Source organism: Streptomyces sp. 7R007, from assembly GCF_054850255.1.
Genome location: NZ_JBTWMV010000025.1, coordinates 1 through 57,671 on the forward strand (window position 1 = coordinate 1; position 57,671 = coordinate 57,671).

At 66.0% G+C, this 57,671-nt stretch carries 49 protein-coding genes and 6 pseudogenes (1 of these 55 running past the window's edge); 35 read left to right on the forward strand and 20 right to left on the reverse strand.

Features of this window, described 5'->3' with window-relative positions:
* Positions 1-414 (reverse strand): annotated as a pseudogene (locus ACYF6T_RS28315) (IS701 family transposase); the annotation flags it as partial.
* Positions 415-507: 93 nt separating this feature from the next.
* Entirely contained in the window at positions 508-1,191 is a 684-nt protein-coding gene (locus ACYF6T_RS28320) for a response regulator transcription factor (RefSeq protein ID WP_461699938.1), read from the reverse strand.
* A 426-nt stretch (positions 1,192-1,617) separates the two neighbouring features.
* Between ACYF6T_RS28320 and ACYF6T_RS28325 the strand changes: the two genes are divergently transcribed.
* Complete coding sequence (locus ACYF6T_RS28325) at positions 1,618-1,734, forward strand: hypothetical protein (RefSeq protein WP_461699940.1); 117 nt, start codon at positions 1,618-1,620, stop codon at positions 1,732-1,734.
* A 133-nt stretch (positions 1,735-1,867) separates the two neighbouring features.
* Positions 1,868-2,030 (forward strand): annotated as a pseudogene (locus ACYF6T_RS28330) (MFS transporter); the annotation flags it as partial.
* An 85-nt stretch (positions 2,031-2,115) separates the two neighbouring features.
* On the opposite strand, the gene ACYF6T_RS28335 reads toward ACYF6T_RS28330, so the two are convergent.
* Positions 2,116-3,123, reverse strand: coding sequence for a LysR family transcriptional regulator (locus ACYF6T_RS28335; RefSeq protein WP_461699941.1), 1,008 nt, complete (start codon positions 3,121-3,123; stop codon positions 2,116-2,118).
* A gap of 150 nt (positions 3,124-3,273) precedes the next feature.
* Between ACYF6T_RS28335 and ACYF6T_RS28340 the strand changes: the two genes are divergently transcribed.
* From ACYF6T_RS28340 to ACYF6T_RS28395, 12 genes and pseudogenes are all read left to right on the forward strand, one after another.
* On the forward strand, positions 3,274-4,431 hold the full coding sequence (locus tag ACYF6T_RS28340) for a tartrate dehydrogenase (RefSeq protein ID WP_461699942.1): 1,158 nt from the start codon (positions 3,274-3,276) through the stop codon (positions 4,429-4,431).
* Positions 4,428-6,107: a hydantoinase B/oxoprolinase family protein gene (locus tag ACYF6T_RS28345; protein WP_461699943.1), complete on the forward strand. Its 1,680-nt coding sequence runs from the start codon at positions 4,428-4,430 to the stop codon at positions 6,105-6,107. The genes ACYF6T_RS28340 and ACYF6T_RS28345 overlap by 4 nt, the downstream gene beginning before the upstream one ends.
* On the forward strand, positions 6,104-8,173 hold the full coding sequence (locus tag ACYF6T_RS28350) for a hydantoinase/oxoprolinase family protein (RefSeq protein WP_461699944.1): 2,070 nt from the start codon (positions 6,104-6,106) through the stop codon (positions 8,171-8,173). Before ACYF6T_RS28345 ends, ACYF6T_RS28350 begins: the two co-directional genes overlap by 4 nt.
* Positions 8,174-8,290: 117 nt before the next feature.
* Positions 8,291-9,568 (forward strand): MFS transporter, encoded by a 1,278-nt coding sequence (locus ACYF6T_RS28355; protein WP_461699945.1) that lies wholly within the window; start codon positions 8,291-8,293, stop codon positions 9,566-9,568.
* A gap of 55 nt (positions 9,569-9,623) precedes the next feature.
* Entirely contained in the window at positions 9,624-10,613 is a 990-nt protein-coding gene (locus ACYF6T_RS28360) for a phosphoglycerate dehydrogenase (RefSeq protein WP_461699947.1), read from the forward strand.
* Between the two features lie 518 nt (positions 10,614-11,131).
* Positions 11,132-12,361 (forward strand): DUF6351 family protein, encoded by a 1,230-nt coding sequence (locus tag ACYF6T_RS28365; protein WP_461699949.1) that lies wholly within the window; start codon positions 11,132-11,134, stop codon positions 12,359-12,361.
* Positions 12,362-12,971: 610 nt separating this feature from the next.
* Positions 12,972-14,093, forward strand: coding sequence for an ABC transporter substrate-binding protein (locus tag ACYF6T_RS28370; RefSeq protein ID WP_461699950.1), 1,122 nt, complete (start codon positions 12,972-12,974; stop codon positions 14,091-14,093).
* Entirely contained in the window at positions 14,090-15,832 is a 1,743-nt protein-coding gene (locus ACYF6T_RS28375) for an ABC transporter permease (protein WP_461699951.1), read from the forward strand. Before ACYF6T_RS28370 ends, ACYF6T_RS28375 begins: the two co-directional genes overlap by 4 nt.
* Positions 15,825-16,940 (forward strand): ABC transporter ATP-binding protein, encoded by a 1,116-nt coding sequence (locus ACYF6T_RS28380; protein WP_461699953.1) that lies wholly within the window; start codon positions 15,825-15,827, stop codon positions 16,938-16,940. Before ACYF6T_RS28375 ends, ACYF6T_RS28380 begins: the two co-directional genes overlap by 8 nt.
* Complete coding sequence (locus tag ACYF6T_RS28385; protein ID WP_461699954.1) at positions 16,924-18,315, forward strand: acyclic terpene utilization AtuA family protein; 1,392 nt, start codon at positions 16,924-16,926, stop codon at positions 18,313-18,315. Before ACYF6T_RS28380 ends, ACYF6T_RS28385 begins: the two co-directional genes overlap by 17 nt.
* Before the next feature lie 19 nt (positions 18,316-18,334).
* Positions 18,335-18,667, forward strand: a complete 333-nt coding sequence (locus ACYF6T_RS28390; protein WP_461699955.1) for a DUF4387 family protein — start codon at positions 18,335-18,337, stop codon at positions 18,665-18,667.
* A 101-nt stretch (positions 18,668-18,768) separates the two neighbouring features.
* Positions 18,769-18,931: pseudogene (locus tag ACYF6T_RS28395) on the forward strand (IS5/IS1182 family transposase); the annotation flags it as partial.
* Positions 18,932-19,125: 194 nt separating this feature from the next.
* Here ACYF6T_RS28395 and ACYF6T_RS28400 read toward each other — a convergent pair.
* The 4 genes and pseudogenes from ACYF6T_RS28400 to ACYF6T_RS28415 all read right to left on the reverse strand — a co-directional run.
* Positions 19,126-19,676 (reverse strand): annotated as a pseudogene (locus ACYF6T_RS28400) (transposase); the annotation flags it as partial.
* Positions 19,677-19,889: 213 nt separating this feature from the next.
* Entirely contained in the window at positions 19,890-20,597 is a 708-nt protein-coding gene (locus ACYF6T_RS28405) for an ABC transporter ATP-binding protein (protein WP_461699956.1), read from the reverse strand.
* A 6-nt stretch (positions 20,598-20,603) separates the two neighbouring features.
* Complete coding sequence (locus ACYF6T_RS28410) at positions 20,604-21,986, reverse strand: ABC transporter permease (protein WP_461699957.1); 1,383 nt, start codon at positions 21,984-21,986, stop codon at positions 20,604-20,606.
* Between the two features lie 55 nt (positions 21,987-22,041).
* The gene (locus tag ACYF6T_RS28415; protein ID WP_461699959.1) at positions 22,042-23,328 is read right to left on the reverse strand and encodes an ABC transporter permease; all 1,287 of its coding nucleotides are present in this window, start codon (positions 23,326-23,328) and stop codon (positions 22,042-22,044) included.
* A 193-nt stretch (positions 23,329-23,521) separates the two neighbouring features.
* Between ACYF6T_RS28415 and ACYF6T_RS28420 the strand changes: the two genes are divergently transcribed.
* From ACYF6T_RS28420 to ACYF6T_RS28435, 4 genes are all read left to right on the forward strand, one after another.
* Complete coding sequence (locus ACYF6T_RS28420) at positions 23,522-24,184, forward strand: response regulator transcription factor (protein ID WP_461700065.1); 663 nt, start codon at positions 23,522-23,524, stop codon at positions 24,182-24,184.
* Positions 24,175-25,365 carry a sensor histidine kinase gene (locus tag ACYF6T_RS28425; protein WP_461699961.1) on the forward strand — a complete coding sequence of 397 codons (1,191 nt, stop codon included), beginning with the start codon at positions 24,175-24,177 and terminating at the stop codon, positions 25,363-25,365. The genes ACYF6T_RS28420 and ACYF6T_RS28425 overlap by 10 nt, the downstream gene beginning before the upstream one ends.
* Positions 25,366-25,504: 139 nt before the next feature.
* Positions 25,505-25,777, forward strand: a complete 273-nt coding sequence (locus tag ACYF6T_RS28430; RefSeq protein WP_461700066.1) for a siderophore-interacting protein — start codon at positions 25,505-25,507, stop codon at positions 25,775-25,777.
* The gene (locus tag ACYF6T_RS28435; RefSeq protein WP_461700067.1) at positions 25,701-26,225 is read left to right on the forward strand and encodes an SIP domain-containing protein; all 525 of its coding nucleotides are present in this window, start codon (positions 25,701-25,703) and stop codon (positions 26,223-26,225) included. The genes ACYF6T_RS28430 and ACYF6T_RS28435 overlap by 77 nt, the downstream gene beginning before the upstream one ends.
* A gap of 681 nt (positions 26,226-26,906) precedes the next feature.
* Here ACYF6T_RS28435 and ACYF6T_RS28440 read toward each other — a convergent pair.
* The 6 genes from ACYF6T_RS28440 to ACYF6T_RS28465 form a co-directional block, all read right to left on the reverse strand.
* Positions 26,907-27,743, reverse strand: a complete 837-nt coding sequence (locus ACYF6T_RS28440; RefSeq protein WP_461699962.1) for an SDR family oxidoreductase — start codon at positions 27,741-27,743, stop codon at positions 26,907-26,909.
* A gap of 539 nt (positions 27,744-28,282) precedes the next feature.
* Positions 28,283-28,927, reverse strand: coding sequence for a TetR/AcrR family transcriptional regulator (locus ACYF6T_RS28445; RefSeq protein WP_461699963.1), 645 nt, complete (start codon positions 28,925-28,927; stop codon positions 28,283-28,285).
* A gap of 28 nt (positions 28,928-28,955) precedes the next feature.
* Complete coding sequence (locus ACYF6T_RS28450; RefSeq protein WP_461699964.1) at positions 28,956-29,360, reverse strand: PaaI family thioesterase; 405 nt, start codon at positions 29,358-29,360, stop codon at positions 28,956-28,958.
* A 1,041-nt stretch (positions 29,361-30,401) separates the two neighbouring features.
* The gene (locus ACYF6T_RS28455; protein WP_461699965.1) at positions 30,402-30,812 is read right to left on the reverse strand and encodes a carboxymuconolactone decarboxylase family protein; all 411 of its coding nucleotides are present in this window, start codon (positions 30,810-30,812) and stop codon (positions 30,402-30,404) included.
* 37 nt (positions 30,813-30,849) lie between these two features.
* Positions 30,850-31,275, reverse strand: a complete 426-nt coding sequence (locus ACYF6T_RS28460) for a nuclear transport factor 2 family protein (protein WP_461699966.1) — start codon at positions 31,273-31,275, stop codon at positions 30,850-30,852.
* A 40-nt stretch (positions 31,276-31,315) separates the two neighbouring features.
* Positions 31,316-32,146, reverse strand: a complete 831-nt coding sequence (locus tag ACYF6T_RS28465; RefSeq protein ID WP_461699968.1) for an enoyl-CoA hydratase/isomerase family protein — start codon at positions 32,144-32,146, stop codon at positions 31,316-31,318.
* 155 nt (positions 32,147-32,301) lie between these two features.
* Here ACYF6T_RS28465 and ACYF6T_RS28470 point away from each other — a divergent pair, with 155 nt between their 5' ends.
* The 3 genes and pseudogenes from ACYF6T_RS28470 (at position 32,302) to ACYF6T_RS28480 (ending at position 35,688) form a co-directional block, all read left to right on the forward strand.
* Positions 32,302-33,147: a helix-turn-helix domain-containing protein gene (locus ACYF6T_RS28470; protein ID WP_461699969.1), complete on the forward strand. Its 846-nt coding sequence runs from the start codon at positions 32,302-32,304 to the stop codon at positions 33,145-33,147.
* Positions 33,148-33,395: 248 nt separating this feature from the next.
* Positions 33,396-33,768: pseudogene (locus ACYF6T_RS28475) on the forward strand (long-chain fatty acid--CoA ligase); the annotation flags it as partial.
* 381 nt (positions 33,769-34,149) lie between these two features.
* Complete coding sequence (locus ACYF6T_RS28480) at positions 34,150-35,688, forward strand: aminotransferase class V-fold PLP-dependent enzyme (protein WP_461699970.1); 1,539 nt, start codon at positions 34,150-34,152, stop codon at positions 35,686-35,688.
* Between the two features lie 31 nt (positions 35,689-35,719).
* Here the strand turns inward: ACYF6T_RS28480 and ACYF6T_RS28485 are convergent, their stop codons facing one another.
* The gene (locus tag ACYF6T_RS28485; RefSeq protein WP_461699972.1) at positions 35,720-36,187 is read right to left on the reverse strand and encodes a hypothetical protein; all 468 of its coding nucleotides are present in this window, start codon (positions 36,185-36,187) and stop codon (positions 35,720-35,722) included.
* Positions 36,188-36,276: 89 nt separating this feature from the next.
* Entirely contained in the window at positions 36,277-37,308 is a 1,032-nt protein-coding gene (locus ACYF6T_RS28490) for a helix-turn-helix transcriptional regulator (protein WP_461699973.1), read from the reverse strand.
* Positions 37,309-37,802: 494 nt separating this feature from the next.
* On the opposite strand from ACYF6T_RS28490, the gene ACYF6T_RS28495 reads away from it, so the two are divergent.
* On the forward strand, positions 37,803-41,897 hold the full coding sequence (locus tag ACYF6T_RS28495) for a carboxypeptidase regulatory-like domain-containing protein (protein WP_461699974.1): 4,095 nt from the start codon (positions 37,803-37,805) through the stop codon (positions 41,895-41,897).
* A 136-nt stretch (positions 41,898-42,033) separates the two neighbouring features.
* On the opposite strand, the gene ACYF6T_RS28500 is transcribed toward ACYF6T_RS28495, so the two are convergent.
* Entirely contained in the window at positions 42,034-42,249 is a 216-nt protein-coding gene (locus ACYF6T_RS28500; RefSeq protein WP_461699975.1) for a transposase domain-containing protein, read from the reverse strand.
* 36 nt (positions 42,250-42,285) lie between these two features.
* The gene (locus ACYF6T_RS28505) at positions 42,286-42,684 is read right to left on the reverse strand and encodes a hypothetical protein (protein ID WP_461699976.1); all 399 of its coding nucleotides are present in this window, start codon (positions 42,682-42,684) and stop codon (positions 42,286-42,288) included.
* A gap of 68 nt (positions 42,685-42,752) precedes the next feature.
* Here ACYF6T_RS28505 and ACYF6T_RS28510 point away from each other — a divergent pair, with 68 nt between their 5' ends.
* Entirely contained in the window at positions 42,753-43,256 is a 504-nt protein-coding gene (locus ACYF6T_RS28510; protein WP_461699977.1) for an IS110 family transposase, read from the forward strand.
* A gap of 470 nt (positions 43,257-43,726) precedes the next feature.
* Here the strand turns inward: ACYF6T_RS28510 and ACYF6T_RS28515 are convergent, their stop codons facing one another.
* On the reverse strand, positions 43,727-44,464 hold the full coding sequence (locus tag ACYF6T_RS28515) for an SDR family NAD(P)-dependent oxidoreductase (protein WP_461699978.1): 738 nt from the start codon (positions 44,462-44,464) through the stop codon (positions 43,727-43,729).
* Between the two features lie 129 nt (positions 44,465-44,593).
* Here ACYF6T_RS28515 and ACYF6T_RS28520 point away from each other — a divergent pair, with 129 nt between their 5' ends.
* The 3 genes from ACYF6T_RS28520 to ACYF6T_RS28530 all read left to right on the forward strand — a co-directional run bounded on the left by ACYF6T_RS28520 (position 44,594) and on the right by ACYF6T_RS28530 (position 46,473).
* Positions 44,594-45,028 (forward strand): Rrf2 family transcriptional regulator, encoded by a 435-nt coding sequence (locus ACYF6T_RS28520; RefSeq protein WP_461699979.1) that lies wholly within the window; start codon positions 44,594-44,596, stop codon positions 45,026-45,028.
* 422 nt (positions 45,029-45,450) lie between these two features.
* Positions 45,451-46,164 carry a Type 1 glutamine amidotransferase-like domain-containing protein gene (locus ACYF6T_RS28525; RefSeq protein ID WP_461699981.1) on the forward strand — a complete coding sequence of 238 codons (714 nt, stop codon included), beginning with the start codon at positions 45,451-45,453 and terminating at the stop codon, positions 46,162-46,164.
* Positions 46,165-46,302: 138 nt separating this feature from the next.
* Positions 46,303-46,473, forward strand: a complete 171-nt coding sequence (locus ACYF6T_RS28530; RefSeq protein WP_461699982.1) for a hypothetical protein — start codon at positions 46,303-46,305, stop codon at positions 46,471-46,473.
* Between the two features lie 662 nt (positions 46,474-47,135).
* Here the strand turns inward: ACYF6T_RS28530 and ACYF6T_RS28535 are convergent.
* On the reverse strand, positions 47,136-47,459 hold the full coding sequence (locus ACYF6T_RS28535; protein ID WP_461699983.1) for a putative quinol monooxygenase: 324 nt from the start codon (positions 47,457-47,459) through the stop codon (positions 47,136-47,138).
* Between the two features lie 146 nt (positions 47,460-47,605).
* Between ACYF6T_RS28535 and ACYF6T_RS28540 the strand changes: the two genes are divergently transcribed.
* The 3 genes and pseudogenes from ACYF6T_RS28540 (at position 47,606) to ACYF6T_RS28550 (ending at position 50,222) form a co-directional block, all read left to right on the forward strand.
* Complete coding sequence (locus ACYF6T_RS28540) at positions 47,606-48,439, forward strand: helix-turn-helix transcriptional regulator (RefSeq protein ID WP_461699984.1); 834 nt, start codon at positions 47,606-47,608, stop codon at positions 48,437-48,439.
* Between the two features lie 152 nt (positions 48,440-48,591).
* Positions 48,592-49,284 carry an SDR family NAD(P)-dependent oxidoreductase gene (locus tag ACYF6T_RS28545; RefSeq protein ID WP_461699986.1) on the forward strand — a complete coding sequence of 231 codons (693 nt, stop codon included), beginning with the start codon at positions 48,592-48,594 and terminating at the stop codon, positions 49,282-49,284.
* Between the two features lie 89 nt (positions 49,285-49,373).
* A pseudogene (locus ACYF6T_RS28550) lies at positions 49,374-50,222 on the forward strand (transposase family protein).
* Between the two features lie 377 nt (positions 50,223-50,599).
* Here the strand turns inward: ACYF6T_RS28550 and ACYF6T_RS28555 are convergent.
* Positions 50,600-51,475: a LysR family transcriptional regulator gene (locus ACYF6T_RS28555; protein WP_461699987.1), complete on the reverse strand. Its 876-nt coding sequence runs from the start codon at positions 51,473-51,475 to the stop codon at positions 50,600-50,602.
* Between the two features lie 178 nt (positions 51,476-51,653).
* On the opposite strand from ACYF6T_RS28555, the gene ACYF6T_RS28560 reads away from it, so the two are divergent.
* The 6 genes in view from ACYF6T_RS28560 to ACYF6T_RS28585 are tightly spaced (at most 48 nt apart) and all read left to right on the forward strand, a layout consistent with a single transcriptional unit that may run on beyond the window.
* Positions 51,654-53,105 (forward strand): amidohydrolase family protein, encoded by a 1,452-nt coding sequence (locus tag ACYF6T_RS28560; protein ID WP_461699988.1) that lies wholly within the window; start codon positions 51,654-51,656, stop codon positions 53,103-53,105.
* A gap of 48 nt (positions 53,106-53,153) precedes the next feature.
* Positions 53,154-54,098: a fumarylacetoacetate hydrolase family protein gene (locus ACYF6T_RS28565; protein WP_461699989.1), complete on the forward strand. Its 945-nt coding sequence runs from the start codon at positions 53,154-53,156 to the stop codon at positions 54,096-54,098.
* Entirely contained in the window at positions 53,990-55,699 is a 1,710-nt protein-coding gene (locus ACYF6T_RS28570; RefSeq protein WP_461699990.1) for an AMP-binding protein, read from the forward strand. The genes ACYF6T_RS28565 and ACYF6T_RS28570 overlap by 109 nt, the downstream gene beginning before the upstream one ends.
* 31 nt (positions 55,700-55,730) lie before the next feature.
* A complete protein-coding gene (locus ACYF6T_RS28575) occupies positions 55,731-56,513 on the forward strand; it encodes a CoA transferase subunit A (protein WP_461699991.1) in 783 nt (260 codons plus the stop codon).
* Positions 56,510-57,157, forward strand: a complete 648-nt coding sequence (locus ACYF6T_RS28580; protein WP_461699992.1) for a 3-oxoacid CoA-transferase subunit B — start codon at positions 56,510-56,512, stop codon at positions 57,155-57,157. Before ACYF6T_RS28575 ends, ACYF6T_RS28580 begins: the two co-directional genes overlap by 4 nt.
* 30 nt (positions 57,158-57,187) lie before the next feature.
* Positions 57,188-57,671, forward strand: the 5' portion of a protein-coding gene (locus ACYF6T_RS28585) for a cyclase family protein (protein ID WP_461699993.1). Its footprint extends 290 nt past the window's final position; 484 of the gene's 774 nt are visible here — the first part of the coding sequence; it begins with the start codon at positions 57,188-57,190; its stop codon lies off the right edge, out of view.

Sequence of the window (57,671 nt, forward strand, 5' to 3'; positions counted from 1 at the left end):
GGCGGGCATCAGCGGCCCACCACGTCTCGATGTGCCCGTCGCGCAAGTGGCACTCAACCGGCCTCCAGTCACCGGGATTCTTCGGGTCGGTCCCGGCCGGGGCGTGGGCGGCCTCGATGGGGGTGTGCGGCTGGTCGGCCCGGGCCCGGGTGCCGCGGTGAGGCTTGAGCGCCACGACGTAAGCCAGGCCGGCCGCGCGCCAGGTACCAGTCGTCGCTGATTTGGGCAGGCACAGTCGGCGACCACGGCCCGGCAGGCGAGGCCCGCATCCTTGGCCCGGGCCACGAGGGCGGCGGACAACTGCGGCCTGGTGCACAAGGCCGGATCGGACCGGCCGCGGGCGAACTGGAGGGTGGGCGTGTAGGGAGGCGCGTGCAACGGGTTGTACACGCGGCCATCGGTCCACACCGTGGCGGACGCCGGTACTCGGCTGGTGACTGTGGCCCACCTGACGCCGGCCACTCCCGATGCGCACGCCTGGAGCCGCTCCGTCTGGCAGGAGACCTCTCAGGATGCTTGGCGCAATCGCCTTGTCATGAAACTCGCGGGGCTCATGCCAGGGACGACGAATCCGCTCTCATAAGCGAAAGTGACCAGGTGTGCTCGTTGACGGATTCCGAGTTTGCTAAGCATCCGTGCTATGTGGGTTTTCACGGTGAGCGGGCTGATGGCCAGGGTGCGAGCGATCGAAGGGGTGTCCTGACCGCTTGACAGCAAGGCGAGGATTTCGCGTTCCCGGGTCGAGAGTTCTCCCACGAGTTCGCAGTCGATGCGCGGGATCAGGGCGGGCTCGACGGTCGGAGCCGTGCCGAGAGCGACAACGAGCCCGCCATGGCTCACGGTGCCCAGGGCCGCAACGAGTTGTGAGGCGGAGACGTCGGCAGCCAGAACACCTCTGACGCCGGCGCGTACAAGGGCATCTACCTCTTCAGCATCGGCACAGCCCAGTACGACAATGCAGGATACAGGGCGTATGTCACTGATCAGGTCGGTGAGTTCGTCGAATGCTTCATCCTTGATGAGGCGGTCCAGCAGGACCAGGTCGGCGTCGGTACCCGAGATGAGCAGCTTCCGAAGGGCTCGGCTGTCCGCAGGTGCCGCGATGACTGTCATGTCGCCGCTGGATTCGATCACCTTGGTGATGGCGGCGCGTGAGAGGGCTGGTCCACCTGCAACTACTACCTGGATCACGGATACCTGCTCCTCTCGCAGCCTTTCCGTCCTGGATTCTTGGACAGCCGATCTAGTTCGACTGATCCTCGACGATGCACTTGACGGCCGACCCATGGTGATCCTGATGGTTCGTTGACGGTCAGCCACAGAGAGGAAGCCAGCCCAGGTTGAACAGTCGGGACTGTCCTTCTGGAGCGGGGGCATGACCACGAACCAGGAGGCCCTGTGAGGGGCCGCTCTCCAGGCGGCCGGTGCCATCCGGGTGGTGATCGGCTGGCTCAGACGCAGGCTCAAGGTGATGGAGGACGGGGACGGATGGGCCAGGCAGCAGGAACAGAAGCGTGGACCATCTCCCACTCAGGCATCCGTCCTTGGGCGTGTGGCCAGAAACGGTGCCGGCTCCGTCGGCAGCTCGCCGCCGCAGAAGGCGTACGACCACAGTCCATGGCCAAGACCATCGTTGTTTTGGAGGAGGCCGGGCTCGTCACCCGTACCCAGGACCCCAATGACGGCCGCCGGCAGCTCGTTTCGTGGATCGAGCCCTGCAGGAACCGGGACTGAGGAAGAGATGCGCGCAGTTATCACGGCTATGGCGCGCTCGACAAAGTGGCGCAGATGACCCGGCCGACCGCGCGTCTACGGCGTGTGTGTACCTCGCTTCGATTGATGCCTCGGGGCTGGTTTCGATCGACGCCTGGTGGCTTCGACGTTCCTGGGCGCGGCCTTGAATCCGATCTACTCCTTGATGCTCGCGGTCGCGCTGATCGCGATCGGTCGTGCCTTTCAAGCATCACCGTCGCAGACTGCCGACGGTATCAGCCCTCTATCTCGCCACGGCCGTGGGCCAACCAGTCATCCCCTCGTGTCCGGTCTCACCGCCGGCCTGGCGTTCTTGCTTGTGTGCCTTGCAGACCGTTCCCTCAGGCGCGTCGGTCGCGACGTCTAGAAATCGATCAGTGCAGCCGCGCGTAGCTGGCACTTCGGACAGCGTGAGTCCATCGGTTCGGCAGCAGCTTCCAGCCGAGGTGGCAGATGCGCGGCGAGGTAGTCGATGAGTACGCTGACTCGTTGTGGGACGTGCCGGTCCTCCTCGAGCAGGGCGAAGATGTCGGCGGCCGGGGTGGGAATGTCCGGCAGTACGCGGATGAGTTCGCCGCGATCGAGATGGGGCCTGACGTGCCATTCGGATCGCATGATCACGCCACGCCCCTCCAGGGCCCAGCCGGTCACCACGTCTCCGTCGTTGCTGGACAGATTGCCGCTGACGCGCACATGGCGAGGTCGCGCAGAATCCCCGAAACGCCACAGGGCATAGTCGCTCTCGTTCTCGCGCAGCACGATGCAGTTGTGATGCGCCAAGTCCTCGATGGAGGTGGGCTCACCGTGCTGGGCGAGATAGGACGGCGCGGCACAGGGCACGCGCCGGTTCTCGGCCAGGCGGCGCATGGACAGTGACGAGTCAGGTGGTGTGCCTACATGGACGGCGACGTCAAACTCACGCCGGTGCGGCCGGAGGGGCAGAGCGGAAGTGTGCATCACGACGTGTACGTCGGGATGAGCTGCCGCGAATTCGCCCAGTAGCGGGGCGATGTGCGCGCGTCCGAGTCCGAGCGTGGTGACAACGACGATGGACCCGCGCAGACCGCCGGACGAACCGGTGACCGAGTCCTCCAGTTCGCGCACCTGGTCGAGGATGGCTTCGACGCGGGCCGCGTAGAGCTCGCCCTCCGAGGTGAGCACCAGGCGCCGAGCGCCGCGCTGAACGAGCCGGACGTCGAGGCGGCGCTCCAGTGCGCTCAGGCGCTTGCTCACGACGGGCAAGGAACATCCGAGTTCTCGTGACGCCGCGGTCAGCGTCTCGCTCGAGGCGACTACATGAAAGAACTGCATGTCGTCGATCGAAGAGCGGGTGTTGCCCTCGCGACGCCCAGAACGGCGCACGCTTTCCATGGGGGAAAGGCTACCTTGCGCTCCGGTGTCTTGTCAGGAACAGCCACCCCTGGCCAAGGTGGGACGCACATCGCGTCGCGGCAGGGACGTCCTGGTCAGGGCGTTGACCGCACACCAAGCGCATCGATCACATGGCTGAGGGACATTTTCGTGTCACGAAGGTATCGCATTGCCGCAATCCCGGGAGACGGGATCGGCCGGGAGGTTCTCCCGGAAGGCCTGAGGTGCCTGCGGGCCGCCTCCGAGGTCCACGGGTTCGCCCTCGACGTCACCGAGTTCGACTTCGCCAGTGCCGACTACTGGCTCAGGCACGGCGCGATGCTTCCCGACGACTGGCGAGACTCACTCGGCTCCTTCGACGCGATCTTCTTCGGCGCTGTCGGATGGCCCGAGGTGGTACCGGACCACGTGTCGCTCTGGGGGAGCCTGCTGCAGTTGCGGCGGGGCTTCGACCAGTATGTCAACCTGCGCCCGGTCCGGCTGCTGCGCGGAGTGCGGAGCCCGCTACGTGACCACGGGCCCGGAGACATCGACTTCTACGTCGTTCGGGAGAACACCGAGGGGGAGTACTCCAGCATCGGAGGCCGGATCTTCGAAGGCACCGACCGGGAAACGGTGGTCCAGGAGACCGTCATGACGCGTACCGGCGTCGACCGCGTGCTGCGCTACGCCTTCGAGCTCGCCTCCGCCCGGCCCCGAAAGCACCTGACGTGGGCGACGAAGAGCAACGGCATCTCGATCTCCATGCCGTACTGGGACGAGCGGGCGGCCGAAATGGCGGCTCGTTACCCCGAGGTCCGAGCGGACAAGGATCACATCGATATTCTGACCGCCAAATTCGTCCTGCAGCCTGACCAGTACGACGTCGTGGTCGCCAGCAACCTCTTCGGCGACATCCTCTCCGACCTCGGACCGGCCTGCGCCGGCACGATCGGCATCGCGCCCAGCGCCAACATCAACCCCGACCGCACCTACCCCAGCCTCTTCGAACCGGTCCACGGGTCGGCCCCGGACATCACCGGCCTCGGCATCGCCAACCCCGTCGGCCAGATCTGGAGCGGCGCGATGATGCTCACGCACCTCGGCGAACCCGAGGCTGCCGCTCAGATCGTGGCCGCGATCGAAAGTGTCCTCGACGAGGAACCGGACGTCGTCACGCCCGACCTCGGCGGCCCGGGCACCACCGCGGGGCTGGGCAAAGCGATCGCCGCGCGCATCGCGGACGCACTGCCCGAAGGAAGCAGTAGCGACGTGGGCGCCCGTGGCGCAGCCGGTCGCATCACGGAAGGCGAGAACACCGCACCATGACCCGACCGCTTGACGACCCGATCGGCCTCGAGGTGCGCTGGGATCGGCTAGCCGCCGCCACCGACGAGGCAGCATCCACCATGCTTCGCACGGCCTTCTCGACCATCATTCGGGAGTCCAACGACTACACGGTCGTCCTGATGAACCGTCAGGGACGCACCATGGCGGAATCGCGGGCAGGTATCCCGGCCTTCGCCGCGCTGATGAGTTCCCTGATGGCTCATGTCCTGGAGCGGTTCCCCGCCGACCAATGGCAGCACGGCGACTGTGTCATCACCAATGACCCGTGGATCGCTACCGGTCATCTTCCCGACATCGCCATGATCACGCCGGTCTTCCACGACGGCCGGCTCGTCGCGTACGCCGGCACCGTGGCACACGTACCGGACATCGGAGGCACCCCCTCCATGGGCGCGACCGACTTGATCGGCGAGGGCATCCTCATTCCCCCGTTGCGCCTGTTTCGCGCAGGGCAGGTGGAACAGGGGGTGAAGGACTTGCTGCTGGCCAACGTCCGCCTGGCCGACCAGGTGTGGGGCGACCTGGAGGCACAGGCCGCAGCACACGCCGTGTGCCGTAGGCGCGTCCGGGAGTTTCTCACCGACTTCGGGGAGCCGGACTTCGAGAACTTCAGCGCCCAAGTGCACGCCACGACCGACGCAGCGCTGCGCGCCGCTGTGCGGAACGTGCCGGACGGCGTCTACCGTGCGGCACTCGACGCGGACGGAGTGGAAGGACATCCCACTCACATCGAATGCGCGGTGACCGTCCGCGGTGACGAAATCGAGATCGACTACACGGGCAGTTCGCCCCAGGTGTCCTACGCGATCAACTCGACGCTGAACTACACGCGCGCCTACACGATATATCCGCTCAAGGTCCTCCTGGATCCATCGACGAGGACCAACTGGGGCTCTTACCGGGCCATGACGGTCACCGCACCCAAGGGCACGATCGTCAATCCCGTCTTCCCCGCACCCGTCGTGGCCCGGCACCTTACCGGCCACCTTCTGTCCTGTGCCGTGTACCGGGCACTCGCCCCGGTGCTGCCCGACCGAGTCATCGCCGACAGCGGAGGTGCGCCTGCCCTGCGAGTCCGCTTCGCCGGTGTCGACGACGACGGCCGCCCCTACAGCCTGATGCTCTTCGCCAACGCCGGCATGGGCGCCTCGAGGGACGCGGACGGGCTGTCCACGACCGCCTTTCCCACCAACTCAGGCAGCGGAAGCATCGAAGCCCTTGAGGCGGCTTCGCCCCTGCGGTTCCTGCGTAAGGAACTGCGCGCCGGATCGGGCGGCCGGGGTCGGCGCCGTGGTGGTCTGGGTCAGGACATCGAGGTGCACAACCCGACGAGTAGACCGGTCCAGATGGTCCTACTCGGCGACCGGGAGCGGCACCCGGCACTCGGCCTCGCCGGTGGCGAGTCGGGCGCGAGCGCACGGGCCGTGCTGGACAGCGGCGAACGCATCTCGCTGAAGTCGGTCTCGCAGCTTCCGCCTGGGGCGTCGGTGGTGATCTCCTTCGCCGGCGGTGGCGGGTTCGGCAGCGTCGCGGACCGTGAGCCCGATCTCGTCGCCGCCGACGAGATCGCCGGCTACGTCCTTCCGGCCACGAAGGACACCACATCCACGGCGCCGGTAGCACGCAGGAACACACACGAAGGGGTGGTCCGATGAGCCGCACGGTTCGCATCGGCGTCGACGTCGGCGGAACGTTCACCGACCTTCTGCTGCACGACGCGCGCCGAGGCCTGATGTGGCCGGGCAAGCTGCCCACCACCCCGGAGGCCCCCAACAAGGCCATCACCGCAGGCATCACGCGGCTGCTGAAGGAGAGCGACACGGTACCGGGTGACATCGGGGGCATCGTGCACGGCACGACCCTGGTGACCAACACTCTGCTCGAACGTACCGGAGCCGTCGTCGGTCTGCTGGCCACCAGCGGGTTCAGCGACTCCCTCGAAATGGGAAGGGAGACACGGTTCGACACCACCGACCTGCTCGCCCGTCCGGCCCAACCGCTGGTGCCACGCCACCTGCGGCGCGGTGTGCCCGGCAGGATCGCCGCCGACGGCCGCGAACTCGAACCGCTCGACGAGACCGCGGTCCTCACTGCCGTCCGGGACCTGGTGGACCTGGGCATCGAAGCGCTGGCCGTGGTCCTGCTGCACTCCTACCGCAACCCGGAACACGAACATCGCATACGGCGCCTGGTGGCGCAGGCGCACCCGGGCCTCCCGGTGACGATCTCCAGTTCCGTGGCCCCGGTCATCGGAGAGTACGAGCGGGCCAGCACCACCTGTCTCAATGCCTACGTGCAACCTTTGATGACGCGGTACCTCGACGACCTGCAGGACGACCTGGCCACTTTGGGCATCGACGCGCCGCTGCGCATCATGCTGTCCGGCGGAGGCGTCACCACCACCGAGGACGCCAAGCTGTTCCCCGTACGTCTGCTCGAATCAGGCCCCGCGGCCGGCGCCATCGCCGCAGCCTCCGTCGCCCGAACACTGGGCGAGCAGAACGTCATCTCCTTCGACATGGGGGGTACCACGGCGAAGATCGCCGTAGTGCAGGATGGCCGTCCGCGGGTCAAGCACGACTTCGAGGCCGGCCGAGTCGACAAATTCAAGCCAGGGTCCGGACTTCCGGTCCGTCTGACCGTCGTCGACATGATCGAGATCGGTTCGGGAGGCGGCTCGATCGCAGCCCCCGACGCACTGGGGCTGCTCAAGGTGGGGCCGCGCAGCGCCGGATCCGTTCCAGGACCCGTCGCCTACGGCCGCGGCGGTGAGCACCCCACCGTGACAGACGCCGACCTGGTGCTCGGTTATCTCGACGCAGACACGTTCCTCGGTGGCGAAATGCGCCTGCGCAGCGAAGACGCACACAAAGCGTTGACACGTGAGGTGGCCAGCCCCCTCGGACTCGACACTGCGGACGCTGCCGCCGGGATCGTCGAGGTGGTCACCTCCAGCATGGCCGCTGCCGCCCGCATGCACCTGTCCGAACAGGGCAAGGACCCCGCCGACTTCGCGCTGCTGGCCTTCGGGGGAGCCGGCCCCGCACACGCCTACGGACTGGCCAAGGCCCTGAAGATCCCCCGGGTGATCGTGCCGATGCGCGCAGGCGTCATGTCCGCCTGCGGATTGCTGGCCGCCGCTCCCACGGTTGACGAGGTCCGCAGCCTGCCATCCCCCCTCACCGACGTCGACTGGGGCCAGGTCAGCGCGCTGTACGACGACATGGCGGCTCGCGCGACGGCAACCCTCCGGCTCGAGAACCCCGCCTCGGCACGCTCCCGACGATCCGTCGACATGCGCTACCTCGGCCAAGGCTTCGAGATCCAGGTGGAGTTGCCCACGGGCGATCTTGGTCCCTCGCATGTCGGACGTATCCGGGCCGCCTTCGAGTCCGCGTATCGCACGGCGTTCGGCCGCTGCCTCGACGGGCCCGTAGAGATCGTGAACTGGCGGCTTTCGGTGCAGGTCCCCGGTGACAACCTGCCGATGGGAAACATCTCCAGCCCTGGTAAGGGTGCGCATCGCGGTGTCCGCCCCGTCCACTTTCCCGGACACGGCCAGCTCGATGCCACCGTTTGGAGCCGCTACGAGCTCGCGCCGGGAACCGAGATAGCGGGCCCAGCGATCTTTGAGGAGCGCGAATCATCCTGCTCATTCGGACCGGACTGCCGCATCAGGGTCGCTGATGACCTGACCCTCGTCGCCGAGGTCGAACCATAAAAATCAGCGGGCCCGAGCCGAGTCGAGGGGGCGCAACCTCCGCCCCTCGACGCGCCCGCACCAGTACTTCATACAGCAGCCCCCAGTGTGATGGTGGCGCGCGAAGGGACGACCCTCATGACGACGATGTCGGCAGGGCAGCGCTCACGGACCCGACGTATCACGTTCCTCGTCGCTCTCGCGGTCTTCGCACAAGAGTCGACGTGGAATTTCTACGAATCCCAAGTGCCACCGCTTCTGCGGGAGCACCTCACCAGTACAGCCGTTGTGGGCCTGCTGATGGGCATGGACAACCTGCTGGGCATCTTCATCCAGCCCTGGATCGGCAGCCGTTCGGACCGCACCAGGACCTCATGGGGACGACGCATGCCCTACCTGGTGGTCGGAATGCCGATCGCCGCCGCGCTCTTCATGGTCATCCCCCACGTAGCAGCGTCACTGCCGCTCCTGATCGTGATCATGTTCAGTTACGCTCTCGTGACCAACAGCTTCAAACCGATCGCCGAAGCGCTGGTGCCAGACTTCGTCGCACCCGAGCGACGCAGCCGCGCCAACGCCGCAGTCAAGATCGCAGCCAGTGTGACAGCCATCGTGGCGGCGATCATTAGCATCTTCCTGGTCGATCACCACCCATACGTGGCTTTCGCGATCCCCTCAGTCATCATGTTGCTGTCCATCCTCGTACTCGGGCTCACTGTGCGCGACAGCCAATCGCCTGCCTACCAGGCGGCGGTGGCGGACGACCGTGACGGGCACGAGACCGCGCCTGTCAGACAATCAAGTGTCCGGGACATCTTCGTTGAGATCCTCAAGGACACCGACCGGAGTCGGCTGTTGATCATCGCAGCGATCTTTCTCTTCAGCTGTGCTTGGGCCGCATCACGGTCGTTGATCACGCCCTACGGGATGGAGACCCTCGACATGTCACGGGGAGCTGCCGGCGGCCTCATCCTGCCCAGCGGTATCGCCTTCATCGTGGCGGCATACCCGGCCGCGATACTGGCCGAGCGCTACGGGCGACTCAGGATCATGATGATCGGAATGTCGATCTTCGCCGGCGCCATGGTGCTGGGAACCCTTGTCCAGACACCGACCGGGACTGTCATCGCCATGTGCATCGCGGCAGCCGGTGCTACCTGCTTCCTGGTCAACGCAGTGGTCGTTCTGTGGAATCTCGCACCCTCCGCCCATGTCTTCGGGACCTATGCCGGCCTCTATACCGTCGGCTGGGCCAGCGGCGGCTTCATTGGACCGGCTCTGGTGGGCGGCATGGTCGACATCACCGGTTGGCGCCTGATGCTCATCGACAATGCGCTCGTCGTTGTGCTCTCGGTCGTCATCGTCACCAGAATCGGCTCCCTGCAGCAACGAGTCGCCGCCCCCGCCTGCAAATGACGAACCCAGCCCCGCCAGCTCTGCATGACTGCACAGCCAACATGAGGAACACCGCGTGCCCCACATTCTGATCACAACCGACTACCTGCGCCCCGGCGACGAGGTGGATCAGTATCTTCGCCGGCACGGCCACTCCACGGTCCACTCACCCATGCTCGGCAGACGCGATCCGGACCAACTCGCTGCCGCCCTCGATGGGGTCGACGCGGCACTCGTCGCCAACGAGCCCCTGACCGAAGACGTTCTGGCACGCGCCTCCCGGCTGCGTGTCATCGTACGGACCGGGGTGGGTTACGACTCGATCGATGTCGCCGCCGCGGCGAAGCGGGGCATTACGGTGAGCAACCTGCCCGGGATCAACGCCAACGCCGTGGCCGAGTACACCATCGGCCTGTTGCTCGCGACGGCGCGGCGCCTGGTGCAGAGTGCGATGGGGGTCGCGGCTGGCGGCTGGCCGCGGGTGGACGGACACGAGCTGCGGGGGGCGACGCTCGGACTGATCGGGTACGGGGCGGCCGCGCGCGCCGTGGTGCCGCTCGCCCAGGCGTTCGGCATGCGCGTGTTGTGCACCACCGCGGTGCCCGAAGACGAGCGGATCGACCCGTCGGTGCGGTTCGTGGAACTGCCCGAGCTGCTGGCGGTCTCCGACTACGTGTCGGTGCACACCGCGCTGACCGAACGTACCCGGGCACTGCTGAGCACGTCCGCCTTTCAACAGATGAAACCATCGGCGGTCCTGGTCAACACCTCGCGCGGGGCCATCGTCGACGAACAGGCTCTCGCCGACGCCGTGCGCACGGGGGAGATCGCCGCGGCGGCCCTTGACGTGGTCAACGAAGAACCGCTTGCCGCAGACAGTCCGCTGAGGGGCGTCGAGGGGATCGTCGTCTACTCGCACCTCGCGGGACAGTCCGCCGAAGCCCGGGCGGCCACCGGACTCGAAGGCGCTGCCGAGGTAGTGGCAGCTCTCGCAGGGCGACCAAGGTTCGCGGTGAACGCCCACCTGTTGCCGGGGCACAGCAGCACCCTCGCCAGCAACACATGACTGTCCGCCCTCTGTGTGCCAGAGGCCGGGAGAACATCAACGACGCCACAGCGGCCCGGTGAGCAAGGTCAGAGCGCTGGTGCTAGCAGGCATGCTGGGAGCCGGCTTCCCCGAGGCGACCATCGAACGCAGCCTCGCGCTCTGCGCCGACGCAATTTCGGTCGGCGAAGGAACACCTGACTCCGGCAGAAGACCATCCCGGGTGAACGAGCCTCCAGACCGGTGATCGCATCAATCACCATGTGACGATCAGCACTTGAAGGAGATGTTCCTTGGCCATACTCGCGTTGCTCACCAGCCACCCCGCTCTACTGGCCCGCAGAGGGCTTTCGGCCGTCCGCCGCAATCGTCTGGCCATCGCCGCAGCAGTCGTCGCGGCCACAGTCCTCGGCACACTGAGCGTCGTAACCACTGCCTCGGCCAGCAGCGCGGATCCGGCTGTCGCAACATGCCCGTCCACCCTCCTGGGGAAAGCTCAGTGCTACACAGGCCGTGACTCCCACGGTGCGTATTACGCGATGGCCATCCCGAACCACTGGAATCACTCCCTCGTAGTGCACGCCCATGGCGGACCCGACTTCTCCTACGACTCCTCCTCACCCATCGAGGACCTGGACCGCTGGGCAGTTATGGTCGACGAGGGCTACGCTTGGGCCGGTTCCTCGTACCGGCGCGGTGGATACGGCGTCAGCATGGCCGCCGAGGACACGGAGAACGTGCGTCGCCTGTTCGTCAACCGCTTCGGCCGTCCCGCCCGTACGTACCTGCACGGCCAATCCTGGGGTGGCAATGTCGCCGCCAAGGTCGCTGAGACGTACGGCAGGCAACACGGCACCTACGACGGAATGTTGCTGACAAACGGTTTCCTGGCCGGCGGCTCGCGCGGTTACGACGCCCGCGTGGATCTGCGCGTGGTGTATCAGTACTACTGCCGCAATCTTCCCCGGCCGACGGAACCGCAGTACCCACTGTGGCAGGGGCTGCCCGCAGACTCGCCCCTGACGCCAAACCAGGTCCACGCCCGCCTGCAGGAGTGCACGGGCATCGATTCCGCCCCCAAGGACCGGACACCACAGCAGCAGCTCCACCTCAACGACATCCTGGCCGTTACCCGGATCCCGGAACGCTCGCTGGACGCACATCTTCAGTATGCGACGTTCTTGTTCCAGGATGTCGTCACAAAGCGACTCAAGGGCCGAAACCCCTTCAGCAACCGGGGAGTGCGGTACAACGGCTCACACGACGACAAGGCCCTCAACGCAGGTGTCGCCCGATTCTCGGCCGACCCCACGGCCCGCAGGGACCTGTCGTACGACAGCGACCTCACTGGGCAAGTCACGCTCCCGGTCCTGACTCTCCATGGGATCGACGACCCTCAGGTTTTCGTGGAGCACGAGGCTGCCTACCGCGCCACGCTGCGGGGCGCAGGACGGGATGGGAACCTCGTCCAGACATTCACGAGGGAGACGGACCATAGGGCGTTGAGCAACGCTGAATACGCCAACTCCATTGCTGCGCTTGACACTTGGGTGAATTCCGGCAGGAAGCCCACTCCCGGCTCCATCGCACGATCCTGTGGCGCCTTCGGGCGTATCTACGGTGCCGGGTGCTTCTACGCGCCCGAGTTCCGTCCCTCGCCGTACGCCAACCGGGTCCGGCCTCGGCCTGGTGGCCTGCACTGGCCCGCCATGACTGCCACCCAACAGCGCGCGTGGAGCCGGATCGAGGGCGTGGGAATCGCACCGTGACTCTTCGGGTACGGCCGTCAAGGCGCGGCCGGCGGGAGAGGTTCGGCGCGGTGGGGCGTGCGGCTGCTCAAGATCAGCTATCGGCCCAAAGATCTCCGGCGTAACTGGTTGACAATGCTGCTGTAGCAAATAACATACTTTCTATGGAGGCGGGCTGGTCCTACATCGATCGAGGACCGATCGTTCTCCATACTGCTTAAATCGCCCAAACGAGGCCAATGGCCAGTGCATCGCAGGCCAAGGCCACTCGCCTGGTGGGGCGGATACTCTGCTCAACGAGAGGACTGCTGCATCCCCGAGTTCCGCCTGAGCATTGCGTACATGTCGAGATCGGTGCGCAGACGAGCGTGCTGCTCGGTGAAGACAGGCGAAGGCACAACATAAGGCGTGACCGGCAGCCGATCCCGCGGTGTGCCGACTCGTCTCACGCATCTCCATATCCACCGAGTCGACAGCGGGATTCGGGGTGCGGAAATAGTCAACCACTGGGGCCGTCTCCGTCCACCCGGGCACGTTCATGTTGCACTGCAGCGGCAGTGCCTCCGTGGCCCGCGGAGGCCCCTCTGAGGTGTGCGCACAGGAAAAGTGCTATAGCAAATATGGAGGATCAATGATGACCTCGCGTTCCAGGGCTTGCATCCTGACCGCCGCTTGCGCGGTCGTTCTGACCGCATGTGGTGGCACGCCGGATGTTGGCGGGTCAACAGCACCGACGTCTTCGGTGAATGTGGGCAAAGCCGCACCCCTCACGCCGCTTGACGCGGCAACGATTGCCCGGGCCCGGAAGCAGGGATCAGTCCTCCTCTACACAAACGCGGACGCTGATCAGACAGCACCGATCGCCAAAGCCTTCGAGGCAAAGTACCCCGGTATCAAACTTCACGTACTTAACCTCAATGACTCGCAGACTTTCCAGCGCTATGCCACTGAAACTGCTACTGGCGTACGCACTGCGGACGTCATCATGGCTACAGATGCGGCCGGCATGTTGACCTTCGCTCACGAGGGCAACGTCCTCGACTACACGGATCCCAACGTCAAGTATCTTCCCAAGTACGCACAGCTCGCCCCGGGCGTGGTCGCCATGTCGGAGGACCCGCTTGTGGCCGTGTATAACACTGCGCTCATCCCCAAGGGAAAGCAACCCAAAGATCTCAAGTCGCTGGCAAGGTTGTCCAAGTCACTCAAAGGAAAAGTGGGAACCACAGACATAACCAACCCCGTGTCCTTTGGTGCGGTCACCGCCTACACAACCAAGTATGGCGAAGCTGGCTGGAAAATCCTCGAGACTCTGGGCCCGAACACAGGGGTCGAATCAGGAAATGGCAACCTGATGCAGAAACTGGCGCAAGGCCAGTACCAAGCAGCCTATTTCGTTCCTGGCTCGGTTCGGGCGCTAATCGAAGGAAACCAGGCTGCGAAGATTCTTAGCTACACATATTTGACGGACGGAACGCCGTTGCTTCCGCGGGGCATCGCCATCACAAAGAAGGCTAGCTCGCCGGACGCAGCCAAGGTATTCGTGAACTTTCTTTTGTCGATCGAAGGACAGCAGGCCGCCTGCAAGGGTGGGTTTACACCCTATCGCGACGGGGTGAAATGTGATTACGGTCTTCCAGCCATTAAGGAAGCCGTAGGCGCAGGCAACATGATGGTCGGCGGCTACCCGAAAGACATCGTCAACCAGAAGGCGGCCATCGTCGGGCGTTGGAACAAGGCGTACAACCGATGACCATCACCAGATCGCAGCCGGCACAACTCGAATCCAACCCATCGCCCCTCCGGCTCCGACGGCGATTGCTGTCCACTAATGCAAGTCACTACATTCTCTGGGCGCTGGCCCTCCTGGTCATCGTCGGGCCCATTCTGCCGATTGTGGCCGCCTCGTTGTGGTCCACACCGTTGTACGAGGCAGGAGGGCACCTGACTGGGGCGAACTTCAAGGACCTGTTGACTGACCAAAGCTGGTGGACCGCAGTGGTCAATTCGGTCGAATTTGCAGCCCTCAACACCGCAGGATCCATCATTGTCGGTGTAGCGTGTGCAATCCTGCTCACTCGGACGAACATCCCCGGACGTCGAGTCCTGACGACTTTTCTGCTCATTCCGATTGCGCTTCCGGGTCTCGTGCTCATCATTGGCTGGGCTGCCATGTGGACCCCGGCCGGTTTCGCCTCGTCATGGCTTAAGGCGAATACCATCCTAAGCATGCCGGTCGACCTTTACAGCATCCCCGGCATGGCCATGGTCGCGATGAGCGTAGCTTCTCCGACGGTCTTCCTCCTGTGCCGCAGTACGCTCCTATCGGTTGATCCCGTGCTCGAAGATGCTGCCCGTACACTGGGCGCCAGCCCACTGCGTAGTCTCCTCACGGTGAGCCTGCCCCTCCTGCGGCCGGCAATCACGAACGCATCGCTCTTGGTCTTCGCCCTATCGATGGAGGTCCTCGGGCTGCCTCTCATCCTGGGCTTCTCAAATAAGATAAATCTGATTTCCACGTATCTTTACCAGCACTGGGTCAACGATGCCCAACAAGGGCTGGTGTCAGCAGGTGCCGTATTCCTGCTTTTGGTCGTCTCCGGATTTCTCGCACTGCGCAATTGGCTCGTGGGTGATATAGCCCGGTTCACTACCATGACCGGCAAGCCTACCGGCGTTCGAATCGTGAAGCTGGGGCGCTCCCGGTGGCTCATGGCCACTGCTGTCGCACTCTTTCTGCTTGTCTTCGTGGTCGTACCACTAGCCGGTGTCGTGTTGGCGGCATTTACTTCCATCCTGTCACCCTTCATCTCCCCGTGGAGTGTACTGACCTTCGACAACTTCTCTGCTGTCTTCGACAACCCGCTCTACACGAATTCTATCGTCAACAGCCTCCTCATCGCTGGCATCGGTGGCGCCTTGACGACCGTAGTCATCGCTATCCTGTCGGTGACTGCACACCGCTCGCGGTTCCGATTTCGTGGTTCCTTGCAACAGGGAATGTTGTGGCCGCGTATGATGCCGGCACTCGTCACTGGGATGGCGTTCTTCTGGAGCTTCGCTATCCTCGACAAATCCGGAGCCATACGGGCTAGCCTGTGGGGTATCGGTATAGCGTTCGCAGTCCGCAGCCTAGCTCTCGGCTACAGCGCCTTCTATCCCGCTCTTGCGAGTATCGGTACCGAACTCGACCATGCTGCTCGGACCTCCGGGGCCAGCTGGTGGAAGGCGATGCGCACTATCATCCTCCGCCTCGTCACCCCCGCGATGGGCGCCGCGTTTGTGCTGCTCTTCGTAGCGATGCTCAATGACGCTGAACCGGCCGTCTTCCTTGTTACCGACAAGACCCCCGTCCTCGGCCTCACGATGCTGCAACTAGCAGCAACAAGTATCGGCGGAAGCGTTGCAGCTTTGGGAGTAATCCAGATGGTCATTACTTTGGTCGTTCTGGGCGCGGGTCGCGCCCTGCTGGGAGTGCGTCCTCGTGCCTAGTCTTCACCTCGACGGAATCACCAAAAAGTTCGCCGGATCCACTGCTCTCCACGAGCTTTCGCTCACCGTTCAGGATGGCGAAATCTTCACTCTGCTAGGTCCCAGCGGTTGCGGGAAATCCACCACTCTGTGGTCCATCGCGGGTCTGCACCAGCCCGATTCAGGACGTATCGCTTTCGACGACCGCATCATGTTTGAGCATGGCCGCGTCAACGTAGAACCCGAACACCGAAACTGTGGTGTGGTCTTCCAGTCCTATGCCATATGGCCACACATGTCCGTTGCTGAAAACGTTGGATACCCTCTCAAACTGAGAAAAACGGCCAAAGCCCAACGTGATCGGCGCGTCCGGGAAGTTCTTGAGCTCGTCGAACTCGGCGACCACGCCACGAGGTATCCGCACGAACTTTCAGGTGGCCAGCAGCAACGCGTCGCTATGGCCCGCGCGCTCGCCCACCCGCCTGACATGCTGCTTCTGGACGAGCCCTTCTCAAACCTGGATGCCAAACTCCGAGACCGATCTCGACAGTGGCTCAAGACACTTCAGTCACAAGTTGGCGTTACCACCGTCTTCGTAACCCATGATCAAGACGAAGCTCTTTCCTTCAGTGACCGCGTGGCAGTCATGAACCTGGGGAAGGTCCACCAGGTTGGCACCCCCCGCGAGATCTATGAACACCCGGCCGACTTGTTCGTCGCAGACTTCATCGGGACCGCCAATATTCTTCCTGCCAGCGTCACCGCAACGGACGGTACGCATGCTTTTCTGCGCGTCGAGGGCATCGACCACTCACTGAAGGTTCCGCACACGCGCAAGCATTCGGGCCCAGTGCAAATCTGCATCCGGCCGGAGAACATCACGATTCATCGTGGCGGCAGTGAGGGCAGCCCTCCACAGGGTGCACTCACGGTCAAGATCGAGAACCAGGCCTACCTCGGCGACCACTACCGGTACACCATCCGCATCGGCAGCACACCTGTGACCGTAACTACTACACGCCCCGTAACTAACGGTGAGATCACGATCAGCCTTTCACCGGACGACATCCGGATCTTCAACAAGGAAGGCAATGTGAACGAGGAGAGTCAGCATGCAGCGTTCCACTGATACACCCGCCCGAGTCGGAATCCTTACTCCTGCCGGCATGCTCGGCGCCGGCTTCTCCTCGGAGACCATCGAACGCGGCCTCACCCTGAGCCCGGATGTCATTGCGATCGACGGCGGCTCCACTGACTCTGGCCCCCACTACCTTGGCGCCGGCGTTCCGAAGACGACAGCCGCTGCGGTCCGCAGAGATCTACGCATCCTCCTGAAAGCCGCCGCCAGTGCCAACATCCCCCTCATTGTCGGTTCATGTGGCACCAGTGGCACTGACGCCGGCGTTGACTGGGTTGCCGAGATCACAGCAGAAATCATGGCCGAAGAAGGCCTCGATTTGAAAGTCGCCCGTATTTACAGTGAACAGAGTGCCGAATCACTCAAGGATTCACTCCGCGCAGGACGTATCCATCCCCTGGCCCCGCACGGGCCGCTCCAGCCGGAAACACTCGACAGCTGCACTCACATCGTCGGAATGATGGGGCATGAACCACTTGTCGAAGCCATCCAGGAAGGCGCACAGGTCGTCCTCGCAGGGCGGGCCACAGACACAGCTGTCGCTGCAGCAGTGCCCCTGATGCTCGGAATGCCGGCAGGCCCTACCTGGCACGCAGCCAAGATTGTCGAATGTGGCGGACAATGCACCACCGATCCACGTCTTGGTGGTGTCTTCGCCACCATCGACCAGGATGGCTTCACCATCGAGCCTCTCGACATCACGAATGTCTGCACCCCTACGTCGGTCGCAGCCCACATGCTCTACGAGACGGCTAACCCCTACCGGATGCGTGAGCCCGCAGGCACCCTGGATGTCTCCAGCGCCACCTATACAGCTCTCGACGAACGTAGAGTGCGCGTTGAGGGATCCCGTTTCGAATCGGCCGAACAACGCACCATCAAACTTGAAGGTGCCCGCGTCACTGGTTACGAGACCGTCTCTTTCACCGGCATCCGTGACCCGTACATCACTTCCAATATCCAGCGCTGGGCCTCGGACCTACGGCTCATCCTCACGGATCGCATCCGTCAGACGCTCGGTCTCAGTGACGACGACTACAGGTTGGACATACGCCTCTACGGGCATAACGCCATCCTTGACGACATCGAACCTGACTGCACACCCCCTCGGGAAGTCGCCGTCATGCTTGTCGCCAATGCTCCTTCCCAGGCCACCGCCACTGCGATCGCCAAGATCGCCAACCCCCTGATGCTGCACCTCCCACTGCCTGAGATGAAGTATCTGCCCAGCTTCGCATTTGCTACATCCCCGGCAGAAATCGAGCGTGGCGCAGCCTACGAGTTCGTCCTAAATCACGCCGTCGACGTCGAGTCGCCCACCATGATGTTCCGTACCCAACACTCCCGAGAGGTTTCCCGTGCCTAAGGGTTCCGAATCCCCACCCGTGCTCAGCGATTTTGCGCTGGAAATTCGCTCCAAGAACGCTGGCCCGTTCTGGGTTACCATGGAAGCCTTTATGAAAGACAGCGCAGCGTACGCCATCGCCGCCGATGAAGCCTTCCTCAACGAGAAGGTAGTCGCTGATCTGTACAAAGTAGATGCTGCGCAGGTTCAGATCTTCCGCATTCCTGATCTGAACATCGTGAAGATCTCCTTCCCCCGTCCTGTCGCCCAAGGGAGCCTGCGAGATCGCGACATACACGCTGGCCAACACCACGTCCCCCTCGCTCTCCTGAGCGTGCCGGATCGGCTTCTCACGGTGGGGGACGACCGGTAGTTCGTCAACCTCGATCTTTCGCGAGGGTCCGCCGACGGAGTCCGGCGGGCCCTTTCGCTCTCCGGAGCTGAAGGTGCGCAGGCCGAGCGGCACCGGTGTGAAACTCGCAGGTCGTCATGGAACTGGCTGGTCGCACGCTGTGGCTCTCACCGGCCCTGCCCGGCCTTACGCACGACCTGACCACCGCGGCAGGGCTTCCCCGCCCTCGCCGGCAGGGCCCCCATGGGCGCGGGCAAGTGGGTCACGACTGCCAAACGCCGGCCGTCCAGGCGAACCGCCGGCAATCCTGGCGAATCTTCCCCAGAGTCCGATGCAGCCCCACCCACATGACGTCATCCATAAAGGGGCGGGGCCGATCAAGTGCGGTGCTCGTCCGGGTCCTTTCTATTGCTCGTTGGGCGGCGGGCTCTGCCAGGGGACAGCGGCCCGGCGCGGGATGCAGATGGCGATCGTTGCTGGAGGCTGCGGTTCTTCAGCCCGGTGAACACCTGCAGCCGGTACTTCGCTCCCTCGCCGCCTTCGCCGGCCCAGATGCCGAGGATGGCCCGCTCGCTCTCCACGGTCACCGCCATGACGAGGTGGATCGGCCGGTTGGCGGTCTGCTGGTCGCGGATCTTCACGTTGATGACGCCGACGAACAGGACCGGGTAGACGCGATCCATTGGGCGGCCCTGCCAGGCGGCCATGCCGTCCATGACCTGGTCGGTGAGGGTGGAGGTGGTCTGCCTGGACACCTCGGCCTCGTAGACGTCGGCGAGATGGGCGGAGATCTCGCCGGGTGTGAGGCCCTTCGGGGACAGCGACCGCACCATCTCGTCGCCTCCGGTCAGCCGCCGCTGCCGCTTCGGACGATCTGCGACTCGAACGGGCCCGAGGTGTCTCGCGGGACCTTGACCTCGACCGGCCCGACGTCGGGCAGCACGGTTTGGGCCCGGCCCCTGTTGCGGGAGTTGTCGCTGCCCCGGCCGGGCGCATCGGATTTCTCATAGCTGAGATGGTCGGTGAGCTCTCGGGCTCAGGCTGTCACACCTGCGCACTTTCCTCAGGCTCCACGTTCTCCAACTCCACGGCAGTATCAGTCACTTGACGTCTCTGCCGTGATCGTCGGATCCGCCATCAGACTTACCCGCCCGGACACGCCACCGGCGAAGGAACCTGACCAAGCACTACCAGGAAGCGCGGGGGAGCAGCGGAGGTGCTGCCACCGGCAGTGCACCCGTCTTCATCGGGCGTTCACCTCTTCCGTGAGCTTGCCCTTGCGTAGATGGAGGATGCGGTCAGACTGAGTGGCCAGTAGCTGAGAGTGGGTGACGACAACCACGCATTTTCCCTGCTCGTGGGCGAGTTCACGGAAGATGTTGATGATGTCTTGAGCGGTGTCCTCGTCGAGGTTGCCGGTGGGTTCGTCGGCGAAGAGGATGTCGACGTCGCAGGCGAGGGCGCGAGCGATGGCGACACGTTGCTGCTGGCCGCCGGAGAGGTGCATCACGTTGCGGGTGGCCATCGACTTGTCGAGGCCGATCTTTTCCAGCAGGTGCAGGGCGTGTGTTTTGCGGCTGCCGGTGGTGGGTTTGGTGCCCGTTATCTCCATGGCGCACGTGACGTTCTGGAGCGCAGTCATGTAGGTGAGGAGGTTGTACTGCTGGAAGATCGTGGCGGCGTGCTTGTTGCGGTAGCGGCCGAGGCCGAGTTCGGTGAGGTTCCGTCCGTCGAAGCTGATGATGCCCTGGGTGGGGGTGTCCAGACCGCTCGCGAGGCTGAGTAGCGTGGTCTTACCACTGCCTGAGGGGCCAAGGATGGTGTAGAAGGTGCTGCGTTCGAAGGTGTAGGAGATGCCCTTGAGCACAGTGGTCGTGCGGCGCTGGCCTGAGTAGGTGTGGCTGACGTCAGTGAGGCGCAGGACGGGCGGGGGAGCGGTGGGGCTGGTCATGGTGGGTCACTTGCCTTCCGTAAGGATGGTGCGGGGGCTGAGGCGCAGCACGGCGCTGGCGGGGATGGCGGTGGCGAGCAGTGCGATGCCGAGGCCCACGCCGCCGACCGTGGCGAGGTCCGCCGGGGCGAGCGCGACCGTGATCTTGTCGATGGGGTCGGCGTTTTCTACGGGCTTGTCGTTCGGGTCGATGCCTTGGTCGAGACCCGTGCTGCCAGGGGCCGGTGGGCGCCAGGAGTTGAGCTTCTTCTCAGCGGCAGAGGCCTCCTTGCCGAGCAGTGTCTGGCCGGCGCTCTGCGTCAGGTTTTGGGCGAAGAACGAGCTCATGCCGATGGCGATGGCTGCGACTACGACGATTTCCATGGCCTGCTGGGTGATGAGCTTGCTCTTCTTCTCGCCCATGGCCAGCAGGACGCCGTATTCTTTGCGCCGCTGCTTGACCGCGAGGTTGACAAGAAGGATGAGGACGGCCGCGCCTGCGATGCCCATCAGCCACATGGCGACGGTGGCGGTGGAGCGGATGCTCTTAAGAGGGCCCGTCATCTGCTGGATGGCCTTGTCATTGACGTCCAGCGTGAAGCCGTCGAGCGCCGAGCCCGCGATCTTCTTCGCCTTGTCCTTGAACGCGCCTTGTTCGTCGGCGTTCTGGAGGAGGAAGGTTGCCTTGCCGACCTTCAGTGTCCTCTTTCCTTCGGACTCGAGTGCGGAGATACCTCCCACTGTGCCGTACATCAGGTTGGCCGGACTCAGGAAGTTTTCGGGATCGGGTTCGGTGCTGGGGCGCGGGTCACGGTAGATGCCGGCCACGGTGTAATCGGCCGTCGTCTTCTCGTCGTTGGCGGTCAGGGTGATCTCGTCGCCGACCTTGAGATCGTTCTTCCTGGCCAGCCGCTCCTCGATCAGGAGTTGCTTCTTGTACTTGTCAGCGGCTGTGAGGTGTCTGCCGGACAGAAGGGTGAACTTGCCGCTGCGGAAGTCGGGGAGCAGCGAGGAGTCAAGTACGCCTGTGACCGAGGTCCCGCCGGGACCCATGGACTGGGTCTTCGGCCCGCCGTCGACCAGCTTGTACCTGCCTTTGAGGATGGCACGGTCCCACATCGAGTAGGTGTACTTCTGCACCTGGGGCAGCGCACCGAGCTTGTCGACGGTCGTGGCGTCGATACTCGGGGCCAGTGCGCCACCGCCACTGCCCTGTTGGTGTATGTCCATCTCCAAGTTGACTTCGGCGCCCACGGAGCGTTTGGCCTCCTGCTCAGCATGGGCCGTCGCCTCCTGGATCAGGATTCCCGCCAGCACCATCACGGAGATGACGAGGAAGGTGGCGAAGGTGATCAGGGTGCGGCCCTTTCGGGCCCACAGACTCAGCCCCGCGCGTTTGACGAAGTTCATGGGTATTCGCTCTCTCAGTCCCTGTTGGTGAGTGCAACTGCGGTGAGTGGGCCGGCTATTCGCCGTCGGCGAGGATGGAGCGGGGGTGCAGGCGGAGGATCCCGATGCCCGGGACAACGGTGGAGACCAGGGATATGCCGAGCCCGATACCGGCAACCTTGCCGACGACGGCCGCCTCGACCCGTACCACGGGCGGGGCGATCTCGGCGCCCCGTGCCCCGGCCGCCGCGACCGGCTTGCCGGCGTGATGGCCGAGGAGTGCGTCGCTCGCGTGTTGTCCGGCGAGGGAGCTGGCCAAGGCGGCAAGGGCAACGGCGGGCAGAGCCACGGCCCCCACCTCCACAGCGTGCTGGCCGACGAGCTTCCACTTCTTCTCGCCCATCGAAAGCAGCACTCCGAGCTCGGCGCGCCGCTCGCGGATCTGCAGCACGACGATGAGGCTAAGGATCAGCGCCCCAGCCACGGCGATCACCCAGACGATCAGCCCCGCGAACGTGCCGACCCGTTGGATCGGGCGAACCTGATCCCTGTAGGCCCTGTCATTGACGCGGAAGTCGAAGCTGCCCCTACCCAGGAGCCGCTCTACCTCGGCGTGCAACTGCTCGGCCCGGTCCGGTGAACCAATCTTGAACACGGCCTCGCTGACCGTCACGGTCCGGGTACCGAGCTGCTGCGCGGTGCCCACCGGTACGTACAGCGTGTTGCCGGGCAGTTCGTGTTGCTGCATCCACCTGGTTGGATCCGGTGTCGCATCCTGAAAGACGCCGATGACCGTGAGCGGTAGCGTGCGTTTGCCGTCTTCGGACCGCACCCGGGCGGTGTCACCCACCTTGATGTGGTTCTTCTCCGCCAGGCGCTGTTCGATGACCACGACGTCGTGGCCCGCATCGGTGGGTACGATGCCGCGACCCGCCGTGATCTTCGTAGAGCCGTACGAGAAGGGCAGCAGCATGTCCAAGTCGCGGACGCCGTTTACGACTAGAGGATCCTTTTCTTCTCCGCGTATACGCTTCCCCGCGCCGGTGCCGCCCGGCCTCGGTACATTCGATGTCAGCGGCATGAATCCCTGTGCACCGGCCCGCACGGGAAGGTCCGGGTTGTAGCGGTGCACCAGGTCCGAAGCGCCGAGCCGGTCGGCCAGGGCCGGGGTCAGGCCTTTCTTCCTGACCGTGACGTCGACGCCAATGGTGCGTTGCGCGTCGGCTTCCTGGCGGGCGCTGGCGGCCTGCAGCAAGAAGCCGCCGAGAAGCAGAGTGCAGATGACGACGAAGATCGCCAGCAAGACGGCGGTCTTGGACTTTCTGGCACCAAGGCTCATCCCGGCGCGCTTGACGAAGTTCATGCGGGAGACAAAAGCAGCTTGCCGCTTGCAACAAGGTAAGCGTGTTACGGCGGCATAAGGGTGAGGCCGGCCCTGATCAGGGGCGTCCAGGTTGCGGCCCGGCTGTCTTCACGAGCCAGTCCGATACAGCACAGAGCACACCGCTCGACATGTGCTTATCCGGCTGCAATCGCGATCTTGGTTTCATGAGGACATGAGAGTTCTGGTAGCAGAGGACCACCGTGTTCTCGCCCGCACCATCGCCACCGGTCTGCGCCGTCAGGCAATGGCTGTCGACATCGCCGCCACCGGTGACGCGGCAGAGCGGATGTGTCTCCTCACGGCCTACGACGTGCTGATCCTCGACCGCGATCTGCCAGTCATGACCGGTGACGAGGTGTGCAGGCGGCTGCGGGAACTCCAGGACCCGCCGCGGATCCTCATGCTGACCGCTGCGGATGAACTCACCGACAAGGTCTATGGGCTCACTACGCTCGGCGCGGACGACTACCTCACCAAGCCCTTCGACTTCGCCGAGCTCGTCGCCCGCATACGCGCCCTGAGCCGTCGCTCGCCAAAGCCGGCGTCCGCCGTGCTGCGTTTCGCGAGCATCGCCCTGGACAAGACGCGGCGCGAAGCGTCCGTGGACGGCCGTCCGCTGGAGCTGACCCCGAAGGAGTTCGCGGTCCTACACCTGCTAGTCGTGGCCCGTGGCACGCCGGTGACGCATGACGAGCTGGTGCGCACCGTCTGGGACGAGAATCTCGACCCGCGCACCAGCGCGGTCCGTGCCACCGTCAGCCGGTTGCGCGGCAAACTCGGCGACGCGGGCCTGATCGCCGCCGACACGGGAGAGGGATACCGGCTGTGCGACTGAACCCGCTGGCCCTGCTGAGGAGGCTGCCGTTCCGCGGTCGCCTGGCCGCTGCCTTCTCCGGGCTCTTCCTGCTTGCCGGCATCGCCCTGCTCGCCTTCGTGGTGTTGCTCGCGCGCTACGGAACGGATCAGCAGGTCCAGGGGTTGTCGATCACATACGGCAATACGCCGAGCGGTCATGCGACGCTCTTCAAACCCATGCACCCCGCTGGGCCCTATCGTTCCTCTCTGACGCCGAGCGACAGAGTCATGATCAATAAGATCGACCAGACCGTACAGGCTGTGCAAGACACCGCGCTGAGCCAGATGATGCTCTGGTCCGCCGTCGGCCTCCTCATCATGGCACTGCTGGCCGGATTGCTGAGCTGGTGGCTCGCGGGGTGGGCACTGCGTCCCGTCACCTCCATGACCGAGGCCGCCCGGCGTATCAGCGAACAGAATCTGCACCACCGCCTGGCGCTCACCGGCCCCGACGATGAGCTGCACAGCCTGGCCGATACCTTCGACACTATGCTGGACCGGCTGGAGAAGGCCTTCGAGAGCCAACGCCGATTCATCGCCAACGCCTCCCACGAACTCAAAACGCCCCTCGCCGCCCAGCGCGCCACTCTCCAGGTCGGTCTCGCCGATCCCCTCCCCGAGAACCTCGTCGAGGTTCGCGAGGACCTGCTCACCATCAACCGCGAAGCCGAGCAACTCATCAACGGGCTCTTGCTGCTCGCCCGGAGCGACCGCGGACCGGACGAGACCGTGAGCGTGGATCTTGCAGAAACTGTCCAGCTCGTGACCGCCGAACTCGCCCCGCAGGCAGTCCGTAACGGCATAAACATCGATCTCGGTGCGGACACCCGGCCAACGGTTCAGGGGGATCCCGTCCTGCTGCGTCACCTGCTCACAAACCTGATCCGCAACGCCATCCAGTACAACGACCCCGGCGGCAGTATCCGCGTACGACTCGATGCCTCGACCATTACGGTGACGAATACAGGCCCCTACGTGCCCGCCGAACGGATCCCCGATCTGTTCGAGCCTTTCCGACGCCTCGACGTGGACCGCACCGCCACCACCGGCCACGGTCTGGGGCTGTCCATCGCCGCCTCCATCGCCGAGGCGCACCACGCCACGCTGACTGCGCAACCCGGCCCCGAGGGTGGACTCGCTCTCACCTTGCGCTTCCCCTGAGCGTCTTCAGCGGGCTGATCGGCCTACTCTCGTCCGGCCGGGAGGCGGCCGTGGAAGAGCAGGTCGAACTCGTCCAGCTCGTTGAGAGTGCTCTTCCCGCGGTTGTCTCGTTGGGGAAGTGCCCGTAGCCGTGGGCGATGTGGTCCAGCCGACCCGTGAACGGTGGATGCTCCAGTGCACCTCGCAATGCGGCCGGCAGCGTTCCCTCGTGAGGACCTGCTCGATCCGCCCTTTTCGGTCGCAGGACTCCGCGATCGACATGCAGATCTGTCTGCACGAGCAGCACGGGCCGAACGCGCCCGGCACGGCCTGGACGCTGGCTGCGCAACCCGGCGATCGGGGTCGCGTGGCTCGACGAGGGGTACAGCTACCAGCCCACGGCGGGTGCCGAATGGCGGCTTCTCGTCGGTGACAAGAGCGCCCTGCCGGCGATCCTCGCCATCCTGGAGTGCTCGGACAAGACGCTGCCCGCCGACGCCTTCCTTGACGTCCCGGCCAGTAGCGACATCCGTCGCGACGTCGCCGCCCCGCCGTCGAGTGCGATCCACCAACTGCCCCGCGACAACGGCACGGAGGCGAAGCCCGGCTCGCTCGCGTTGCAGGCCGTGAAAACGCCCTGCTCCCACAGAGCCCCTTCCATGCCTGGGCCGCCGGCGAGGTGGCGCTGGCCACCGGCATCCGTCGGCACCTCACCGGCGGACCCGGCATCTGCCGCTCCGGCGTGTCCTGCCGCGGCTCTCTTGTTCGCCACCAGGCCCCATGCCCCAGTCGCCGTTTACCAGCGTCCAGTTCGCCAACAGCTCCTCTGGCGAGCACTCTTGCCGCATGCCCGCCCCTTTGGCCTCAATCCGGCCGGATAGTAGTAGCTGAGCAGGTCGGCAAGGGCTTCCAGCAGTGCGGCGCGGAGCGCGAACCGGCGATGAACGGTTGCACGGACAAGTCCCGCAGAGCCCGCGATCCGTTGCAAGGACGCAGTGGGTTCCGCGGCGACCACTGTCTCGGCTGCTTCCAGGACGCGGGCGGTACTCCGTCGGCGTCCGCCCGGATACGCCGGCTGGCGTGGGCCTCGTGATCGTTCGGGCGTTCCGGGAGGAAGACGTCGGTGACCGCCACGGCGCGACACCTCACGTCCGAACTGGCCCCAGTGCGTACATAACCGGGGATCGATATCACCGAGACCTGTCAGATCGCTCGGGATGGGGCACGAGATGACCAGCAACGAGGCCCTGGTGCGTCGAGTCGTCGTAAACCTCCTGGCCAACTATGCGGCCGCAACATCCTCAGGAATCGGTGCACGTGACCGCCAAGGCAAATGCCTCCGGCGGCCTCCGGGTCCGGTTGACGGTGCCGACGGCCAGGGCCCGATCGCAACAGACGGCACATGAGCCGATCTAGGGCTTGCGAAGCATCAGCCCACTTCATGGCAAGACCGCCGCCTCCCAAGACGCGACGGTCTCACTCACGTCGTTCCCTCCCCGCGCAGAGCCGTCTGCATACGATCAGGCGGCTTCCGCGCTGGTGAGGGGTGAAGCAAGAGCCGATCACCCAGAGTCCCGGTTCACCACCGAGAGTGCAACATCGCGATGTGCGTCGTGCTCGGTGAGTCGGGCGACGAGCGATGCCCGTACGTCTTCGTACGTGTCGGACCCGAGGGGAAGGCGCAGCGGCGTGGCTCCCGAGTCAACGAGATCGATCATGGCCTGCGCGATCTTGTGAGGATCGTTCGGCAAGGGAAAGGCACCTGACGCGATGGCGCGCCGCACCTCACCTGCCGGAGTGCCCTCGTACTCCGGCATCACCGGTGCGGTGTCGAGGGCACTGCCGAATCCGGTCGGTGTCGCACCGGGTTCGACGATGGTCAGGCCGATGCCGAACGGGGCGATCTCGCGAGCCACCGTCTCGCAGAACCCTTCGATTCCCCACTTTGAAGCGTGGTAGTAGCTGAAGTTCGGGTAGGTGGTCTGACCGCCGGCAGTAGATACCTGCACGATGCGTCCGTGCCCCTGGGTGCGCAGATGCGGCAGGGCCGCGCGGATGACGTGGATCGACCCAAGGAGGTTGGTATCGATCACACGCTGGATTTGCGCGTCGGTGGCCTCTTCCACCGAGGCGAAGACGCCGTAGCCGGCGTTATTGACGATCACGTCGATCGCACCGAGCTCTTTGAAGGCGTCAGCCACGACCCGGCGGATCTGCTCGGAATCGGTGACGTCGAGCCGGGCCGACCAGAGGCGCTCGCCGTACTCAGCACGCAGGTCATCCAGCGTCTCGGGCCGGCGCGCGGTCGCGGCGACCCGGTCACCGCGGGCCAGTAGCTGCTCGGTGAGCAGGCGCCCGAAGCCAGAGGAAGTGCCGGTGATGAACCATGTGGTTGACATGGCGCTCCTTTCATTGATGGCATCCACGCTAGGAGTTCAAGTGCACTTGAAGGCAAGCTCGTAAGGTGATGAGCGTGACGAGTGCCGAGAAATCGCTCACCGGTGAGGACGTGACCTGGCTCAAGGTAGCGTCGGATTGCGCTCTTCCGGCATGCCTCTGACGGAGATCCGTCAGTACGTCCAGTGGCGCAGGAGGGAAACGGAACTGTGTCACAGCGTTTCAGATCCGGCGACACGGGGCGAAAGTTCAGCAGCAGGTGGCTGACGTGCAGGAAGCCTTCGAAGTAATTCATGCGAAGGTCGACACCACCTGTCTGACCACGCTGGGTATTGCGAAATTTACTTTCTTGCCGCAGCCGCACGGTCCTCCAGCGGCAAGGGATTTCCGTGCGTTACATTTTCGGAGACGTGTGAGAAACGCGCCGATATGTCATGTTGCCCACGCAGGCGCGCGGCTGCAAGCATCCGTGTTTGGCACTCCGCTGCTGATGCAGAAGTGGGCATGTGGCTCCTTGCTAGAGTAGTTCCTCGAACCTGGCTCAGCCCGACCGCGTCACGGCGGACATTGACGGCCGGGATGCGTGAGATGCAGTGTGAAGAGCGCCAAGCACGGCTGAGGATGCCGCGCGGGTGGCATAGCGATTGGTGTCCGCGGGCCATGCGTCATGTTCCTGGTGGATCAGGAGACAAACCGCGCCGTGCACACCGGCACACAGCAGTCTGGCAGTTTCGGTGGCACTCTCCACCGGCACTCCGGCATCCGCACAGGCTGCGACCTTGTCCCGGAAATAGCGGAAACATGCGTCTTCGTTCTGGCGACTGGCTTCGGTGGCCTCGCCATCCATCACCAGTCGATACTGAGAGGGATAGCGAAGCCCGAATGCGATGTAGGCGGCGCAGGTTTCGTAGAGGGCCGTCACCGGATCCGGGACCCCTCGGGACACCGCTTCCAACTCGATGAACAGTGAACTCCACACCCGCAGGCATGTGGCGTGGACGAGTTCCTTCTTCGAAGCAAAGTGGAGGTAGACGGCCGGCGGGGTGACTCCCGCGCTCGTCGCCACAGCGCGAATCGTAAGGGCGTCGGGACCGCCGTCTTCGAGTAGTTGACCAGCGATGTCGAGAAGCTGGTCGCGGAGGAGGCTGCCCTGACCCTTGGCAGCACGGACGCGGGAGGCAGTCATAGAAAGGAGTCTTCGGACGAGAGTGCCATCAGGATGTCTTCGGCTTGACGGCGGTGACCACCTGGGTCACCCGGGCGCACAGTTCGCCTTCGGCGTCGCGCACGTCGACTTCGATGACGGTGTTGCGACCCACGCGCAGGGGGCGAGCTGTCGCGACGACGTCTGTGTATGCCGGCCGAAGGAAGTGCGTGGTCGATTCCACGGTGGCCGGTGCGGCGCCCACCGGACCGTTGAGAGCGGCGCACACGGCAGCGCTCACATCGGCGAGTCCCATCAGAGCCCCTCCATGGAGGCCACCGCCCACTGTGGAGAGCGAGAAGTCGTGGGCCAGTCTGGCGCTGACGCCGGCTGCCGCCATCTCGTCGAACACGACTCCGAGGGTCTTGGCGTACGGCGCGAGCGCGTAGACGTCCTTGGCTTCAAGTGTGGGCACGGCCTGCTCCCGTCTGAGTTAGGGACGATAAGTTATCGGCGTTAACCCATGCCGTCAACCAACGCATGCAACCGGCCTGCCGCCCGACACGGCGATCCGAACACACATGCCCCGGCTGGCCGCCGTCCTTACGGGCCTTGCCCGCGGACGGCTCGGCGGAGCCAGCCCACCGGACCGAGGACCGGACAGCCGTGCGCGCGGCGGGCGTGTTCATGCGCCGTCTGACATGGGCGACCCAGGGCGCTCGCCCGGGGCCCGCACTGGGCGCCCCCGGTACTACGCTCGTCGCCGGAGGTACCGCTGCCCTGGCACGCACTTCGCCCCGGCCACGCCGACCGCGACGCCCTGGCGGCGCTGGCTTGCGACGGTCCCGCAGGAACGCCCCTCACCGCCGTCATACACACCGCAGCCGTCCTGGACGACGACATGGTGGCGGCGGTGCGACACGGACGCCGCCACAGTGCCTGAGCACCGCCCTGCTCCCACAAGTGTTTCCACCGGCACACGCTCTCGGGATGCCCGCCATTCCTTGACTCGGAAGACACGCCCAACAGACTCACACCGCTGAAGTTCCTGCACTCACAGAACCACCAGAAGGCGCTTCGAAAGGCCTGTAAGGACAACAAGCACCTCACCGTGACCAGGCTGGCCGCCGCAGTCGGAGTCTTCACCGACTTCATCTACCGGCACCCCGCGCTCCGGGCTCAGGCAGAGGCACTACGCCGAGCCCACAGGGCCGCATCCCGGGCACAGTCCGCCGCCTCCGACGTCGAGGCGGCCTCCAGCACCCTAGTCGGTCGGCTGAGCCAATAACTCGCCGACGCCTGCCGCACACCCCACCAAGAGGTGACAGAACTCCGGAAATCACTTGAAGCCGCCCATGGTGCTGGACGACGCCACGCGATGAGAGGGGCGTCTCGGCGTTAGCGCGTGCCAAAGCCCCTGCTGCATTCGACGTCAACCCTCAACGCCATCAAGCCGGGTATGGGTGCACTACCCAGGGGTCTGGTCGGCTCGGCGGAGCGGGCTTCTGGTGGGCGATCAGCCTGCGCGACGACCGGCCAGGAGCTCGGCTACCGCCTGCGATGCCTGGATGGCGCGCGGGAAGCCGGCAGGGATCGTGGTGAGGTAGACGATCTCCTTGAGTTCGTCCTCGGTCGCGCCTGCGTTGAGGGCGTACCCTCCATGGATCTTGACGAAGTCGCTGAGGCCGAGGGCTGCGAAGGCTGCGACGAGCGCGAGCTGCCTGGTGCGCACGTCGAGGATGTCCCGGGCGAAGAGCTCGCCGACAGCGTAGGCGTTGACGGCGTTGGCCAGGAACGGGAAGTCGCGGTCGAGCGCGTCCAAGGAGGAGGGGCGCCGGCCGCCGCTCAGGGTCTGAACGATGTCCTCGCCGCGTTTGCGCCGGGTGGCTGTGGTCTCGTTCGCGTCGATGGTGTTGTGGGAAGACATGGAGTGGTTCCTCTCGGTGGCGTGGGTGGAGTGGCTGTCAGCTTTTGGGTGCGGGACCCACCGTGACCGGACGAGGCCGGTCGAGATAGTCGTGGGCGTCGACGATCTGGCCGTCTCGGATGCGCCAGATGAAGCAGGCGGCCATCTCGAAGCGCTCGTCCGGGCTGGGACCCGTGCCGTCGTAGACGAACTCGGCGACGAGGACCTCGGGGTCCGTCGTGTCGTGGAAGACGACGTCGCGGGCGCGGAGGCGGACGCCGCTCTGCGCGAAATGGGCGAAGTGGCGGCGCAGCGCGTCCCGGCCTTCGAGCCGGATCGACTCGTCTCGGGCGAAGGGATGCCGGACGACGGCGTCCTCGCAGTACAGCTCGTGCAGCCGGTCCCACCTGTCCGCGCTGATGTCGTCCACAAGCTGCATGAGTACGTCCCGGGGGCTGCGGCTCGTGGTGTGGGTGTCGTTCATGGTGCTCCGATCCGAAGGCTGACGTGGTCAGGCCGATGCGTCAGGCATCGAGCTGCTCCAGTGCGTCGGTGAAGTGCTCGCGCTCGAACACTTCGTCCTGCGCGCCGAGTTCGAGCAGGCGGCGCATCCGGCGCTGTGCTTCACCACTGACGAGGGTCTGGTGCAGCACGTGGGTCTCCTCCAGCAGTCCCAGCTGGATCGGTAGCTCCGAGGCGTCAACGGCGACCTTGTTGAGCGTGATCGCCGGTCCCGGGAAGGTCGCGATGCGCCGGGCCAGCCGGTCGACGAAGTCCCACAGCTCCTCGGCAGGCAAAGCGCGGTTGACCAGGCTGTACTTCTCGGCGAGGTCGGCGTCGAACTCCTCGCAACCGAGAATCATCTCCAGGGCACGGGAACGCCCCAGCAACCGTGGCAGGCGTTGGGATCCAGTCGCTCCCGGTAGCACTCCCACGGCCACCTCGAACTGGCTCAGCACGGCGCGGCCGCGAGCTGCGAACGCCATGTCGCAGGAGGTGAGGAACTCCGTGCCCGCTCCGGAGGCGCGGCCTTCGAGCACCCCGATAGTCGCCTGCGGGAGGTTGCGCAGGTCCTCGAACAGCGTCTGCAGCGAGCCGAGCCTCGTTGGCTTCGGCGGGATCTCCTCCTGCGGATCGAGGAACAGATGGAGATCGGCATGGCCGATGAAGAAGTCCGGGTTGGCACTGGCGAAAACGACGACGCGGATGTCACGACTGGCGGCGAGCCGGTCGAGCAGCCGGCGGAAGTCGGCGATCATGCCTGGGTCGAACAGATTGATGGGCGGGTTGTCGAACGTCACTCGGGCAGTGCCGCTGCTCTCGGTGATGCGCAGCGTAGTGAACTCCTGCGACACGGCTTCCTCGCTCTGGTGTGGGAACTGTGGTCGTCTAACGTGTCGGCGCCGACGGATCCCATCCTGCGAGGTTGCAGGGAAAGCCGGCAGATCGCGCTGTGGGAGGGAGTGCCACACCCATCCACCAGACGCTTGTGGCGCCGTAGGCTGCCCGTATGAGTGACAGCGCGCGTCCGGCCTCCGGCCTCGGCTTGTTCCTGCGCGCGGCGAGGGCGCGCGTTGATCCGGCGCGCGCCGGGCTGCCCAGCGCGGGTCTTCGCCGGGTGCCGGGTCTCCGCCGTGAGGAGGTGGCGGTGCTCGCCGGAGTAAGCGCCAACTACTACACGCGGCTGGAGCAGGGCCGGGAGCGACACCCGTCACTCCAGGTCCTCGACGCACTGAGCCGGGCCCTGGACCTCGGAGCGGACGCGCATGAGCATCTCCACCGGCTCGCCGGCGTGGCACCAAGTCACCACGGCCGCCGGCAGGTGGTCGTACGACCGGACGTCCTTGAGCTCGTCGAGGAATGGACGACCACTCCGGCGCTGGTCCTCAGTGACACCCTCGACATCCTGGCGCACAACCATCTCGCACAGGCGATGCATTCCGGTTTCGCAGACCCGAGCAACATCGCGCTGATGACCTTCGTGGACCCGGCCGGCAGTACGTTCTACGTCGACTGGCACCGGGCGGCCCAAGCCACGGTCGCGAATCTCCGCCTCACGCAGGGTCGATCCCCGCACGACCCGCGCCTGCAGGAACTCCTCGCGCGCCTGTCCGCGTCGAGCACACACTTCAGGCGCCTGTGGGATACCTACGACGTCCAGGGCAAGACCTACGAGGCCAAGCGCTTCGAGCACCCCGCTGTCGGTCTCCTGGAACTGACCTACCAGGCGTTCGACATCCGAGGCTCTGACGGGCAGCAACTTCTGGTCTATAAAGCCGAGCGCGGTAGCAGGACCGCGGACTCGCTCCGCCTGCTGGCCAGCTTCGCCGTACGGCATCCTTCGGTCCACGACTGACGCGGCCGGGGACCTTACCGGCAAGAACTGGTTCCGGAATACGGCACGAAGACACCACCAGTGACCGGACGTCCAGAAGTGGCGACAGCCAGATACGCCATGCACCCACCAGCGGCAAGCCGCTGACGTCCTGACGAGGTCCGAAGCGGACCTACGCCGTCGCAGCGCGGGTTAGGAGGTGGTCGTACTCTGCGTCCGCCCTGCGGCCGTGTGGCCGTAGGAGGCGGCGTTGAGCCTCTTTTCCTTGCATCCCTGAGGGCTGCGATCTCACAGAATCGACGGCGCCGGCCTGTGTCAACTCCATCAAGGCATACCGCTGCGCGGCACAGAGGTGCGCAGCGCGGACGACAGCGAAATCCTGCTTCGCAGCCCGAGCGGCATGGAGGGCTGTCACGGGCTGCCGGAGCAGACGGCCGAGGCCCAGTTCAAGACCTCGGGCGGCAAGACATCGCGCCGGCAGAGAATGAGGGCCGGTTCAAGGCACTGAATCCCTATGCCTCCACCCTTCTTGATTCTGGAGTCGGCCGCGGCACAAACGGGTTGGAGGGCAGACCGTACGCGGAAGTCGTCGCCGCTCCTGCGGCAACTGCTCACCTCAAAGGGTGTGTGAAGCAGCTCAATGGGTGTGAAGCAGCAGCGACTTTGACTCGGGAGGGTCCGGGTCGGCGAGGACGCGTTCTCGATTACGGAATGCAGCACCCCACCCGGCAGGGATGGCGGGGCCCAACTGAAACTGCTCGCCGTCATCGGCACCCAAGACATGACACCCACAGAGAGTGGCTCAACGAGTCCATCCAACCGGGGGTAACGAGCATGGCTTAATATTCAGTGGTGGATGCATTACACAGGATGCCCGTCACTCCGGTCGACGAGCCGACACCATCCGTCCTTGCTGCCCTGGAGCGCATACGCAACGGCCTCATCGGTGAGGGTGACCTCGTGGACGGACCCTACGGTCCCCGACGGATCACGTACGCGGACTGGACCGCGTCGGGTCGTTCCTTGGACTTCATCGAGAACTTCATCCGGGGCAAAGTCCTTCCGCGCTACGCCAACACGCACACCGAGAGCTCCGGCAACGGTCGGCATACCGGGCACCTCCGCGAGGAAGCTCGGAAAGTGATCGAAGCCGCCGTCGGTGCCGGCTCCACGCATCACGTCATCTTCTGTGGCTCAGGCAGCACCGCGGCGATCGACAGATTCATCGGTGTCCTCGGACTGCGGCCAGCCTTCGCGTCGGCACGCGACCACGGCAACCAACTGCCAGAGCAGGAACGGCCCGTGGTCTTCATCGGCCCCTATGAACACCATTCGAACGAGCTGCCGTGGCGCGAGTCGCTCGCCGATGTCGTGGTGATCCGTGAGGATGGGAGCGGACACATCGACCTCGACGACTTGAAAGCCAGGCTGGAGGAGTACGCGCACCGTCCGCTGAGAATCGGCAGTATGTCCGCGGCGTCGAACGTCACCGGCATCCTGACCGACACCGATGCCGTCGCCGCCCTGCTCCACAGCTACGGCGCCTTGTCTGTGTGGGACTTCGCCACTGCCGGCCCCTACCTGCCCATCCGAGTCGGTGAGACGGCGCCCGGGCGGGCAGATCACAAAGACGCCGTCTTCCTATCGCCGCACAAATTCGTCGGCGGCCCCCAGACGCCCGGTGTCCTCATCGTGCACCGTGATCTCTTGGGCAACACGGTGCCGGTCGTACCGGGCGGCGGGACCGTGACCTACGTGGGACCCGACGGACACCGGTACACCCCTGATCCGGTGGCACGTGAGGAAGGAGGTACCCCCGCGATCGTCGAATCGATCCGAGCCGGACTGGTCGTCGCGCTCAAGGAGTCGGTTGGCTCCGACGCCATCCGGGCGCACGAACAGCGCGCGTGGCAGGTGGTGAGGGATCGATGGACCCGCCACCCCGGCATTGAGCTGCTGGGCAACACCGATGTCCCCAGGCTCCCCGTGGTGTCCTTCCTGGTCCGGCACGGTGACGGCTATCTGCATCACAATTTCGTGGCTGCGCTGCTCGATGACCTCTTCGGCGTTCAGGCGCGTGGCGGCTGTTCTTGTGCGGGACCGTACGGGCACCGGCTCCTTGGCATCGGGCTCGACCGCTCCCACGCCTACCGCGACGCGATTGCCGATGAAGGCTACGAAGGGGTCAAGCCGGGCTGGACGCGGGTCAGTTTCCCGTACTTCATGTCGGACGTGGTGCGTGACCATATCGTCGAGGCCGTAGAGATCATCGCTACAGCGGGTCACCGAGCATTACCCGACTACCGCTTCGACCCCAGGAGCGGATCCTGGCGACACCGTGCCGCCCCACCAGAGATGACGGCCGACCTGCGGCAGGCTGTCACCGCCGACACACCATTGCCTCGGCCTGGACACGCGGGGGAGGAGGTCTTGGCCGCTCACCGGGAACGGGCCCGGCGTATCCTCTTCGCACGCCCCGAAACGGTCAGCGACGGTCCCACCACTCTGCCGCCGGACATCGAGGCTCTGCGCTGGTTTCCGCTGCCCGCCGCTGCGCTGTGAACGATCGGCTTCGCCGACGCGGCAGATCGAGCTACGACATCTGTGTCCGTTGATGGGAAACCAGGTGGAAACGTCGGCTGTGTTCGGTCACGGAGGCTGGCACCGGGACCGCCGGTGCCTCGGGCCGAAACGTCCAACCAAGGGGCGTGAGCACGCTCGTAGGCTGTGATCCAGTCGGCGGCGCGCAAGGGCAACTCCAGCCGAGTGCCCAGGAGACGAGCCTGCCGCGGGCGTCGTCGAGCCGGAACGGCGCCGCCCCGGCCTGTGCGGCCTCGCAGGTGACCGTGCGCTCGGCCACGTCGACGCCGATCTCAGCGGTGGCGTGGGCGGTGGTGGCGGCCATCAGGGCGGTGACCAGGGCCGGTTCGCACCCTACGTGGATCAGCCTGCCGTTCGGCATGTTGTTGAGGACGATGTCCGCGAAGCCCGGCGCGAGAGCTGCAGGCAGGCAGAGAGCGGCGACACAAGTGGCCCGCCGGCCGAGGAGTGTGCCGAGCACCGAGTCACCGTTTCCGACAGCGGCTGGCGTCTGAGTGCTCCCCTACCGCTGGACGCCGACCGGCAGCTGTGCCGGTGTCACCGCGACACTCACCCCTCCGTATCCCCGAACAAGCCGCGTTCCTGGGCCAGTAGGGCTATCTGGAACCGGGTCCGTGCACCCAGTTGTCTGCCCAGATCGCTGATATGGGTCTGCACGGTCCGGCGGCTGAGTCGCAAGGCGCGTGCGATGGCGTCGTCCTTCATGCCGGCGGACATCAGGCGAAGGATGTCCCGCGTCCGACTGTGCAGAGCAGTCTCTTGTCTTTCGGGGCTCGCGGCGTGCGAAGCGGGGCGGCTTTCCAACCAGATGGGCACCGCACGCTCCCATACGCTCTCGAAGAGGGCGGTCAGTACTTCGAGCAGCGTCGAGGAGTGCACCACGAGTGAGCCTGCGGCGGGATCGTCTTTGCGCAGCGGCATGATCGCCGCGACGCGGTCAAAGATGACCAGCTTCATGGGGAGTCCGGGCAGGAGCCGCAGCTCCCCTTCCGTAGGGGCGCCCCGGAGAGCCGTTTCAAGGCATCCGTCGTCGGCGATTCCGTCGCTGTCGTACACGGACCGGAGCCGGACACCGGGACGGACCGTGGCGCCCGCGGCGGTGGACGCGTCGGTGGGGGCAATCGGCCGGGTCACATAGGGCGGTCTCGCGAAATGCAGCACCTCCTGCTGACTGCTTCTCAGAAGGTGGGCGTAGCGGGCGCCGACTTGTTCATCGCTCTCGACGACCTCGAAGAGATCCGAGGCGATCTGCCGTCCGGGGGCCGTGCGATAGACCTCGTCGAGTTGTTCCGCGTACAGCTCCGCCCTGGCCAACTCCTGTCGTTTACGGGCCAGAAGGGCTCCCAGCGAGGAGCGGGGCGGGCCCGCGCTCCAGCGTGTGGGCTGTCCTCCGACGCGTACGGCCAGGAGTTCGGCCTCCAGGGATCGTAAGGCGGTCCGGGCCGCCGCGGCTGAGACGCCGGTCCCTGCCGCGACCGCGTCCTCGTCCGCGCCCGGATGGTTGACCAGGTACTCCAGTGCCTGCCGGGCGAGGGAGCCCAGACCGGTGCCTGCCCACAACGCGTCTGAGGACACGTCCATCAGCGACTCCTCGGAAGATCGGAACGAGGTTCATGCCGATGCTACGCAAGTGCGCAACTGCGCGGGCCCGCAGGCGGCGGATCTTGTCGCGCCGGGCCGCCGACGTCAGGATGATCAGAGGTCACCCGATACCCGACTGCCTGCAACCGACTGAAAATCAATTACCGTGCGGAATACGGCCCTACGCGTTTCTTGAGCGGTGGGCCCCCTTGGCGTGGGGACTTATTTCCGACCCCCGCCCAGGCCCCCTTTTGTGCGAAACAGGCTCATGACATGTACATGTAACACAGGGTCTATTGTTAATTGCGCTTCAAGGTACGCCAATTGATTGCGGCGAATGCGAACCGCCCGCATTCGCTGTCGACCGGGAACCACGTACGAGTCGACCCAAGCAAGGCGAACCGAGGAGTAACCTTTTGCGCACCTCACCGAGAACCGGTTCGGTTTTACGTCGAAGAGCCGCCGCCTGCCTGACCCTGTTCAGCGCCGCCGCAATGACGGTCCTGGGCATACAGATACCGGCCCACGCGGTGGCGCCGCCCGCTTCATCGGCCTCATCTGCCTCGTCGGCCAAGAAGAAAGTCGCCCTCGAACCCTCCTGCGCCACCCCCAAGAAGGGCGAGGCCGCATGCTTCGCGCTGCGTCGCACCGACACCAAAGCCGTCAAGGGCCTGCTGTCCGCCTCCGTCACCCCCAGCGGCTACGGCGCCGCCGACCTGCAGAGCGCCTACAGCCTTCCCGCCGACGGCGGCGCGGGCCAGACGATCGCCATCGTCGACGCCTATGACGATCCCAGCGCCGAGGCCGACCTGGCCGTCTACCGCGAGCAGTACGGGCTGCCCGCCTGCACCGCGGCAAACGGCTGCTTCACCAAGGTCGACCAGCGCGGCGGCACCGACTACCCCGCGCCCGACGCCGGCTGGGCCGGCGAGATCTCACTCGATCTGGACATGGTCTCCGCGGCCGCGCCGAACGCGCACATCCTGCTCGTCGAGGCGGATCAGCCGAGCTTCGAAGACCTCGGGGCGGCCGTCGACCAGGCCGTCGCACTCGGCGCCAAGTACGTCTCCAACTCCTACGGCACCAACTACAGCAGCACCCCGGGCAGTGGCGAACTCCCGGAAGAGACGACGTACGACGCCCATTACAACCACCCCGGTGTCGCCGTGGTCGCCTCCTCGGGCGACAGCGACTACGGGGTGGCCTACCCCGCCGTCTCCCCCTACGTGACCTCCGTCGGCGGCACCTCACTGGTCCGGGACTCCGGCACCGCACGCGGCTGGTCCGAGTCGGTCTGGAACCGAGATGGCCTGGGCCCGGGATCCGGCTGCTCCCTCTACGAGCCCAAGCCGGCCTTCCAGACGGACACCGGATGCGACAAGCGCACCGTGGCCGACGTCTCGGCCGTGGCCGACCCGGCCACCGGCGTCGCGGTCTACCAGACCTACGGCGGCGGTGGTTGGCAGGTCTACGGCGGCACCAGCGCCTCCTCACCGATCATCGCCGGTGTGTACGCGGCCGCCGGGACCCCCGTCGCGGGCACGTACCCCAACTCCTACCCGTACGCCTCCGGGACCGGCCTCAATGACGTGACCGTCGGCGACAACGGCACGTGCACCCCCGCGTATCTATGCACCGCGGGTGCCGGCTACGACGGTCCCACCGGTCTGGGGACACCCGACGGGCTGGCCGCGTTCCGCAGCGGCCCGCACGGGAAGCTCTCCGGCACCGTCACCGACGACAGCACCGGCAAGCCGGTCGCCGGAGCCACCGTCACCACCCAGGGGGGCGGCATCGCACACACCGCCGCCGACGGGACCTACTCGCTCGTCCTGCCGGTCGGCAGCTACGACATCACCGTCGAAGCGTACGGCTACGCCACCCGCACCGCCTCGGACGTGTCCCTCGGCGACGGCGACGCCCTCACCAAGAACTTCGCCCTGACCCCGGTCCCGAGCCGGACGGTCTCCGGCAAGGTCACCGACGGCTCCGGCCACGGCTGGCCGCTCTACGCCAAGATCACCGCGGACGGCGTCCCCGGCGGCCCGGTGTGGACCGACCCGCTCACCGGCGCCTTCGACCTGAAGCTGCCTCAGGGCCACGAGTACACCCTGCACGTGGTCAGCGCCTATCCCGGCTACACATCACCCACCAAGAAGATCACCGTCGCGGACTCCGACCAGAGCCTGAACGTCGCGGTTCCGGTCGACCCCTGGGCGGCCACCGCGCCCTCCGGCTACTCGGTACGGGACGAAGGCACCACCGAGCCGTTCGACTCGACCGACTCCGCCCCCAAGGGCTGGAGCGTGGTCAACGCCGACGGGACGACCGGTGGCTGGGCCTTCGACGACCCGGGCTCGCGCTCCAACACCACCGGCGGCGACGGCGGGTTCGCCATCGTCGACAGCGACCACTACGGCGGCGGGGTGCACCAGGACTCGCAACTGCTCAGCCCCGTATACGACTTCACCGACGACACCGCACCCGAGGTCGCCTTCGCCAACGACTACTGGGCCATCGGGGGCCAGAGCGCGGACGTCGACGCGACCACCGACGGCGGCGCCACCTGGACCACACTGTGGTCCGCCACCGGCACCACCTTCGGCGCACAGAAGGTCGAACTCCCGCTGACCGACTACGCCGGCAAGGCAGCGGTGCAACTCCGCTTCCACTTCACCGGCTCCTTCGGCTGGTGGTGGAAAGTTGACAACGTTTTCATCGGTGATCGCCACGTCACGTCCCTCCCCGGCGGCCTGCTCACCGGCACCGTGACGGACGCCAACACCTCCACAGGCCTGGTCGGCGCCACCGTCACGAACAAGGACGACAGCAAGCAGAGCGCCGTCACTTTCGCCACCCCCGACGACCCCGCCCTGGGCGACGGCGTCTACGCCCTGTTCTCCTCCCTCGGCAGCCACGGCTTCACCGCGGCGAAGCCGCACTACACCGGGCTCGACAAGACGGTGAAGGTGCGGGCCGACAGCGCGGTCGGCGCGGACTTCGCACTCGGCGCCGGGCAGGTGACGCTGGACAAGACCTCCATCACCGCGTCGGTCGGATGGGGCGAGCAGACCACCAAGACCCTGACCGTCAAGAACACCGGCACGGCACCGGCCACCGTCAAACTCGGGGAACAGTCCGGCGGGTTCACCATGGCGGCCGCGGGCGGCGCCCCGCTGAAGCTGGTCAAGGGCACGTACTCCCCGCTGTCCAGCAAGGCCGCCGCGGGCACCACCGCCAAGGTGGTCCCGGGAGCCGCCGGTGACGCCTGGCAGGCGGCCGCCGACCTGCCGGTGAAGCTGATGGACAACGCTGTCGCCACCAACGACGGAAAGGTCTACTCCGCCTTCGGCTTCAACGGCAGCGCCGACACCAAGGACATGTACGTCCTCGATCCGGTCGCCGGCACCTGGACCAAGCTGGCCACCGCGGGGGACACCCGGGAGGATCCCGCCCACGGCTTCATCGGCGGCAAGTTCTACGCCGTCGGCGGCTGGGGACCCAGTGGCGCCCCCGACTCCAAGCTGGAGATCTACGACCCGGGAAGTGACACCTGGACCACCGGCGCCGCCTCGCCCAAGCCCTACGCGGGCTCCGGCAGCGCCGTGCTCGACGGCAAGCTCTACGTGGTCGGCGGCTGCGGGGCGGACTCCTGCGGCTCCACCGACGTGACCGTCTACGACGCGGCCGCCGACAGCTGGTCGACACTGGCCGCCTACCCGGAGCAGATCTCCTGGAGTTCCTGCGCCGGCATCGGTGGCAAGCTCTACTGCGCCGGCGGGTTCAACGGCAGCAGCGAGGTCAAGCACTCCTACGTCTACGACCCCGACGCCAACGCCTGGTCACAGGTCGCCGACCTGCCGATCACCCTCTGGGGCGCCGCGTACACCTCCGCCAACGGTCTGCTGGTCACCGCGGGCGGCGTGACCGGGAACAGCATCACCAACCAGGGCTTCTCCTTCGACCCCAAGACCGACACCTGGACCGCCCTCCCCAACGCCGACACCGCCACCTACCGCGGTGGAGGCGGGCTGGGCTTCTTCAAGGTCGGTGGCGGCGTCGCGCAGGCGACCCCCGCAACGACCGTGGAGGTGCTGCCGGGTTACGACCAGGGCGAGTCGAGCGAGGTCAGCTGGTTGAGCGAGAGCACGCAGCAGTTGACTCTTCAGCCCGGTAAGAGCTCGAAGGTGACCATCACGCTGGATGCCTCCGCGGCCGAGGTGTCCCAGCCGGGAGACTTCACCGCCCAGCTGACCTTCAGCACCGACACCCCCTACTCCGTGCCCAGGCTCCCCGTCGAGATGCACGTCGCCCCGCCCAGCACCTGGGGCAAGATCACCGGGACGGTGCTGGGCGTCACCAGCGGCGGCACCGCGCCGATCGCGGGGGCCACCGTTCAGATCGACACCTGGGCCACGAGCTACACGCTGACGACGGACGCCGCCGGCGGGTACGCCCTGTGGCTCGACGTCCGCAACAACCCGCTCACCGTCATAGCCGCCAAGGACGGCTTCCAGCCGACCGTCGCGACGGTGACGATCAAGAAGAAGTCCACCGTCATCAAGAACTTCACCCTCAAGAGAAAGTAGGCAGGACGTCCGAAGGCCGGGGCGGCGGCGCGCTTCCGAACGGGGCCTGCCCACCCCGGCCTTCCGGCCCGTCGGCTTTCACGGTCTCGGCAATCCAGGAAAGTTGGCCGCTCGCTGGCGACCGGAACGCCCACGGTCAGCTCACGACCACCGTCACAACACCCCGGAGCCTGACGGCCGCGCCATGTTCAAACAGGCACAGCCCCAGGACGCCATAGACCACCGCGCGAGCCGGCAGAAGCCTGCGGCGGCGCTCGACCCTTATGGGCAACTCCAATACCGCGTCGATTACTTCGGGGGTGATCTCCTCGGCGAGTACGCAGAGCCCCATCCGGTCGCCGAACTGCGACATCAGCTCATGGACAGGCCACCTCGTGAAAGCGCGAGGCTAGTCTCCCTGGGCCGGAGGCCACCACCGCCGTACCGCCTCCACGGTAGTGTCAGGTCCGGTGTTGAAGCAGAGCACGGACTCGGGGGAGTACCTGCGTGCGATGTTGACGAGCTTCTCGAACAACGAGGTCATCGACGGCTCCAGACGGACCCCGCCGCCGATCACGATGATGTCGTAACGTCTGTGGCTCACGACGTCACGGAACCGCTCCTCCGCCGTCCCGCTCCTGTCGAGCAGGCATGTCTCGAAATCGAGGCCCATATCGGCGAGTTCGGCGGCGGTCGCGTCCAGTCCGGCTTGGACCTGCTCGCTGGTAACGGTCGGGAACGCCTCACTGGGCGCCTCGGGATCACCGACGACACGTGGATCGAGTCCGACGTTCAGCACAGCGCCCATGGATGTCCCTACCTTTCAAGTGGGTCTGATCTGGTCGTTCGTAAGATCGGAAGGCTCAGGGAGCCCGGGTGTGGCTGGCGTCGCGGCGATCGCTCGATGGCTTAAGGAACTTGGCCGCTCGGGGCGGGCCGTCGACCTCAACCACGGGGGCGCTGTCCTGCTGGTGGGCCTGGTGGTCAGCACACGGTCAGTCCGTCGCCTGCCTCACGGATCCGGCGGTTCACCTGGCATCGGCCACCTACCGGGGTGAGGGCAAGACGGATGGGAAGGACGCCTTCGCCAACGCCGACCAGGCCCGTATCCGTCGTGATGTCGGTCTGTTGCGGCCCGACGAGATCGCTGTCGACCCGCGCACCCTGACCACCCGCCGCCTGGCTCCGTTCGACCGCACCCGGCAGATCAACCGACTTGGTGCACAACTGCTGGATGTCTTCCCTGCGTTGGAGCGGTCGCAATCATCGACGCCACACCGGAGTTGCGGGAGCGCGAAGAGGGCAAACGCGCAGCGCTCACGGCCGCGATCGCTGGTGCGCTGGTCGACAGGGGGTTGGACGCCGACACCGCTGCCCTGATCGCGAGCGTCGGCCTCCTGGTCCAACAGACCGCGGAGCATCAATGGGTGCGACCGCATGAGATCCGTCCCCTCCGCGACCTGTTGCCGCTCGCTCTCGCGCCCCTTCAGGCTGTCATTGGCGCGACTTGACGCGTCCCCCCGCAGTCACCGGGGAAGCGACCCGACACGTCTCGCCTCGGGCACCGGCCGGTGCCTGCCTTGCCGGGGGCATCGCCAACTTGGCCAACACGGCTCAGCAGGCAGAGAAGGCCGGCGTGCGGGCTTGTCTTTCAATCAGCGGCCCCTTGGTCCCAGGCATCGGTGCCGATCGCTGACCGGCCGCGGCGTAGGTGAAGTCCGCGGCCCAGAGTCGTTAAGTTGACACACCCGGCTACCACGGCCGTACTGCCGACTGATTGCGGTTGTGCGGCGGGACGGTTGGGCACGGCCACGAAGGGCCGGAATGTTCGCAGGCGTTTACGAGAGCACTCACACCTGCGCGTAACCACCGTCGGCGAAGAACTCGGCACCATTGACGTAACTCGACGCGTCCGAGGCGAGGAACGTCGTCACGGCCGCGATCTCCTCGGGCTCGGCGAGCCGACCAAGAGGGACTTCACCTTCGGCCTCCTTGAGAACCTCGGGCGAGATCAGTTCGAGCAGACCAGGGGTGCGTGTGCCCCCCGGGGATACGACGTTGACCCGGAAGCCATGCGTGCGCGAGCTGAGGGCCCAACCGCGGGCGAGGTTGCGGATTGCGGCCTTCGACGCTGCGTAGACCTCGAGTCCCTGGTTGGGCCGTGTCGTGGCGGTCGAACCTGTGAGGATCACCGAGGCGTTGGCGCTGAGCAGCGGCAGCGCTTGTTGCAGGGTGAAGATCGTTCCCTTGACGTTGGTGGCGAAGACCGAGTCGACCAGTTCCTCCGTCACCTCGCCCAACGGAGCCGCCGTGCCGATGCCGGCGTTGGCGACCAGCACGTCGATGCGGCCGGCCTGATCGCGCACGGTGTTGTAGAACGCGTCGAGGTCAGAGCGCACCGAAACATCGCAGACCACGCCGGTCACGGCAGGTCCGAGTTCGGCGGCCGCAGCGTCGAGCGCGTCCTTGCGGCGACCGGTGATGAACACCTTGGCGCCCTCGTCGCAGAATGCGCGTGCGGTCGCGAATCCGATGCCGGTGCTACCCCCGGTGATCACGGCGACCTTGTCCGTGAGTGCGTTGCTCATTCTTCCCACCTCGTTGATTGACCTTTCCCCGCAGTCGCAACGCTAATTGTTACGACAGGCTGTTGCAACCTCCGCTGTTACGACTGTTCTGTCGTAACATAGAGTGTTGCGTCCGAGAGGAGGGGCGTCATGAGTGCCAACAGCAGGCTGACCATTGCCGTCCACGCGCTGGCCTGGATCGGTCTCTACCAGCGCCAGGGCCATGAGGTCGCCACCTCTGAGCAGATCGCGACCAGCGCGAACACCAACCCCGTGGTGATCAGGCGGCTGCTCGGCGAACTGCGCAGGGCCGGCCTCGTGGAGTCCCGGCGCGGCGTGGGCGCGGGCTGGTCGCTGGCCCGCGAGCTGGGATCGATGACCCTGCTCGACGTGTACGAGGCAGTGGGACCCGGCCCGCTGTTCGCGATGCACCGCACCACACCGGACCAGGGGTGCATAGTGGGTTCCGGCATCCAGCCGGCCATGCAAAACATCTACGAGGGCATCGAGGAGACCTTGAAACACGAACTGGCCCGGGTCACGCTCGAGAGCGTACTCCGGGACGTACTCGCGGCACCTCGTTAGCCTCCCCGTTACGCCCAGACGTCACCAAGACCCATCCACGCCCAGGTCGGTGAAGAGCCGGGCAACCAATCACTCAAAAGTCGGTTGCGGTTTTAGTACTTCAGTGGAACCTCTCCATTCCTGCTGGTCAGAGACGGTCTTTCGGAGACTGGCGGGGCGACGGTGCCTCAAGGGCCGGTTCAGGGAGATCGTCTCATCCTGAAGTCGCTGGTCATGGGTCTGGACTGACCGATAGCCGCGGTACTCGTCCTGGTCGGCGGCGTGATCGGCGCCAGGTGATCTCCTGCCACGGGGCGTTCGCCGGGACCGCCGCTGTTCGCGCGTGCTACAAGCGTCCGACCCGGTCCTACGCGGCAAGCGGCCTGTTGCGAGAGTTGGATCCTCTTCGGCAGCGGTGAGTTTCGCGGTGATATCAGGTCTGTATGTCAGACCACTTCACCGCATTCCATCGGGAGGTATCGGTGCGGCTTCTTCTCACATCCGCCGGCATCAAGAACGCGAGCATCCACGACGCGCTGGTCGACCTGCTGGGCAAACCGATTGCCGAGGCCAACGCCCTGTGCATTCCCACCGCGGCGTATGCCATGCCCGGCGGTGTCGGTTCGGCATGGCGGTTCATCAGTGGACGGTCCGTCATCTCCATGTGCGAGGCGGGCTGGAAGTCGCTGGGGGTGCTGGAGCTCACCGCGCTGCCCAGCCTCGGCGAGGAACTGTGGCTCCCCTCCGTCCGAGAGGCCGACGTCCTGCTGGCAGGTGGCGGCGATGCCCTGTACCTGTGTCACTGGATGCGGCAGTCCGGGCTGGCCGATCTGCTGCCGTCGCTGCGCGAGACGGTCTATGTGGGAGCAAGCGCCGGGAGCATGGTGTTGGCCCCCAGCGTAGGGAAGGACTTCAGTGAGTCCTACGTGTGGAAGCCACCTACCGGTGGCGACGATGCGCTGGGCATGGTCGACTTTTCGATCTTCCCGCACCTGGACCACGAGAATCTCCCGGACAACTCCATGGCCAACGCGCAGAAGTGGGCCGCCGGGATCCCACGACCGGGGTACGCGATCGACGACGAGACTGCCATCAAGGTGACCGACGACAGCGTCGAAGTCGTCTCCGAGGGGCACTGGAAGCTGTTCGCCCCTTGAGCTGGGGATGGTGGATGGTGCACTCGCAGTGGTGACGGGCGTGATCACTAGCAGGCGATCGTCCGTCGGGAGCGGTTTGCGGGGTTCTTCGGCGACGGGGCTGGGCATTCCGTAGGTTCCGCGGCGGGAGGGATGTGGATGGCGGACGTGCTGGCGTGGACGATCGAGCGGCGGATCGAGCTGGCGGATCGGGCCGAACTGCTCCGCAAGGACCTGGCCGGGATTGAGTCGGAGGTGGCCCGGCTGGAGGCCGCTGAAGCGGTGTTCGGGCAGTGGGCCGAGGCCGCGGACGGTGGGCGTCGACAGTAGAGGACCTTGGAGCCGGAGCCGGAGCCGGAGCCGGAGCCGGAGCCGGAGCCATAACGGGTGGTGGTCGGGCCGGGAGTCGGCGGGATGCGGCTGGTTCCGGACCGTGCCGAGGGCATGGGCGTGGAAGTCCTCACGTCCGAGTACCGGCGGATGGAGATCGTGCCCGGCGCGGACGGGCCGGTGATGGCCAAGGATGTCGCGATCGCCCTGGGCGCGAGACGACACCGGGCAAGGTCGAGCCGGTCCGTGGTCAGTTACGTAAGGACGACCGGCAATAGGTATCGGGTGTGGGAGGGGAGGATGCAGAGCAGGCACGGGTCCACGTGATCATGGTGTCCCCACGCTCGGATCACGAAGGACGGCGGTGCCCGCACTGCCGGCTTGCTGCCCGAATCCGCTCAGCGTCGGAGGACGACGATCACGACCGCCGTGCTCCGGGCCGGCCTACCGTGCCGGTGGCGTCCCGCCACGTGGTGTAGCGGGTCATCCTTCGCGGCTGCGCAGGTCGTGGCCGGATTCGGCCCGGCACCCCCCGGTGTCGGACGGCTCTCGCCGCCCTGACCGGCTCGCGCGGCAGCGCGGAGCTTCGACCGGACCGGCCGATCACAGAGGCATCTGGACCAGCGTGGTGCGGACGGCTACACCACTCGGCGGGACGCCATTCACCGTGCCGGGCGGAACGGCTGCAGGAAGCGGATCCCGTCCTCGACGCTGCCGTCCATCAGGTCCAGCAGTTGGGGCACCAGGTCCTGCATGCGGGGTGCCTGCAGGTGGCCCTCGAAGGCCTCGCGGCTCTCCCAGCGCTCGAAGATGACGAACGCGCCCGGTTGTCCCTCGACCTGGTGAGCCTCGTAGTCGATGTTGCCCGCGTCGTAGCGCGATGCGGTGACGGCGGCTGTCATGAACGCCTTCATCGCGGCTTCCTTCCCGGTTTTGGCCCGGGCTTCCCACAGCACGGTGACGTAGTGGTTCGACGTGGTGGTCATGCTTGCTCCTCCTGACTCCGAACAGCATCGTTGTGCGCCGTTCACGACTCGACCCTGAGCCCCGGGGAACGTCGGCGGGAGCTACGGGACTTCGTGGTACAGCGCGTACCACCCAGCGGGGCGGGGTGTGCGGGAGAGTGGTGTGCATGGATGAACTCGGTGCCGCGCTGCGGGCGTGGCGGGACCGGCTGGACCCCGCGACGGTGGGCTTCGCACACGGCTCACCCCGTCGGGTCCCCGGTCTGCGACGCGCGGAGCTGGCGACGCTGGCCGGCATCTCGGTCGAGTACGTGGTCCGGCTGGAGCAGGGACGGGTGGCGACACCCTCGGCGCAGGTCTGCTCGGCCCTGGCTCGCGCCCTGCACCTGTCCGACGACGAGCACGCTCACCTCTTGCGCATGGCCGGTCACGCAGCTGATCCGAGTCGGGTTCCGCGAATGATCCCAGGGAGCCTGTACCGGATCGTGGACCAGCTCGTCGGCAACCCGCTGGCGATCTACGACGCCACCTGGCAGTTGCTGCACTGGAATCCTCTGTTCGCGGCCACGTTCGGCGATCCCACGGTCCGCGGTGTGGGAGACCGCAACGTCCTGGTCTGGCAGTTCCTGGGTGAGCTGCCCCGGGTCCGGCAGACGGCGGCCGAGCGGGCGGCGTTCGAGGAGTCCCTCGTCGCCGACCTGCGCGCGACGACGAGCCGGTACCCCGACGATCCCGACCTCGCGGCGTTGGTATCGCGGCTGAACCTCAGCCCGCGGTTCTGCGAGTTGTGGAGCCGCCGAGCGGTGGGCGGTCACCAGAGTGCGCACAAGCTCGTCCAGCACCCGGATGTCGGAGACATCGCCATGAACTCCGACATCCTCAACACCCAGGACACGAACCTCCGCCTCGTGGTGTACACGCCGCAGCCAGGCACCGACGCCCGCAGCAAACTCGAATTCCTTGCGGCCATTGGGGTGCAGAGGATGTCTCCTCAGGGATGAAGGCCCGCGTTCCGCCTCGTCCGGTGGACCAGGCTGCTGGGTGGTACGCGCGGTACCAGGAAGTCCCGTAGCTCCCGCCAACCCTCCCGGGGACCCAGCATGAAGTGCGAGAACAGCGCACGACCGTGCTGTTAGGACCAGGAGGAGCCAGCATGACCACCACATTCATCACCGGGGCCAACAAGTCCCTCGGTTTTGAAACCGCTCGTCGCCTCGTCGAGGCGGGGCACACCGTCCTCCTCGGTGCCCGCCACCGTGAGCGTGGTCGGGCCGCGGCCGAGTCGCTCGGCGCCCGGTTCGTTAAGATCGACGTGACCGACGACACCTCGGTCCAGGCCGCGGCCGCGGATGTCGCCGCGCATGAGGGAACGATCGACGTCCTGGTCAACAACGCCGGCGTCCTCGGCAAGGTCGGCCCCGTCGAGGAGTACACCGCGGCCGACGTGAGCGCCGTGCTCGACGTGAACGTCGTCGGGATCGTGCGCGTCACGCACGCCTTCCTCCCGCTGCTGCGCAAGTCGCCGAACCCCGTCATCGTCAACGTGTCCAGCGGGATGGGCTCCTTCGGCATGACCCAGGACCCGGCACGGATCGAGTCGCAGTATGCCCTGCCCCTCTACTGCGCCTCGAAGGCCGCGGTCACGATGCTCACGACGCAGTACGCCAAGGCACTGAAGGACGTGAAGGTCAACGCCGCAGACCCCGGGCAGACCGCGACCGACTTCACCGGCGGTCTCGGACACAGCGTCGCCGACGGCGCGGAGTCCATCGTGACCCTCGCGACGATCGGCCCGGACGGGCCGACGGGACAGTTCATCGACCGATCCGGGAACCTCCCGTGGTGAACCTGCCCTGAGCTCAGGATCGGCCGACCCGCCGCCCTGCGCGTACCTCATGGTCGTGATCTCTATGCTCAGTGAACACGAAGGACGGCGTGCCCGCGCTGCCGGCTTGCCTGCTCGAACCCCCGGTGGGACCAGTTCGCCGCGCTCCTGCCTGTCCGGGAGGAGTTCGTCGTCGGCCACCCGCTGGGCTGTCACCGCCGCCGAATCCCCGACCGAACCGTCTTCGAGCACGTCGTGCTCGCGCTGGTCCATGGTTGCGGCTACGAGCGGATCTCCACGCCCGGATGCTCGGACCGCACCATCCGCCGACGCCTCGAAGAGCGGTCCTGACAAGGGATTTCCAAAGCGCGGCACGCTCTCGCCCTGGACGCCGACCCCCGGATGATCGGCCTCGACCTTGGCGAGATCTCGGTGGACGGCTGCATCACCAAGGCCCCGTCCGGTGGGGAGAAGGCCGGCCGCTCGCCGGTCGACCGGGGCAAGCAGGGCTCAAGCGCTCCGCCGCCTTCGGCGCCCCCAGCGTCCCGCTGGGGATCGTCCGAGGGGGCCAATAGGCATGACTCGCCACTGCTCGGACTGACCCTGGACGCCGCGCAGGAGCAGGCCGGCATGCTGCCGCATACCGTGAACGTCAACCTCGACCGGGGCTGCGACAGCATCAAGTCCCGTGAGCTGATAGCTGAGTTGGGGTTCACTGCCGAGATCGCCCGCGGGGGTGTGCCCGCCCGATCCGGGCCGGCAAGCGCCGGCCCGTCGAGCGTACGCATTCGTGGATGAACGGCTACGGCAAGCCGCGGCGCTGCACCGAGAGAAACGGCAGGATCGTGGACTTCTACCTCTACCTCGCCGCTACCCTCGTCACACTTCGCATGCTGATCTGGCAGGCACGCAGCCGCTACCGCTGGGACGGCCGACCCACCAGCCGGCGTCTCAAGTGATCCATTTGCCGGTCGGTCTGAGTCGTCCGACCGGGGCTGGCTGGCCAGGACCGGGGTGGGCCGCTACCTGCCGCGCTGATCGCTCGATGCGGCGGCAGACCGGCCGGTTGCGGGCGTGACGCGTGGGCCCGCAGCGGGAGTTGGAGCGCGTGTGAAGGCATCCCGCCCTGCCAAGGGCTCGTGTGACGCCGTCTATGGTTCGGCTTGCGGTGTCGAAGTCGACCACCAATTCCGCGGCTCAGGCCAGGCCGACGACAATCCGCCCGATCATATTCTGTGGTGCTAATTCTTCCGACCCTAGGGAGTTGTTGAGGACTTCCATCAGCTCCGAAACCCGGTGCTCAGGAACCACCGGCTCCGTTGTTCTTCGGTCGGAATCAGCTGACTTCTTGAGCAAGTCGGTCGATGGCGGCACTCGCATGCGCCGCAGTTCGGAAGGCCGCCACAGGTTCACGCTGGTCACGTATGCGTGACACAACGGCCACGACAGCGCGGGGTCCGTCGAGCGGGAGGTAGCAGACTCCTGGGTGGGGGAGGAAACGCGTCGCCGGTTCGGCGTGAACACCGATGAGGCCGGTTGTGGCTACGGCGGCTGGGATGTTCGTGGGCGAGCGTACTTCCACACCGCCTCTGGTCGGTCGGCCGCCGCACCAGTCGGTCAGCCCGGGCTGACCGACTGGTGCGACACACGGCCGATCGGAGACGTCGGAGACGGTGAGGTGGTCGGCGTCGGCGAGCTCCGCGTCAGCGGGGACGACCGCATAACGCGGAGTGTCCATGACGCGCTCGAGCAGGAGGTCTTCGGCGCCACCGACGTCATGGACGATGGCGACGTCAACCTCGCCAGTGCGGACTGCGTCGTACTGGTTCTCCCAGTCCAGCTCGACATAGACAAGCTCAAGTTCGGGATGGCGTTGGGCGAGGAGAGCACGTGTTGCGGGCCAACGATCGGCGAGCCCGAAGCCGAGGACACCGATCCGGAGGACCGGCTCGGTGTGATCGCCTTCAGCCGTCTGCATGAGGGCGTCCAGGTCGGCGAGCACCCGGCGGGCCCGAGGCAGGAAACGTTCGCCGGCGGGAGTCAGGCAGACCCGGCGGCTTGTGCGCTCGAACAGCCTCGCCCCGAGGTCGCGTTCCAGTTCCTGAATCCGGCGGCCGAATGGCTGGGCAGCGATGTAGTGGGCGCTCGCGGCGCGGCCGAAGTGCAGTTCGTCAGCCAACGTGAGGGCGTAACGCAACGACTGGATGTCCATGTCCCATCACCGCCTTCTCCGGCCAGTACAGCAGGTGTACCCGCGCCTTTTCTCCGGAAGGGCTAGCACATTTTACCTGCACTTCGTAGTCCCGAAACGCAACTTATTTGCCTCATGATCTCGCGTCCGGCACAGCGCAAGCTGCTCACTGTCAGCCAGCCACACGTCGGAGGCCACCATGAGCCATCACCGCATTCTGATCCGGAGCGGCCACGTCCTGACCATGGATCCCAGCCTCGGAGACCTTCCGTCTGCCGATGTGTTGATCGAGGACGGGGTGATCACCGCTGTGGCCCCCTCGCTCCCAGTCGGCGATGCCGAGATCCTGGACGCGAGCGGCCACCTCGTGCTGCCGGGCCTGATCGACACGCATCGGCACACCTGGCAGTCCCTGGTCCGTGGAATCTGCGGCGACTGGACACTCGCCGACTACTACTTCGGCATCCGCTTGGGCGTCTCTCCCGCCTACACCCCAGACGACGTCCGCCTGGGCAACCTCCTCGGGGCCGTGGACGCAATCAACTCCGGGGTGACCACCCTCCTCGACTTCTCCCACTGCAACAACACCCCCGACCACGCCGATGCCGCGGTGCGCGGACTGCAGGAAGCCGGGATCCGAGCCGCGTTCTGCTACGGCTTCTTCGAAAGCTCTCCCGAGGCAACGAAGTTCGGCGGCCACGCCGCCCGCATCGCGGACTTCCACCGCGTCGCCGACACCTACTTCGCCTCCGACGGCCTGCTCACACTCGGGGTGTCGCTGTCGGAACTGTTCGGCCTGCCCTGGGACGACACGGTCGCCGAACTGGCCGCCGCCCGTGAACGGCGCGCTCTGCTCGTCAACCACGCGGGATGCGTCTTCGGCAGCGTTCTCTGCGCGGGGATCACCGAGATGGACAAGCTCGGCCTGCTCGGACCGGACATGGTGCACGTGCATTGCACCGCCTTCGACGACGCCGAGTGGGAGGCCATCACCCGCAGCGGGGGCAAGGTGTCCATCTCGGTGGAGACCGAGCTCAACATGGGGTTCGGACGCCCTGTCTTCGAACGGTGTCGCCGGCACGGGCTGGCCCCGACGCTGTCCACCGACGTTGTCTCGCTCAACAGCGGCGATCTGTGGCACGAAATGCGGTTCGGCCTGGCCTGCGCCCGCGCGGACGCCGCGGATGCCGTGAACCTTTCCGGAGCCATGCCCGAGGCCGTGGCGACCCCCGCCAGCGAGGCGCTGCGCTGGAGCACCGTCAACGCCGCCGACGCGCTGGGCCTTGGTGACCGAGTGGGCTCGCTCAGCCCTGGGAAGCGCGCCGATCTGATCCTCGTGGGCGGTCCTGCGATCGAGCAGCACCCCCGCGTGGACCCGTACGCGACGCTCGTGTTCCAGACGACTGCCGCCGACGTCCGCACAGTGCTCATCGACGGACGGATCGTCAAGCGCGACGGCGTGCTGACCACGACCGATCTGACCACCCTCACCGCCGATGCCGACTCCGCCGCCGAGCGCATCCTCGGGCGGGTACGCGACGCCGGACGGGCACTGCCCGGAACACCGCCGGGTGCCTGGGCCGCGGTCGAGCCGATGGCCCGCGGGTTCCACGAGCAGGCCGTCCGCGCCGTGAAGAACGGCCGGCCCTGACGTGTCCCGCCCCACCCACCTGATTCACCTGATTCAAGGAGGACGCCCGTGAAGTGGGTGACCTACGACGCCGGTGCCGGCCCTCGGGCTGGAATCGTCGACGGCGAGAAGGTCCGGGGCCTACGCTCCGGGGTCAGCCTGTTGTCGCTGCTCCAGACCAGTGACGGCGCACTGGCCGAGGCCGGCGAGTCGGCCCGGCTCGCACCGGACGAGGTCCGGCCGCTCAACGAGGTCCGGCTGCTCCCACCTCTTCCCCGCCCGCCCTCCGTCCGAGACGGACTCTGTTTCCTGGATCACCTGCGCGGCAGTTACCGGGCGCTCGGGCGCAGCGAGCAGCTGCATCCGGTGTGGTCGCAGATTCCGGCGTTCTACTTCACCAACGCCGACGCGGTCGTCGGGCCCCACGACGACGTTCCGGTCGCCCCGGGCAGCCGCATGTTCGATCTCGAGCTGGAGGTCGGCGCGGTGATCGGACGCGGTGGCCGGGATCTGCACCCCGACAGCGCTGAACGTCACATCGTCGGCTACACCCTCTTCAACGACTGGACCGCCCGTGACCACCAAGTCCGCGACCTGTCACTGGGCGTCGGGATGGGCAAGAGCAAGGACAGTGCCATCACGCTCGGTCCGGCCCTGGTCACCGCCGACGAGCTGGGAGACTTTCGCCACGATGGCCGGCTCGCCATCGAACTCACTGCCTCGGTCAACGACGAGGTGCTGACCCGTGGCGCCCTCGATCAGATGGACTGGAGCTTCGGCGAGCTCCTCGCCTTCATCTCGCGGGGCGTCGAGCTGTCGCCGGGGGACGTGATCGGATCCGGCACGGTCCCCGGCGGCTGCCTGCTCGAGCATGTCGACACGCCGGACATGGCGGACTTCACGCGTTGGCTCCGCCCCGGCGACGTCGTCACCCTGCATGGGCAAGGGTTCGGCGAGACCCGACAGACGATCGTGCCGGGGGCCGACGTCATCCCTCTGTCATCGGGTTTCTGATCATGGAGACGCCATTGACACCGCTGCGCTTCCTCGAGCGAGCAGCCGAGGTGCATCCCGACGTGACCGCCGTCATCGACGGTTCCCGCAGTTGGACCTGGGCCGAGTTCGCCCGTGAGGTCACCATCACCGCCCGGGCACTGCGGGCCTGCGGCGTCCAGCCCGGCGACCGTGTCGCCTACCTTGCGACGAACTCCGCCGAGTTGCTCGCCGCCCATTTCGCGGTCCCGCTCGCGCACGCGACCCTCGTTGCGATCAACACCCGCTTGTCGCCCGGCGAAGTCCGCTACATCTGCGACCACTCCGCGGCGAAGTTGCTGATCGGCGACGGGAACCTCGTGGCGCACCTGACCGACTTGTCCGTCAAGGGACCAGTGCGCGAGGTCGTGGAACTGCCGCGAGCGGGCGGAGGCTACGACCGGCCGCCGCTCACCACCCCCTACGCCGATCTGCTCTCACAGGGCAGCACGAGCCCACTTCCATGGGAGGTGGACAACGAGAACCGCGTCATCGCCATCAACTACACCTCGGGCACCACCGGCAACCCCAAAGGCGTCGAGTACACGCACCGCGGCGCATATCTCAATGCCCTCGGTGAGGTCTACCACCAGGGTTTCCGGCAGGACAGCCGCTACCTGTGGACCCTGCCCATGTTCCATTGCAACGGCTGGTGCACCACCTGGGCACTGACCGTCGTCGCCGGAACCCACGTGTGTCTTCGTGCCGTACGCGGACCCGCGATATGGCAATTGATAGACCGCGAGCGGATCTCGCACATGGCCGGTGCGCCGACCGTGCTCACCACCCTCGTGACCGCAACCGAGGCGCACCGCCTGGACCGGTCGCTCACCGTCGTCACGGCAGGCGCTCCACCGAGCCCGACCATCATCGGCCGAATCCGGGGCCTCGGAGCCGAAGTCGTCCACGTCTATGGCCTCACCGAAACCTACGGCCCGTACGCGGTGTGCGAACCGCAACCCTCCTGGGGCCACCTGACCAGTGAGGAGCTGGCTGTACGGCTGGCCCACCAGGGCGTAGGGATGCTCACCTCCGACCGGGTTCGTATCGTCCGGGACAAGACCGACAGCACCGGAGAACTCACCGATGTGACCCCGGACGGCAAGGAGATCGGTGAGATCGTCATGCGCGGCAACTCGGTGATGAAGGCATATCACCGGGACCCGGCCGCCACGGCGGGCGCATTCAAGGGCGGCTGGTTCCACTCGGGCGACCTCGGCGTCATGCACCCCGACGGCTACGTCCAACTCGTCGACCGCGCCAAGGACGTGATCATCTCCGGCGGGGAGAACATCTCGACCGTGGAAGTGGAGCAAGCCCTGCTGAGCCATCCCGCGGTGCTCGATGCCGCGGTGATCGGCGTCCCGGACGAGAAGTGGGGCGAGAGCCCGAAGGCCTTCGTGGTCGTCTCCGGCGCCGGGGCGGAGGAGGCGACAGAGCGGGCTCTGATGGCTCACGTACGAGACCGGATCGCCCACTTCAAAGCTCCTCACGAGATCGAGTTCGTGCCTGAGCTGCCCAAGACCTCCACAGGCAAGGTGCGCAAGCACGAGCTACGGGCGAGGGAGCGGGGGAAGCCCTGATTCTTCGTGCGTGGACAGAAGTGGAGAACTGATGGACAAGACGATACGAACCGCGCAGGAAGCGGTCGCGGACGTCTTCCCCGGCGCGAAGCTCGCCGTTGGCGGCTTCGGGGTGTGCGGGATTCCCTCCGCAACGATTCGTGCGCTTGCCGAGCTCGGGGTCGGTGACCTGGAGGTCTGGTCGAACAACTGTGGTGTGGACGGGGCAGGACTTGGGCTCTTGCTCGAGCAGCGGCAAGTGCGGCGAGTGATCGCCTCGTACATCGGCGGCAACAAGGAGTTCGCCCGGCAGTACCTGGTGGGGGAGCTGGAGCTCGAACTCGTGCCCCAGGGCACGCTGGCCGAGCGGTTGCGTGCGGGCGGCATGGGCATCCCTGCCTTCTACACTGCTGCCGGTGTCGGTACCGCGGTGGCCGCAGGCGGCATGCCATGGCGGTATGCCGTGGACGGCTCGGTCGCGGTCGAGTCCCCACCCAAGGAGGTTCGGACCTTCCCGGTGGATGACGGCACGCGGGAGTACGTGCTCGAACTGGGGCTGCGGGCGGACTTCGCGCTGGTGCGCGCCGCGCGCGGCGACCGCGCCGGCAACCTTGTCTTCCATTCGTCGGCCCGCAACTTCAATCCGCTGTGCGCCATGGCCGGGCGCACGACCATTGCGGAGGTCGAGCATCTCGTCGAGGAGGGCGATCTCGATCCCGATGAGATCCACCTGCCCGGCATCTTCGTCGACCGGATCGTCCCGCTCAGTGAACACGTTGCAGCGGACAAACCCGTCGAAAGACTGACCGTGCACGAAGGGAAGCGACGCCCATGAGCCGGACCCGGGACCAGATCGCCATCCGTGCGACGCGCGAGCTGACCCACGGCGCATACGTCAACCTCGGAATCGGCCTCCCCACAATCGTCGCCAACCACGTGCCTGCCGATCTGGACATCGTGCTGCACTCGGAGAACGGGTTGCTAGGGGTGGGGCCGTATCCACGCCCGGACGAGGTCGACCCCGACCTGATCAACGCGGGGAAGGAGACAGTCACCCTTGACCGTGGCGCTTCGGCGTTCGATTCAGCCCTGAGCTTCGGGATGATCCGCAGCGGTCGCATCGACGTCGCCATGCTCGGTGCCATGCAGGTCTCCCGCACCGGCGACCTCGCCAACTGGGCCGTTCCAGGGGCCATGGTCAAAGGGATCGGCGGAGCGATGGATCTCGTCCACGGAGCCCGCCGAGTCGTGGTGCTGATGGAACACCTCACTCGCGACGGCGACGCGAAGATCCTCGACGAGTGCACGTTCCCGCTCACCGGCACCAGTGTCGTGGACCGCATCATCACCGACCTCGCCACGATCGACGTCGAACCGGAGGGTCTCGTCCTGCGGGAAGTCGCGCCCGGCATCGACATCGACGCAGTGATCGGCAAGACCGGCGCTCCACTCATCATCGATCACTCGCTTCGCGTGTGACACCATCTCGACGGCGAAGGAAAGAAGACAATGCGCAAGCTCGTCGACATCTCAGTGCCACTGCAGGCCGGGATCCCCTCCGACCCTCCGGCATTCGTGCCGGAGATCGACTACCACACACATGCCCAGACCGCCCAGAGTCTCCTGGACTTCTTTCCCGGCGCCACCCTCGACGACCTGCCCGACGGTGAGGGGTGGGCGCACGAATGGGTGCGTGCCACCACGCACAGCGGCACGCACCTCGACGCGCCGTATCACTACTCGGCCATCATGGACGGCGGCAAGCGGGCGATCACTGTTGACGAAGTGCCTTTGGAATGGTGCCTGCAGCCAGCTGTGAAGCTCGACTTCCGCCACTTCCCCGACGGCTACGTCGCCACCGCGGCAGACGTCGAAGCAGAACTCGACCGTATCGGGCACGAACTCTCTCCTCTGGAGATTGTCGTCGTCAACACCGCCGCGGGCGCACGCTACGGCCAGGACGACTACGTCTCGTCCGGATGCGGCATGGGCC

Bases quoted from the DNA above. Each gene is read 5' to 3' on its own strand.
- ACYF6T_RS28520 (WP_461699979.1), top strand. From the start codon at position 44,594: ATGAGTGCCAACAGCAGGCTGACCATTGCCGTCCACGCGCTGGCCTGG.
- ACYF6T_RS28470 (WP_461699969.1), top strand. From the start codon at position 32,302: ATGAGTGACAGCGCGCGTCCGGCCTCCGGCCTCGGCTTGTTCCTGCGC.
- ACYF6T_RS28375 (WP_461699951.1), top strand. From the start codon at position 14,090: ATGACCATCACCAGATCGCAGCCGGCACAACTCGAATCCAACCCATCG.
- ACYF6T_RS28535 (WP_461699983.1), bottom strand. From the start codon at position 47,459: ATGACCACCACGTCGAACCACTACGTCACCGTGCTGTGGGAAGCCCGG.
- ACYF6T_RS28575 (WP_461699991.1), top strand. From the start codon at position 55,731: ATGGACAAGACGATACGAACCGCGCAGGAAGCGGTCGCGGACGTCTTC.
- ACYF6T_RS28525 (WP_461699981.1), top strand. From the start codon at position 45,451: ATGTCAGACCACTTCACCGCATTCCATCGGGAGGTATCGGTGCGGCTT.
- ACYF6T_RS28405 (WP_461699956.1), bottom strand. From the start codon at position 20,597: ATGACCAGCCCCACCGCTCCCCCGCCCGTCCTGCGCCTCACTGACGTC.
- ACYF6T_RS28545 (WP_461699986.1), top strand. From the start codon at position 48,592: ATGACCACCACATTCATCACCGGGGCCAACAAGTCCCTCGGTTTTGAA.
- ACYF6T_RS28335 (WP_461699941.1), bottom strand. From the start codon at position 3,123: ATGGAAAGCGTGCGCCGTTCTGGGCGTCGCGAGGGCAACACCCGCTCT.
- ACYF6T_RS28420 (WP_461700065.1), top strand. From the start codon at position 23,522: ATGAGAGTTCTGGTAGCAGAGGACCACCGTGTTCTCGCCCGCACCATC.
- ACYF6T_RS28560 (WP_461699988.1), top strand. From the start codon at position 51,654: ATGAGCCATCACCGCATTCTGATCCGGAGCGGCCACGTCCTGACCATG.
- ACYF6T_RS28365 (WP_461699949.1), top strand. From the start codon at position 11,132: ATGGCCATCCCGAACCACTGGAATCACTCCCTCGTAGTGCACGCCCAT.
- ACYF6T_RS28345 (WP_461699943.1), top strand. From the start codon at position 4,428: ATGACCCGACCGCTTGACGACCCGATCGGCCTCGAGGTGCGCTGGGAT.
- ACYF6T_RS28445 (WP_461699963.1), bottom strand. From the start codon at position 28,927: ATGACTGCCTCCCGCGTCCGTGCTGCCAAGGGTCAGGGCAGCCTCCTC.
- ACYF6T_RS28415 (WP_461699959.1), bottom strand. From the start codon at position 23,328: ATGAACTTCGTCAAGCGCGCCGGGATGAGCCTTGGTGCCAGAAAGTCC.
- ACYF6T_RS28440 (WP_461699962.1), bottom strand. From the start codon at position 27,743: ATGTCAACCACATGGTTCATCACCGGCACTTCCTCTGGCTTCGGGCGC.
- ACYF6T_RS28515 (WP_461699978.1), bottom strand. From the start codon at position 44,464: ATGAGCAACGCACTCACGGACAAGGTCGCCGTGATCACCGGGGGTAGC.
- ACYF6T_RS28385 (WP_461699954.1), top strand. From the start codon at position 16,924: ATGCAGCGTTCCACTGATACACCCGCCCGAGTCGGAATCCTTACTCCT.
- ACYF6T_RS28500 (WP_461699975.1), bottom strand. From the start codon at position 42,249: ATGTCGCAGTTCGGCGACCGGATGGGGCTCTGCGTACTCGCCGAGGAG.
- ACYF6T_RS28410 (WP_461699957.1), bottom strand. From the start codon at position 21,986: ATGAACTTCGTCAAACGCGCGGGGCTGAGTCTGTGGGCCCGAAAGGGC.
- ACYF6T_RS28505 (WP_461699976.1), bottom strand. From the start codon at position 42,684: ATGGGCGCTGTGCTGAACGTCGGACTCGATCCACGTGTCGTCGGTGAT.
- ACYF6T_RS28580 (WP_461699992.1), top strand. From the start codon at position 56,510: ATGAGCCGGACCCGGGACCAGATCGCCATCCGTGCGACGCGCGAGCTG.
- ACYF6T_RS28325 (WP_461699940.1), top strand. From the start codon at position 1,618: ATGGCCAAGACCATCGTTGTTTTGGAGGAGGCCGGGCTCGTCACCCGT.
- ACYF6T_RS28460 (WP_461699966.1), bottom strand. From the start codon at position 31,275: ATGAACGACACCCACACCACGAGCCGCAGCCCCCGGGACGTACTCATG.
- ACYF6T_RS28530 (WP_461699982.1), top strand. From the start codon at position 46,303: ATGGCGGACGTGCTGGCGTGGACGATCGAGCGGCGGATCGAGCTGGCG.
- ACYF6T_RS28370 (WP_461699950.1), top strand. From the start codon at position 12,972: ATGATGACCTCGCGTTCCAGGGCTTGCATCCTGACCGCCGCTTGCGCG.
- ACYF6T_RS28455 (WP_461699965.1), bottom strand. From the start codon at position 30,812: ATGTCTTCCCACAACACCATCGACGCGAACGAGACCACAGCCACCCGG.
- ACYF6T_RS28495 (WP_461699974.1), top strand. From the start codon at position 37,803: ATGACGGTCCTGGGCATACAGATACCGGCCCACGCGGTGGCGCCGCCC.
- ACYF6T_RS28540 (WP_461699984.1), top strand. From the start codon at position 47,606: ATGGATGAACTCGGTGCCGCGCTGCGGGCGTGGCGGGACCGGCTGGAC.
- ACYF6T_RS28555 (WP_461699987.1), bottom strand. From the start codon at position 51,475: ATGGACATCCAGTCGTTGCGTTACGCCCTCACGTTGGCTGACGAACTG.
- ACYF6T_RS28350 (WP_461699944.1), top strand. From the start codon at position 6,104: ATGAGCCGCACGGTTCGCATCGGCGTCGACGTCGGCGGAACGTTCACC.
- ACYF6T_RS28490 (WP_461699973.1), bottom strand. From the start codon at position 37,308: ATGGACGTGTCCTCAGACGCGTTGTGGGCAGGCACCGGTCTGGGCTCC.
- ACYF6T_RS28355 (WP_461699945.1), top strand. From the start codon at position 8,291: ATGACGACGATGTCGGCAGGGCAGCGCTCACGGACCCGACGTATCACG.